The following is a 53,976-nucleotide window of genomic DNA, read 5'->3' on the forward strand; positions in this document are numbered from 1 at the left end:
GCGATGGGTCTTCTCGGCCAGGTCCTTCAGGAACAGCGCGTTCATCGTGCCCTTGAGGCCGACATGGAGATGGGAGACTTCGCCCTCTGAAAGGGTGACGATCCGCACGCCGGCATAGTTCATGCGCTTGAAGACGCCGGCGATGTCCTCCTGGTCGCGGGACAGGCGATCCATCGCCTCGGCCAGCACGATCTGGAACCGTCCGCGCTGTGCGTCGGCGATCAGCGCCTGGATGCCGGGCCGCATCAGTGAGGCACCCGAGATAGCGTGATCGGTATACTCCTCGACGATGGTCCAGCCCTGTTTCTCCGCGTGGGTGCGGCAGACGCGAAGCTGGTCGGCGATCGAAGCGTCGCGCTGGTTATCGGAGGAATAGCGGGCGTAGAGCGCGACCTTCATGGTGAGGCATCCCTTACGGTCCGGAGCGGCGACGTTGCTCCTGTTGCTGCGACCGGAACCAGTCCCGTGCGGCACGACGGGCCATGAGGCGGACCAGCGCTATCAGGCGCGGGTCGGGGGCATCGGGCTGCAGGATGAGCCGCAACTCAGGCTCAGGCGGCCGATACGCCGGGGCAAGGGACTGTCTGGGTCTGTCCGTCATCGTTGCTCTCTTCCGACCGCATGGCAAGGAAAACAGACACACGATCTGGACAGATGACTGTTATTTCAATGGAAATGCGCAATATGCGAAAGCGTGCTCCTGAGTAATCCAGCGTGCGGAATCGTAGTTATGGGTAGTCCCGGATACAGGCGCGTCGTACAAATACTGGCGTATGACGGTGGTATGAGAGGGGAGGACGAGTCATGAACGATACGGGAGTGCCGTTCTTCCGGCAGGCCGGATGAGCGGACGCGCCACCGACTCTTCGCCCATGGAAGCGCTGGCCGGCCTCGTGGAGCGGGTGACGTTCCACAATGCCGAGAACGGCTTCTGCGTTCTGCGCGTGAAGGTGCGGGGGCAGCGCGATCTGGTCACTGTTGTCGGCCATGCCGCCATGATCTCGGCGGGCGAGTTCGTGCAGATGTCGGGCCGCTGGTTCAACGATCACACCCACGGCCTCCAGTTCAAGGCGGAGTTTCTGAAGGCCAGCCCGCCGACCACGGTCGAGGGGATCGAACGCTATCTTGGTTCTGGCATGATCCGGGGCATTGGTCCCGTCTATGCGAAGAAGCTGGTGAAAGCGTTCGGCGAGGCCGTGTTCGACCTGATCGAGCAGGAGCCCCACCGCCTGCGCGAGGTGACGGGCATCGGCCCCAAGCGGGCCGAACGGATCATCGGTGGCTGGGCGGACCAGAAGGTGATCCGCGAGATCATGCTGTTCCTGCACAGCAACGGCGTCGGCACCTCGCGGGCGGTGCGGATCTTCAAGACCTACGGGCAGGAAGCGGTCCAACAGATCAGCGAAAATCCCTATAGGCTGGCGAAGGATATCCGGGGCATCGGGTTCAAGACCGCCGACCAGATCGCCCGGAAGATGGGCATCGCGCCTGACGCGATGATCCGGGTGAGGGCAGGGATCTCCTACGCGCTCGGCGAGGCCATGGACGAAGGGCATTGCGGCCTGCTGGTCGGGGAACTGCTGACCAGCACCGCCGAACTGCTGGAGGTCGCCACCCCTCTGATCGGGACGGCGCTCGCACTTGAACTGGAAGCGGGCGACGTTATTGCCGACAGCGTGGGCGAGACGGACTGCATCTTCCTTGCTGTTCTCTATCGCGCGGAGCAGAGCATTGCGGAGCGGTTGCGCGCCTGCGCCGTGGGTCGACCGCCCTGGCCGGAGATCGACGCTGAAAAGGCCATGACCTGGGTGGAAACGAAGACCGGGCTTGCGCTCGCGCCCAGCCAGCAGGAGGCGGTGCGCCTTGCCCTGCGCAGCAAGGTGCTGGTGATCACCGGTGGTCCCGGCGTGGGTAAGACCACGCTGGTCAACGCCATCCTGAAAATCGTGACCGCCAAGGGTACGGATGTGCAGCTCTGCGCGCCAACGGGAAGGGCAGCGAAGCGCCTGTCGGAAAGCACGGGACTGGAGGGCAAGACCATCCACCGCCTGCTGGAGACGGATCCGGCCAATGGCAGTTTCAAGCGGGACGATACCAACCCGCTGACCTGCGATCTCCTGGTCGTGGATGAGGCGAGCATGGTCGATGTGCTTCTGATGCGTTCTCTGCTGCGCGCGTTGCCCGACAGCGCGGCCCTGCTGATCGTCGGCGATGTGGACCAGTTGCCGTCGGTGGGACCGGGGCAGGTGCTGGCCGATATCATCGGTTCCAACGCCGTGCCTGTAGTGCGGCTGACCGAGGTGTTCCGCCAGGCGGCACAGAGCCGGATCATCACCAATGCGCACCGGATCAACGAGGGCAGGATGCCCGAACTGAACGCGGAAGAGGGATCGGATTTCTATTTCGTCGAGGCCGCCGAGCCGGAGATCGGGCTGCGCAAACTGCTGGCCGTGGTGAAAGACCGTATCCCGGCGCGGTTCGGGCTGGACCCGGTTCGGGACGTGCAGGTGCTGTGCCCGATGAACCGGGGCGGGCTGGGCGCCCGGTCGCTGAATATCGAATTGCAGCAGGCGCTGAATCCGCCTGGCGAGGTGAAGGTCGAGCGGTTCGGCTGGACCTATGGTCCCGGCGACAAGGTGATGCAGATCGCCAATGATTATGACCGGGACGTCTTCAACGGGGATCTTGGCGTTATCGACAGGATCGATGTGGAAGAGGGCGAACTGACGGTCTCATTCGATGGAGGGGAGGTCGTTTACGGCTTCGGCGAGCTGGATGAACTGGTGCTTGCCTACGCCACGACCATCCACAAGAGCCAGGGATCGGAATATCCGGCCGTGGTGATCCCGCTGGTGACGCAGCATTACGCCATGTTGGCGCGGAACCTGCTCTATACGGGCGTGACACGGGGGAGGAAGCTCGTCGTGCTCGTGGGGCAGAAGAAGGCGCTGGCCATCGCCGTGCGCAATCAGGGCGGGAGGCGGCGGTGGTCGAAGCTCAGGGAGTGGCTGATGGAGTTGCGGGATGCATAAGGGTCTTTCTCGATATCGATACAGGCATTCCGTAGCACTTTTTAAAAGGTAAAAGTGCTACGTGGGCTCAGTTGCTTGAAAGTAGGCAGCGATAGTATGCTTGGAGCGAGAAAAATCGCTGTGTAAAAATAAATATATGGAGAGGGGATTATGATAAAAACAGAATCTAACGATCGTACAATATATGAAATTGCGGCAGATCCACCGGTGATTCAATATTTTGGAATCGTAAATCTTCATGGATACCGTTCTATTTCACTCTCATCAGAAAATGCCGCCACAATTTTGATTGCAAGGAATGGTACGGGAAAGACGACGTTGCTCGGCGCCCTAGACGCGTTTCTACGGTTACAATTGTCTAGACTTCGTAACTTAGAATTCTCGGAAATTAGATGTCGTTTGACGGGGGAAACAGAGGATCTTGTACTATACCACGCAGACGTTATAGATTTTCTTCAGATTCCTGTCGACGGAGATATAGGATTTTTGGCTGGTAGAGCGAATGTTGAACCATCCGCATTGTTTAATTTTATTATAGAAGACTGGGAAGACGGAAATTATCGACAAAGGTATAATTACGATGGAGGTGTGTATTCATCTATAGTAAGCGCTTTTGATTATAATCGTCGTGAAGCTAGTGTCGCTATAGAAAAAGTTCGCCAAATTCTGCTAGAGAGAAACCCAAGGATATTATCTATATATACAGTTTTGAAAAAATGTTTGAAGGGTTGTGAAATTGTCTATTTGCCAACTTATCGGCGAATTGAACTGGCGCTGCGAGGAGATCCGCGTGAGACACAACGACGCAGGAAACGTCCTCGATTTGAAGTGGCGGCTGGGAGTTTATTCACGGGCGAAATTCAATTTGGACTAACCGATATTTCTGAACGTCTATCTGAATTAAATCAGCAGATTATTATAGAGTCAAACGAGGGCTACCGTAAGATTAGTGCTGATATAATTAATGAATTACTCGACGGCTCTTTTGAAGCCGATGCATCTCCTCACTCCGAGGTGCCAGAGCGAGAGGAATTGCGGGTATTTTTTGAAAGACTGGAGAATGGACGGCGTCAAGGGCCTTACCCGCCTATATCTATTCCAAATTTAACAAAAATTTACACAAGGGAAGGTCTTGCAACTTCGTCGAGTAAGTTTCTAAGTTATTTCCTGTCGAAGTTGGCCACCATTATTAGATCAACAAAAGCCGTCGAGCAGCCTGTAGATGACTTTATTATGAATTGTAATAAATATTTATCATCCAATGAGCCGAGTACGGACATTATAACGAGTAAGACTATCTCCGCTGATGGTAAAGTACTACGTCTGAACCGATCTAACTTCAGAGTCCATGTTGAAAGTGTGCCAGGAAACAGGAGAATATCGCTTGATGCGCTTTCATCCGGTGAAAAACAGATGGTTTCATTATTTGCAAAGATGTTTCTGTACCCAAACCGTAAAATTGTACTTATCGACGAGCCCGAGCTTTCTCTTTCAATTGATTGGCAGCGAGAAATATTAGTTGATGTGCTTGGTGCTCCATCATGCGCCCAATTAATTGCAATCACTCACTCACCATTTGTATTTGATAATGATCTTGAACCATTTGCTGGAGCTCTGAAGATAGAAGAGAGCATTCATGAGGTTGCGTCTGATGAATATTCAGAGGACGACATCGATGAATAGTTCTGCTGATTGTAATCCGGAAGAAGGCTTTCTTGAAATAATGAAGGCTGCCAGAGGTAGTAGTGCAGTCTTGAAGGCTAGATTGCTAGCGCTCCGTTCCAGTTTAGCTAATGTAAAAATTTTTGCAGTAGAGGGTGATGATGATAAGATAATTTATGGTCAATGGCTTCAACGAGTTCGTCCAGACTTGTGTTACGAGCCATTTCCGTGTGGAGGAAAAAAAGAAGCCAGAATGTTAAGTAATTCTCTTTCTAAAGATGTGAGTGGACTTAAAAATGACGTGGTTATTTTAGTGGACAGAGATTATAATGACTTGGATGGTTTCTGCGATTGCGATAATGTTTTTATGACAGAGTTTTATTCTGCGGAAAACTACCTTGTTAACGAAGATGTTTTGGAAATTTTATTAAAAGATATTTTTCCATGTCATGCCCTGCCAGGAGTTAGAAAGGAGATTATTAGTTTATTTAATTCTGATTATTCTAATTTCCTTGAAATTACGACGGATATTAATAGGCGTATTTATATTGCCAGAAAAATTCCTGTGGAAATTACAAGGCGATTACCGAAAAGCTTAGGTCAGATCTCGTCTGTCGAACTCGGAAAAGTCACGGCAATCAACGTATCTGTTGAGGAATTGATTCCCTACGAGCGTGAACCGTTATTTAATGAAATAGAGAGTTTGTGTGCATCTTTTTCTAAGTTGGAACCGAAAACTCGATATAGAGGAAAATTCGCCATTAAATTTTTCATGATATGGTTAGACAAGTTGGCGAATGAATTTTCGACGTGGAGTCTAGGTCTATTCGGTAGCGTTAAACCCGAAGGTGTCGTCAGACGTGCAGAATTAACTCTAAGTACTTTTGCCTCCAAATCGTGTATCCCTAGTAATTTCATACAATTTGTAAATAGGATGGCGTGATGTATCATTTTTTTTATTTAATTACGAGAGCATTGATGGAAATGAACAGCTAATGGCTCCGCCCTCGCGCCGGAAAGGGTTCGCGTCAGCGCGCTGACGCCGCCCGACGGGGTTTCCCCGATCTTCCTGCGCTGCGCTCCGTGCAGATCTGGCGATACCCCTCCCCATCGGTCGCCCTTGCCGTTGCTACCCCGCTGCTCGCCGCGAGGCAGAGGAACAGCGGGGGCTGTTCCTCGCGGAACAAAGGGCAAAGATCATGACCGGCAACACCAACACGGCGACCGATTTCCGCAACACCATTCTCAACGGCGACAGCGTGCAACTGATGCGGGCGCTGCCCCGTAATTCGGTGGACTTCATCCTGACAGACCCGCCTTACCTTGTAAATTATCGGGGCAGGGATGGGCGCAAGGTTCGCAATGACGACAATGCGCGCTGGCTCCGGCCAGCCTTCAACCAGATGCACCGTGTCCTGAAATGGGGCGGGTTTGCCGTTTCGTTCTATGGCTGGAACCGCATCGACCTGTTCGCGGATGCATGGAAAGCGGCGGGGTTCCGCATGGTCGGGCATATCGTCTTTCGCAAGTCCTATTCTTCATCATCCCGGTTTCTTCGGTATGAACACGAAAGCGCCTACCTGCTGGCCAAGGGCAACGTGACACCGCCCGTAAAGCCCATTCCGGACGTGATCGACATGCCGTATTCGGGAAACAAGCTGCACCCGACGCAAAAGCCGGTGGCGGCACTCCTTCCCCTGGTGGAAACCTTCTGCCCGGTGGGTGGGCTGGTTCTGGACCCGTTCGCCGGTTCGGGTTCATCTCTGGTGGCGGCGCAGCATCTTGGGCGTGATTGGCTGGGCATGGAACTGGACCCGGACCACGCAGCCACGGCAACCCGCCGGCTGGCCTGGCACGGGGCGGCGAGGGCGGCGGCTTAAAGCCGCCCCCTTTCTTCGCCTCACCGGACGGACGGAAAATCGCACCGGCCCCGACGGGCCGGCGCGTGCGGCGCTCGCCGGCGGAGCCGGCTCGCGGAGAGTATGGCCGGAAAGGGGACGTTCCTGGCGCGGTAGCTCCAACGCTGCGAGGACAACGCGCCGCGTCCACGGCGCGAGCGGAAGGCGCCGACAGGCGGCGCCTCGGTCATAGTCCGGCGCGCTCCGCGCGCTGTCCTGATCGTGAAAGCAGATCCAGAAAACTCACTTCTATTTCGTAGATATTCCTGAATCGTCGCGGCATGTGTGTGGTGTTTCCTCTGCTGGAAAGGACGCGATCCATGCTGCTCGGTCTCGGTATTGTCCTCGGCTTCGCCGGTATCGGTTTCCTGTGCTGGCTGCTGTTTCTCTGCGCGGTCTATGCCGCCCCTCTGTTCGTGGCGGCGATGGTCTGCACGAAGCTCTACGACCATGGCGTGCTATCCAGCGCGCACGCCACGCTCGCGGGCATCGCCGCCGGGATCATGGTGCTGGCATGCGGCCAGGCGATCCTCGCCTCCTCGCGCGATCCCGCCCTGCGGGGCGCGGTGTCAGCGCTGCTTGCCCTGCCAGCCGCGCTGGCGGGGTTCGGCATGACGCTGGGTTTCAGCGGTGTGGGCGATATGGGCACCATCCCGGCCTACCTTTTCGCGATGTTGGGGGCATTATGCGTGGGTGGGGCCGCGTGGATGCGGCTTTGTGCCATCCAGCCCGCGTAAGTTCCCGGTGGCAGGATGCCAGTCTCGGTCAGGTCCAGAAGGTCAGCGTGGGGCCGTCAGTCCCCGTTGCGCGTGCATGGGCGGATCAGGAGACAGGATAGGGCAGTACCTTTCCTCTTGGGAAAGACGCCCGGACAGACTCCGACCGGAGTGAAACGTCGTCCAGCTTCAGTGCAGAAAACGCATGCCATTCTACTGGCATGACTGGCGGCTTGGTATCAACGTCCCGCCTGTCAATCTGGAAGCGCTGGGAACATGGTACCGGCCAGCGGAGTATCCCGGCGACGGATACAGTTTGATCTGCATGTTGTCGGGAAACGGATATCTCCCTCGCACCCTGCGTCCCAGTCATGGAACACGACGGACAGACCTGTCTCTCCATAGGGCTGACGGCGCCGCACACCATGACCTCAGACAATGGCCGATCTGCCCGAAGACCGGCTTCGCCTCGCCCGGCTATGGCGCAACGGCGGCCCGCAACTTTTTTCCCCTGGGCTTCGCCCATTCCTCGCGACCCAAAAAAATTCCGTGCCGCCGTCCTCCGCGTTGCTCCGGCCCCTGCGGGGTGCGCCGCCGGTCGTCTCCGGGCTGACGATGGCCATCGAGGCCACGATGGTCGCGGCCCGATACAACCAGGAGACAGGACAATGCTCATCGGTTCATTCAAAAAAGTCGGCGAGGGTTACGAAGGCGAAATCGTCACCCTGACGCAGAAAATCCGGGGTATCCGCTTCGTGCCCGAAGCCAGCCGGGCCAGCGACAATGTTCCCAACTTCCGGGTCCAGATCGGCAAACTCGAAGCCGGGGCCGCCTGGATCAAGCACACCACCGACTGGCGCGAATATCTCAGCGTGAAGCTGGACGATCCGACCCTTCCCGGTCCGATCTTCGCCAGCCTCTTCGAAGAGGAAGGTGGCGCCTACAACCTGGTCTGGAGCCGCCAGCGCCCGCGCAACGGGGACTGACCACCCCAGGCCCCTCCGGTTCGCCGGAGGGGCTTTCTTCCTCGCCAGGCCGGTTATGGCTTTCCGTCGGCCGGTGCTGCTTCTGTAACGACAGCGTGGCTTTCGTCCAGCAGCGCGGCGGGCCGCACGCCCAGTGCCTGTGACGCATGCCATAGCGAGAGAAGTGTCACATTCTGGCGTCCGGTCTCGATCCAGCTGATATAGGCGCGGTCCACGCCCATCCGTTCCGCCAAAGCCTCCTGGCTGAGACCGGTGGCGCGTCGTAGGCGCCTCACGTTCGCGCCGAAAAGTCCTCGGATGTCCATCCGCAGGATAGGAACGATTTGTGTATTATCGCGCTACGTATTATAATACACGGACGGTTTCTCTCCCGCCGGAGTGATGTGCCGAGCGCATCACGTAATGCCGGAAAAACCGACATTTCCCGCCCGCGTGGCCTGAATCTTCGTCCCTCTTCCAAATAATCCCTATCTGGTCGGAGATTGTCGGGATCACCCTCCTGAGTCTTTGGGACTACCCGTTTCGGTTTTGCACCGGATACTGGGTCGAATCTATGACATATCGGGGGAGGGGGGCGTGCCGACAATCCGGCCGTGGGATGCCACGCCCCTTCGTCGCGCTCTCGCCGGGCTCGACCCTGCCGGTCTCGCCCAGGAATGGCTGCGACACAATCCGGCCTATCGGCGCGATCATGCCGCAACCATGACGACGGGCAAGGTGGACGCCGAAATATGGCGCACCTTCGCCCGTCGCTGGGGGTTGCGTTTTCCCTGTCGACCCTAATCTCCCCGCCTGGCTTGCTCCCGCTTTCTGGGATCCTGACATCGCGCCCGAGGTCGCCGTGCGTGGTGATGGGGGTGACATTCTGTCCCGTCTCGCGCCATACGCGCGGGCACGACATGATGCTCCGGATGGCATCCATCTCGTGCTGGATAGCGCAGCAGGCCCGCTGCGCCTTTTCATTGTCGTCGATCGGCAGCCCGACGCGCCAGGAACCTGGTTCATCATCGACGACGGACATCTCACGACCCGTCTGGCCAGCGTTGCGCGCTGCGGCCGCCTGCTTGCCGGTCAGACGCCCGGTCCTCTTCCCTCTACGCTGCGCCTGAGCCCCCAGCAGAAACTGCGCCAGATCCGCATGCTCTGCATCGCCGAAGGCCGACGCATGGGCGTGGCGGTCCGACGGATCGCGGCCGGCATCTACGGTGAGCATATCCTGTGCTTGTCCCGCAATGAATGGCGTGCCAGCGCATGGCACCGGGCTTTCTACCGCGATCTCGACGGTGCCGGGTTCTATCTGAACGGCGGCCATATCGCTCTCCTTCAGGGGCTGAAGCAGGGGGGTGACATTTTGGCGGCCTGAACTTTGTCATCCCTCCCCACAGCTCATTCTCCGGCAGCGTCCTCCCATGAGCCGCGACACCCCGCCAGCGGCCCGATCCACCGGGAGCAAGACCCCATGCGTGTTCAGCCGACACTGCCACCGCGCTATCTGCGCACCCCGGATGCGGCCAATTTCGTTGGCCTGTCCATCCGCACGCTCGAAAAACACCGGAGCTGCGGCACCGGTCCGCTCTACCGCCAGCTTGGCGGCCGGATCGTCTACGCCGTCGAAGACCTGTGCGCCTGGGCCGATCTGAACGTCCGGCTGTCCACGGGTGATGGAGGCGGCATTCCCATGCCGTCCGATCCCCGCGCCTATATCATCCGCCTGCAGGCGAAGGCCCGCAAGGCGCAGCGGAGCGCCGGACGATGATGCCGTCTGCCGATAACTGGCGTCAGCCAGATCGCCGCTTTGTGGTCTCCGGGCCTGCCAGTCCGCGTGACATCCGCGACCTGATGGATCGTCCGCTCTTCGCACTCGGGAAAATGCCACGTCATGAGCCGATCCGTCATCGGTCGGGCTACAGCGAGGTTCACGTCATGTCCTCCGGCGACGCCGGGCTGGCGACACTCATGGATGCCGACGTGCTGCTCTGGCTTGCCGGACAGCTCAGGGGCGCGCTGAACGAGGGGCAATGGATTTCCCGCCATGTCCGTTTCACGCCTTGGCGTCTGTTCCAGGACCTCGGCTGGGATGCCGGCGCGCATCAGTACCGCCGTCTGCGTGGCGCACTGACACGTCTCGCGGCCACGACGGTGATGACGAATATCCGCAATGGCCCGGACTGGCGGGAACGGCCGTTCGCCTGGGTCAGTGATGTCCGTATCTCCCGCGACGATGGCGTCGCTCTGACCCTGTCGGACTGGTTCCTCGCCGCTGTCACTGAGCCCACACGCGTGTTGACCGTGCATCCGGCCTATTTCCACATGGGGAGCGGGATCGGACGCTGGCTCTACCGCTTCGCCCGGCGACGTGTCGGACGGCAGAAGGGACGATGGCTGTTCGATTTCACCGAATTGCATGGCCGTTCCGGCACTCTGATGCAACGATATGATTTCGCGCTCGCACTGGGAAAGATCGTTCGGGCGCAATCGCTTCCGGGATATCGTCTCTCCACCTGTCTGCGACATGGCACCGATTATTTGCGGATCGAAGCAACGACGCCGTCCACAGGGCCTGTGGAGAAGCCAGTGGAACCACTCGTTGCCACAACGGTGGAAAAACACGTTGGAACAGATACGGTTGTATCGTTGGGTCGTTCAAAAAACCACTATGTAAACCATTGTTCCGGAAGGAAAAGCGAGAGGCGTAACTTCTTAACTTATAAGTACAATACTATATGTAGTAGTAAGAGGGGTATTTTTCGCGACAATTCTGACTTGTCCAGACAGGCCAAAAAAGAAGCTCGGGAAGCGGTCGCGGATCGCGGGGCAGGTGCGCCATGACCGCCCCGTCTTTCCGGCCGGACGACGCTGCGCTCACCACGGTTGAACTGACCTGGATCGAGAAGCGCATCGAACACTGGGTCCGGTTCGGGCACCCTGTCGAGGATCGCATTCTAGATCGCAGGCGCAGGCTGATGAGCTTCACGCCGGACAGCGTTTTCGCGTTCATCCGCTGGGCCGCGAACGATTTCGGCACCGTGGTGTCCTGCATCGACATCGTGCGCGCCGTGGGGACTCAGGAAACCTGCCAGACGGTGCCCTTTGTGCGCCCCGGCGGCGAGAGCCTGCTGCGCCAGAGCGGCTGGCCAAAGGTGCGTCGGGTGCTGGAGGCCATCGACGGTGTAGAGGCACTTGGGATCGATCCCGCTACTGCCTGTCCCGATCACTGGCGCCATCTGCATCATCGCCTCACGGCAGCGCAGGAACCGCGTCCCTACACGCGCGAACGCCATGTTGCCTGGCTGCGCCGGAGGGCAGTGGCATGACGTATGGTCATTCCCCCATGGGTGATATCTCACCCCGCACCCCCTTCCGCGTGCTGGACCTGTTCGCGGGTGCGGCTGGCGGCTGGACGCTGGGCCTGCACCGGGCGGGCTTCGTCACCGTCGCCGCCTGCGAGATCGTTCCATGGCGGCGCGTGCTCTACGCGGAGAACAATCCCCATGTCCGCCTCTACGACGACGTCCGGACCCTCACCGCAGGGCGACTTGTTTCCGACCTCGGTTTCCTGCCCGATCTCGTCACGGGCAGCCCGCCGTGCCAGGACATCAGCAGCGCCAACACCAGGGGCAAAGGGATCGACGGCGCGCGGTCGGGCCTCTACCGCGAAGCCATCCGCCTGGTCGGAGAATGCCGCCCTCGCTGGTTCGCTTTTGAGAACAGCGCTAACCTCAGAACTCGCGGCGTGGACCGGCTGCTCGATGCGCTGGAGGCGCTCGGCTACGCCTGCGAACCGTGCGTGGTGGGTGCTGGAGATATCGGCGCCTGCCATGTCCGCAAACGGTCCTGGCTCATCGGTTTCGACCCCCGGCAGCTTGCCGACACCGGTCTCGCAGTCGCAACAGGGCGGGATGCGGATGGAAGGCGGAGGGGGCGCGCGGGCGGCGATGAAGGCGTCGGGCCTTTACGATGTGTTCCGCACGGATCGTATGGCGACGCCACGGGCGTCGGATGCCGCGAAGGGTGGTCGGGGCGACGTGCTGGCGCAGATGACGGGGCAGGAGAACCGTCATGCGGGGATGCAGGGAACCCCGACTGCCAACCCTGCGCCAGGGGGCAGCATGTTGCGTCGGTGCAAGGGGCGGATGACATCGGAGCAGGACGATTTCAGCCGTACGCCGACGATCGGGGAAGCGCTGTATTTCGAGGAGCGCCAGCCTCCCTGCGGGATGCTGCCCACACCGCTGGCGCCGAACGGGGGCCGCCGGCTCACCGCGCGGGAGATCGAGACGGGCCGTCGGGCGAACGGATCCAAGGCCCAGATCGACACGCCGAACCTGCTGCGGCACGCAGCACTGGAAACACTGCCGACGCCCACGAAGCGGGACAGCCGGATGGACGGTTGGAGCGATGCTTACGACCGCCGCAAATCCCCGACGATGGACGCGGTGATGGATGGAGCGATGACGGGCAGGGCGCCCCCGGATCGCTGGGCGGGAGCACGGACGCTGGCGACGCTGTTACGGAGCCATGGGCTGGCTGGAACAGCGGCCCTGCCGCTCATCTACGGCTGGATGATGGGCTTTCCGCCTGGCTGGCTCGCACGCGCGTTGCGCTCGGCGATGGACGCCGGGCGTCTGCCGCCAGCTTCGCCGTCGAGGCGTTCGGCGACGCGGTCGTCCCGGATATCCCCGAAGCCATAGGCCACGCCATCCTGCGCGTCGAACGCGCGCTCGACGCGGTCTTCGCGCGTGCGTTGTCAGGAGATGTATCATGACCCGGCGCGGCTGGTTCTTCGCCACGTATTTCGCCGTGCTCGGTGTAGGCGCCTCGCTGGCGTTTCATACCGCGCCGCGCTGGGTCTGGAACGAAACGGCCAGCGTGCCGGTCGGGCTGTATCGCATCCAGCCCACCGTCCCGGTCCGCGTCGGCGACATTGTCGCGCTCCGCCTGCCCGAGCGCGAGGCGACGCTGCTGGCGACGCGCGGCTACCTGCCGTTCGGTGTGCCGCTGCTCAAGCCTGTGGCAGCACTGGCGGGGCAGAGTGTCTGTCGCATCGGCGTGCATGTCACCATCGACGGCAAACCTGCCGGTGACGCGAAGACCGTCGATCATCGGGGCCGCAAGCTGCCGGTCTGGCAGGGCTGCCAGCATCTCGGACCGGGGCAGATCTTCGTCATGAACGCCGCCGTGCCGACCAGCCTGGACGGGCGGTATTTCGGTGTCCTGTCGATGGATACCGTCATCGGGTGTGCCGTGCCGGTGCATGTGCGCACAGGCGAGGCCGAATTGCCTCCGCCGCATTTCGATCCCCTTCCGGAACCGGATGATTCCGTGAGGAAGGGACTGCTTCTGGGACCGCCCATAGTGCCCGTGAAACAGAGCGAACCGCCGATCGAATGACGGTCGTAAGGCACACGGATTTTCCATCACCCCTATCATTTCCGAAAGGATTTTTCTCATGAGCCAGATCGGATTTTTCACCCGCACCGCCGATGGTTTTGCCGGTCGCGTGCGCACTCTGTCGCTGGACGCAGAACTGACCTTCGTGCCAGCGGAAAACAACGGCGCGGAACATGCGCCGGATTATCGCATCCATCTCGGTGACGGAGACACTGGGTCAGAGATCGGTGCCGGTTGGACCCGCACCGGGGAGCGCGCCGGCGAATATATTTCCATCGTCCTGGATGACCCCAGTTTCATGCAGCCGGTCCGGGCCACGCTGTTCCAGGCCGGACGTGGCGGGCGCGAATGGCAACTGGTGTGGAACCGCCCCGCGAAACGTCCGGGAGGCCGGGAATGAGCCTCCGGTTTTTCCTGTCCGCTGGCGTGCTAGCCGTTCTCGCGCTGCCGTTCTCGCCGGCCATTGTTCGGGCGCAGGGTTTCGATGACCTCGTGCGTCAGGCGGCGGAACGGAATGCGATCCCGGCGATGTGGGTACGGGCGGTCCTGCAAGCCGAAAGTGCGGGCGATCCGCATGCGGTGTCCGATGCTGGTGCGATGGGCCTGATGCAGCTCATGCCGGGCACCTGGAAAGATGTCCGGCGCACGCTCAATCTGGGGGTCGATCCCTTCGATCCACATGACAATATCGCGGCCGGTGCAGCCTATCTGCGATGGCTGCACGACCGCTATGGCGATGCGGGTTTTCTCGCTGCCTACAACGCCGGTCCCGGTCGTTATGACGAGCATCTCGCGACCGGTCGGCCACTGCCAAGCGAGACGATTTCCTACGTGGAATTCGTCACACGGCTGATGAAAAAATCATCGTTTGACCTCCATCTTCCCGCTGCCTTTTTGCCCTTTCCGGCTCGTTCCTGGGTGACGGCTGCGCTCTTCGTTTCCGGCCAGCCCGATGCGTTTCGAGCACCCACGGCACGTCATGTCGCTGCTCCCGAAAATCTCTTCGCAGGACATGCCGGGGAGAGGTCCGTCATGGTCCCACTGAAGGGATCGGATCAGGTCCAGTGAGGCGTGAACCCCCCGGAAAGCCAACAGAAAAGGGAGGGCTGGATAAAAAGCCGCACATCGCGGCTCGGTTGGGGTGTCTGTTTTCCGGGGTTTTTGAAGTCTTGTCGCGAGGTGCGTGGATTTTCCGCACCTCGCGACACGATGTCATCTCTTTGATCCGATGCGATCTTTCGCGCGGTGCGGGACATTTTTCATGAACAGGGATGAGGACTTCCGGGTTCGGCCAGGGCGTCTCCGCTCCACCCGCGCCCGGCAGGCGCGGCCCTTTGTGACGCAGGTGCTGGCGTCCGTGCAGCGGGCCGGTGGCAGGGTTTCCCGCTCGGGGAAAATCAGTGCCGGGCGTCGCTCCACCTTCGGGCGGGGCAGGGCCGCCGTCCATGCGGCCAATCGCCTGCTGACCAGCCGCTCGCGGGGCGTCGTCATCAAGGCGCGCGTCGTGCGCCACGCGCCGCGCGCCACACCATTGGCAGCACATCTGCGCTATCTGCGTCGGGAGGGGGTGACGCGGGACGGAGAGGATGCGCGCCTGTTTGGCAAGGACAGCGATAACATCCGCGCTTCGGACTTCGCGGAACGCTGCGATGGGGACCGGCATCATTTCCGTTTCATCGTCTCCCCGGAGGACGCGCCGGAGATGTCGGATCTGCGGGCTTTCGCCCGCGATCTGATGGGCCAGATGGAATCCGATCTTGGGACGAAACTGGACTGGGTTGCTGTCGATCACTGGAACACCGCCCATCCCCATCTGCACGTCATCGTCCGGGGTGTGGCGGAGGATGGGTCCGATCTGGTGATCGCGCGCGATTACATCCGTGAGGGCATGCGTGCCCGTGCCCAGGATCTGGTGACACTGGAACTCGGGCCTCGCACCGATCATGACATCCATCAGGCGGTCGAGCGGCAGGTAAATGCTGACCGCTGGACCCAACTCGACCGACAGCTTCAGAGGGATGCCGGTGAAGATGGCATCATCGCTCTCGGGCGCGCGCCGGGCGAAACGCCGGACGCCTTCGCCACGGTGAAGCTGGGTCGCCTGCGTCGCCTGGAAACCATGGGGCTGGCGCATCAGGTCGGGCCGGATTGCTGGAGGATGGACGAGAGTGCGGAGGCCACATTGCGGGAGATCAGCGAACGCAACGACATCATCAAACGGATCCATCGGGGACTGGCGGAACAGAAGATCGATCGCACCGCGTCGTCCTGGGTGCTGGCGGGTGAGGACACCACCGATCCTGTGATTGGACGACTGGTCGATCGTGGCCTCGATGACGAACTGCGCGGCACGGCTTATGTTGTCATCGATGGAATTGATGGACGCACGCATCATGTCCGTATGCCGGACCTTGAAGCCGCTGGTGACGGAGCAGTCGGCTCCATCGTCGAACTGCGACATTTCATCGATAAACAGGGCCGTGGCCGTGCCGCGCTGGCCGTGCGCTCGGACGTCACGCTGGAGCGGCAGGTGACGGCGGACGGCGCTACCTGGCTCGACCGACAGGCCATCGCGCGGGAGCCTCTTGCGCTGGCCTCCTCCGGGTTCGGCGCCGAGGTCAAGGAGGCGACGGAAAAGCGCACGGAGCATCTGGTGGAGCAGGGTCTGGCCAGCCACGATGGCGGGGGTATTCGATACGCGCGGAACCTGCTCGCCACGCTGCGCCAGCGGGAACTGGAGATGGTAGGACGGAACCTCAGCGGGAAGTCTGGGACACCGTTTCGGCAGAGCGGCCAGGGTGATCCCGTCACAGGCACATATCGGCAGCGTTTCAATCTGGCGTCGGGCCGGTTCGCCATGATCGATGACGGGCTGGGCTTCGAACTGGTGCCATGGTCGCCCTCGCTGGAAAAGCAGCGCGGACGGGAAGTGTCGGGCATCATGCGCGGTGATGGAGGGATCGACTGGTCGTTCGCGCGGAAACGCGGGTTAGGTCTTTGACTGGGATGAGATGTATGTTGGCGGCTTATCACTTCAAAATAATTGCGTCTTAGGGGCGTCGGTATTCGAAGTGATACATTCTAATTGTTTCTTCGTATTTGTGATCGTGGATTGTATTGTCGAGGGTGTCGTCTGACACTCCCATATTGTTATAACTTTCCAGCCTACCTCCTCCAGGAGAGACTTATTGCGTCGGTCGCGAGCGGCGTTTGCTTCAAGTTTGGGCTCCCAAAATTCTAACCGTGATTTGGGTAGCCGGGCGAGTTTGCAATTCGGATCTGAATGGCGGTGCCAGAAGCATCCGTGGACGAAGATGACCGTTTTCCGAGAACGAAAAACAATATCCGGATGTCCCGGAAGGGATTTGTCATGGAGACGATATCGAAAGCCCGCCGCGTGCAAAGCGCGGCGGACGCGAAGCTCGGGTTTCGTATTCTTCCCCTTTACCAAGGCCATTTGGGCGCTTCGTTCCGGAGAGACGTGCTCTTTCACTTTAATCCGTGCCATCGTCCTCTGGACCTGGACCTCGGAAATTCACGGGTGGTTTAAGCTCTTCCGTCTCCGTCTCAAGTGCAACCGTATCATCCTGCCGAAATGCGACCAGCATTTCCTCAAGGAGTTGCTCGTGACTTCGACGCGGTGGCGTGCGCTCCAGCAATTCGCCAATACGACGCTGAATTTCGCTTGGGGAGAGCGCGTCTTCCTGCTTCTCGTCCGTTGTGTCGGCGGCCCATGCTTTGCCGGGATGAATCACGTGCCATGGTGACCGTTTATTTTTTCGGGTTTTATGGGAATCCCCATGTTTGCTCATGCCCCAGCAGACTTTCGTCTCGCTATTCCATAATGGCCAGAAAGTGGAAATGAGATGTCGTTCGGCGACAAGCTGGGCGTTTGTGGCGCATACCAGACGACGGCATTCGAAATCTTTCAGGCGAATAGGAAATAATCCGTCGGGAAGATGATTTTCATGGGCATGCGCGTCAGCCGCTCGAATGGTTTTCGCGTGCTCTTTCAGTCGAGAGGTAAGTTTCGATCCTTGTTCCCGTGGAGTGCTCGCCTCGGGAGTCTCTGGATCAGCCTTTCCCACGTAGATCGGAGTTTCGGTGTGGCTGATGGCTTCATAGAATGGGTGATCGCCATTGTAGTAGATCGCGTAGACACCGGAACCATAGGCGTCTGGCACGGAGGCGAGCGGCAGCCGTGGTTGAGCCAGGAGAGCAAGGGCGACCATTCGGCCGACTGTTTTGGGATCGCCGGGGTCAAACGACGCCTTTGGTAGTTTAACCGTATCGGTGCTCTCGCGAGCGGTGTCTACTTTCTCGGCGAACTTGGTCAGTCCGTTCCGAAGCTTGCGCGTGGCATGAGCGGGCAGATCGGTGGACGCCAGACGAATTAACTCATCAAGGCCGTTTTCCAAGTCGGCTAATACCTTCTCGGGTGAGCTATCATTTGTCCCGAGAGCCGAGTTTGGCTGCTTCAGGCGGCCCGCCGTGCCCCGTCCGCTCGCGCTAGTAGTCTTTTTAACCAAAGTCCCGCAGCCTCTCCGAGCTGCGCTGGAACGGCGTTCCCAAGTTGACGCATGCTCTCGGTCCATGATCGCGGAAAAACATACGAGTCGGGAAGCCCCACAAGGCGTGCCGCCTCGCGAGTGGTGAAATAACGGACCCCACCATCATCGAGCACCGCCATGTTTTCGCCGCCGGGAACGCCATGATCGCCCGCTTTTAGGGCCTTGGCGGGGAGATCCAGAGGACTGCCGGTGTGTCCAGGGTAAACACGCGCACCTGGCTGATAGACGTGGTTACTCTCGCCGTTGGGCTCTCCGAGACCGAGCAGAGCGTCACGTACCGTAACCCATGGAAGCCCGATAGGTTCGACGTTCGATGCTTTGAGACGAGCCACGCGCGCCGCGTCAACCCCAGTCACGGGAGCGGTCTTCGTTGGGAGGCTATGTCGGGACCAGTACGTTCCCGTTACATATTGCTCCCAAAGCAGCCGATCTCGCGAATGAGTCGGAGACATGGGTTCGGGATTGATGCCAAGACGCGAGGCGATGCCAAAAATAAGGACGCGATGACGTATCTGCGGCGCGCCGTAATCAGCCGCGTTCACGACCTGCACCAAAACCTGATAATCCCCAAGGCGATCGATCTGTAGGAGGCGCTGAAGATGCCCGGCGTAAGTCTCGTTTTCCCGGCGCGTCATGCGCGGATGACGGAGGTGTGACGCGATCCATTCCAAATAGCTCTGGAACTTGGGGCCAGCGAGATTGCGGACGTTCTCGAACAAAAAAGCATCAGGTCGGGTTTCCCGTACCGCGCGAATGGCTTCCGGCCACATGTCGCGATCATCCTCGTGGCCGCGCTTCTTGCCACCGATGCCGAAAGGCTGGCACGGTGGGCCACCAGAAACCACCCTAAGCTTACCCGCGAGGGGTGACCAATCAATGTCTCGGACGTCGGTCTCGCCGCTAATCGGCCATTGCGCCACATGTTTGATGCGTCGCCGCTTATTATGCAGCAGGGTCGCAACAGCCTCGTTATTCCATTCCGCGAGGAGCGCGTGCTCGAAACCGGCGCGGGACATGCCGAGAGCGAGGCCGCCACATCCACAGAATAACTCCGCGCTAAGCATTGGTCTCTCCAAGGGCCAATGGGAGAAGGGGGCCGCCGTTTTCCTGCTCGATAAGTCGCTCACATGCTCGCCGCACAAGCCAAGCGGTCGTCATTCCATACTTGCGCGCGATGCGTGCCATTTCCGCGTGTTGCTGCTTGGTCAGGGTGGCGGTGACCCGATGCGCGTCTTTTCCGTCCTTGCCCATCACATGCTCCGATTCTATCCGCGGCTATCCGCATCTCCTCAATGTTTGGCTTCTCAACGCTCAAATCGCAACCAGAGATTTGAATGATCTCTTTAAAATTTTCATTAGAACATATAGAGAACATGATCAACGTTGGAAGCGGGTCTGGCTATGACGCGGCCTATACCGCACTCAAAGTGATTGTTCTGGATATGGATACCGAGCGGGATCCCGGTTTCGGTAGATCGCGAATTGCGGCATCGGATCAGAGCGTCGAGAACTCGTCACTCAGCAAGCCGTGCCGAATGTGCAGATTGTTCACCGCGTCGATCACACCGTCGAGCTTCCTCTGCTCTTCCGTGTCTTGCTGATCGACAGTGTCGTTAGACCAGAGCAGGTTCCGTGGGCCAGTCATGGCGCGACTCCTTCCGAGGGATATTCCGCGTATGATGGATGGGGTTGTCTGTAGCCCGCAATGCGCAAGTATTTTTTCGCTTCTGCCCGCCACAGTACGACGACCATCGGATCCTGATTGCGTCCCGGAAAATCCCGGTTCTTCGCTGTCTCCCATAACAAGGGGAGGACACGATGGATCAGCCGGGAACACGTATCCAGTGGGGGCAGGTGCTCGTGGTCCTGTCCATGATCGTGCTGTCCTGGTGGACGGCCACACAATGGACGGCCTGGGAACTGGCGTTCCAGCCGGAACTCGGCCGGCCGTGGTTCACGGTCCTGCATCGCTGGCCGGTCTATGCCCCGCCGCTGTTTTTCTGGTGGTGGTACGAGTTCGACGCCTACGCCCCGGCGGTCTTCGCACGCGGCGCCTGGATCGCGGGTTCCGGCGGGGTTCTGGCCTTCGCAGCCGCCGTGGCTCTGTCTGTTCATCGTGCCCGTGAGGCGAAGCGCGCCGCGACCTATGGCTCTGCCCGCTGGGCCGAAGATGCTGAAATCCGCGCGGCGGGGCTGCTGGGCGAAGATGGCGTTGTGCTGGGGAAATACCGCCGGGCCTATCTCCGGCATGATGGCCCCGAGCACGTTCTGACCTTCGCGCCGACGCGCACCGGCAAGGGTGTGGGCATGGTGATTCCCACGCTCCTGACCTGGCCGGGTTCGGCCATCATCCATGACATCAAGGGCGAGAACTGGCAGATCACCGCCGGTTTCCGGAATCGCTTCGGGCGGGTGCTGCTGTTCGATCCAACCAACCCGGCGTCCTCGGCCTACAACCCCCTGCTGGAGGTCCGGCGTGGGGCGTCAGAGGTCCGCGACGTGCAGAACATCGCCGATATTCTGGTCGATCCCGAAGGATCGCTGGAACGGCGCAACCACTGGGAAAAGACCTCCCATGCCCTGCTGGTCGGGGCGATCCTGCATGTGCTCTATGCCGAGGACGATAAAACCCTCGCCGGGGTGGCGAAATTCCTCTCCGACCCCAAGCGGTCGATCGAGGCGACCCTGTCGGCCATGATGCGGACATCGCATCTCGGGGAGGCGGGGCCACACCCCGTCGTGGCGTCCGCCGCGCGGGAACTGCTCAACAAATCGGACAACGAGCGCTCCGGCGTGCTCTCCACTGCCATGTCGTTTCTTGGCCTCTATCGCGATCCGGTAGTGGCGACAGTAACCAGTCGATGCGAATGGCGGATCAGTGACCTGCTGGAGGGTGACCGGCCTGTCTCGCTGTATTTCGTCATCCCGCCCTCGGATATCAGCCGCACTAAGCCGCTGATCCGTCTGATCCTCAACCAGATCGGGCGGCGGCTGACGGAGGATTTATCCGGCCGCGCGGGACGGCGTCGCCTGCTGCTGATGCTGGATGAATTTCCTGCCCTTGGCCGGCTGGATTTCTTCGAGAGCGCGCTGGCCTTCATGGCGGGCTACGGGATCAAGGCGTTCCTGATCGCACAGTCCCTCAACCAGATCGATAAGGCGTACGGCCAGAACAACAGTATTCTCGACAACTGTCATGTCCGGGTGAGTTTCGCCACCAACGACGAACGGACCGCGAAGCGCGTGTCCGACGGGCTGGGGGTAGCCACTGAGATCCGCTCGCAGAAGAACTATGCCGGGCACCGGCTGTCGCCTTGGCTGGGGCATCTCATGGTTTCGCGTCAGGAAAGCGCGCGACCCCTGATGACGGTGGGTGAGGTGATGCAGCTTCCGGCGCGGGATGAGGTGGTCATGGTGGCAGGCTGTCCGCCGATCCGCGTGCGGAAGGCGCGGTATTTCCGGGACCGACGCTTCGTCGAGCGCGTTCTGCCGCCGCCGGATCCCACGCAATTGCCACGGCCCGTGCGACCTGATGACTGGAGTGGCCGCCCGTCTCCTGTCACTCCGCCACCGGAGCAGCAGATGTCGGCGGCGGAGCCTGACAGGCCCGATGATGCCGATAGCGATGAAGCGCTCGGCACGGGGCGGAAGTGGTCGCGCGAGCATGATCCGGCGGAGACCGGCAAACGCAAGCGGCGTGCAGCACCGGACCTTTTTGGCGAGGAGCCTTCGCCGATCCGGAAGCACGGGATCGCGCCAACCTGACACGGATTGCCCGGCAGGCTGGGCTCGACCGTGGCAATGACCTTGGGTTGTGAGGGTGCAATGAGAACATCCCCGAAGAAGGTACGGCTGTCGGTCTATCTGGAGCCGAAACTGCTGGATGCCCTGACCGCGCACGCTACGCGGCGCGATCTCTCCCTGTCCGTGGTAGCGGAAGCCGCCATTGCGTCCTTTCTGTCACCCGATGCCGACGAGCGACGGGAAGCGTCGATGAGCCGCAGGTTAGACCGCCTTGACCGGCAGGTCGCCCGCATGGAGCGCGATCTTGGGATCAGCCTTGAGACGCTGGCTTTGTTCATCCGCTACTGGATGACGGTCAGCCCGCCCTTGCCGGAACCAGCAGCCGCTGCCGCGCGGGCGCAGGGGGTGGAACGCTACGAGGCGTTTGTGGCGGCTCTCGGTCGACGACTCAGCCGGGGGCCGGTCTTTCGGCAGGAAATTCCCGACGATGTGCCTCCAGCGCCAGAAACCTGATCCCGCAATTCGTAAGTAAAAACCGCATCCGGTACGATCCTGTACTATGGCTGGAAAATACTGTTGAAATCGGGAGAAAACAGCACTCTCTAATTGTCCCCGTCGTCGTCCGGAGAGGCCGGATGGCCCGCAGAGACGGGGATTTCCATGGCGGTCACATCGATTGACAGTGGTGCGCGCCAGCGTGGCATGTCCATGCTGCGCACGGCGATGGGACCGGCTATTGCCCGGCACCTCGCTGATCCTGCCATTGTCGAGGTGATGCTCAATCCCGATGGGCGGCTGTGGATTGACCGTCTGTCCGAGGGGCTGGGTGATACCGGGGAGACGATCACATCGGCTGATGCCGAACGCATTGTACGGCTGGTGGCGCACCATGTCGGGGCAGAGGTCCACGAGGCAGCCCCACGCGTGTCGGCGGAATTGCCGACCGGTGAGCGGTTCGAGGGTTTGCTCCCACCCGTAGTGACGGCCCCGAGTTTTGCGATCCGCAAGCCCGCTGTCGCGCTGTTCACCCTCGATGATTATGTCGAAGCCGGGATCATGGCAGCAGGCCAGGCGGCATATCTTCGCCAGGCAGTTGCAGACCGGAAAAACATCCTGGTCGCGGGTGGCACATCCACGGGCAAGACCACGCTGGTCAACGCCCTGCTGGCCGAAGTCGCGAAAACTGACGATCGCGTCGTGCTGATTGAGGATACGCGCGAACTACAATGCCGCGCACCCAATCTCGTGTCGCTCCGCACCCGTGATGGCGTCGCCACGCTATCCGAACTGGTGCGCTCGGCCCTGCGCCTGCGGCCTGACCGTATTCCCATTGGCGAGGTGCGCGGCCCCGAGGCGCTCGACCTCCTCAAGGCGTGGGGCACCGGCCATCCCGGCGGGATCGGCACACTTCACGCCGGCACCGCCATCGGTGCCCTGCATCGCATGGAGCAACTGATTCAGGAAATCGTCGTCACAGTGCCCCGTGCGCTGATCGCCGAGACCATCGACGTCATCGCCGTGCTGTCCGGACGTGGTACGGCCCGTCGCCTGTCCGAACTGGCTGAAGTCGACGGCCTGGATCCCGTGACGGGAGCCTATCGCATCCGGCCAGTCAGCTTGCCCTCTTCCAAAACATCAAGATCTGCCAATGGAGAGTCATCATGAGGCCGCCTTCACGTCTGCGCGCTGTTGCACGTCCTGATCGGCATGTGCCGGATATTCGCATGTTCGGAGCGTCCACGCTTCTGTCGCTAGTTTTTGTGTCGTCAGCCTGGGCGTCCGGCTCCGGCATGCCGTGGGAAAACCCGCTCAACGAAATCCTGGAATCCGTGCAGGGACCAGTGGCCAAGATCGTCTCTGTGATCATCATCACCGTGACCGGTCTGACCCTGGCCTTCGGGGAAACATCCGGCGGGTTCCGTCGCCTGATCCAGATTGTCTTTGGGCTCAGCATCGCTTTTGCCGCCAGCTCGTTTTTTCTGTCCTTCTTCTCCTTCTCGGGCGGGGCGCTGATCTGATGGCGGGCTATGACGATGATGCGGTGCCGGGCTTTCATGTCCCGGTCCATCGTTCCCTGACCGACGCGATCCTTCTGGGTGGGGCACCCCGCGCGGTCGCCATCGCCAACGGCACGCTGGCGGCTGCGATCGCGCTGGGTCTGCGCCTGTGGCTGATCGGCGCGGCATTCTGGATCGTGGGACATACACTCGCGGTCTGGGGCGCCAGGCACGATCCGTTCTTCATTGAGGTTGGACGGCGGCATCTCCGCTATCCCGCCTGGCTGCGGGCATAGGGAGACCGGCCATGATGTCCCTTGGCGAATACCGCAATAGACATTCCCTCCTGTCCGACTTCCTGCCCTGGGCGGCACTGGTCGGGGATGGTGTCGTCCTGAACAAGGACGGTTCCTTCCAGCGCACGGCAAAAATTCGTGGCCCTGATCTGGACAGTGCGACACCGGCCGAACTGGTCGGCGTGACCGGGCGGCTGAACAACGCCCTGCGTCGTCTTGGTTCAGGTTGGGCTGTGTTCGTGGAAGCGCAGCGTGTGCCGGCGACCCTCTATCCCAACAGCGATTTTCCCGATGCGGCCAGTCAGATGGTCGATCTGGAACGCCGGGAGCAGTTCGAGGATGAGGGTGCGCATTTTGAGAGCCGGTATTTCCTCACCCTGGTCTGGTTGCCGCCTGCGGAGTCTTCTGACCGGGCTGCCCGGTTTCTGTATGAGGGCAGGGAGCATGACGGACCCGATCCACATGGCATGCTCCATGCCTTCATCGATCGCAGCGACCGGCTTCTTGCCCTGCTGGACGGATTCATGCCCGAGGCGGCATGGCTGAACGATGGCGAAACGCTGACGTATCTCCATTCCACCATTTCGACACGGAACCAGCGCGTCAGGGTGCCGGAAATCCCCATGCATCTCGACGCCCTGCTGGTGGATCAGCCGCTCTCGGGCGGTCTGGAACCGAAACTCGGGGATGCGTACCTGAAAACCCTGACGATCACTGGGTTTCCCAGCCGGACCTTCCCCGGCATTCTCGATGATCTGAACCGGCTGGCGATGCCTTATCGCTGGTCGACGCGTGCCATCCTGCTGGACAAGACCGATGCGACGAAAGTGCTGACGAAGATCCGGCGTCAGTGGTTTGCAAAGCGCAAGAGCATTGCGGCCATTGTCCGCGAAGTCATGACCAACGAGGCATCGGTTCTGGTGGACAGTGATGCCGCCAACAAGGCGGCAGATGCTGATATCGCGTTGCAGTCGCTCGGTGCTGATGATGTCGGGCAGGCCTATATTACCGCGACCGTGACGGTCTGGGACAGCAGCGCCAACATTGCGACCGAAAAACTCCGTCTTGTGGAAAAGATTATCCAGGGGCGCGACTTTACCTGCATGACGGAAAGCCTGAACGCCGTGGAGGCATGGCTTGGGAGCTTGCCCGGCCATGTTTACGCTAATGTGCGCCAGCCGCCGGTCTCGACCCTAAATCTCGCACATATGATCCCGCTCTCCGCGGTGTGGGCGGGACCGGACCAGGACGTGCATTTCAAGGCGGCGCCGCTGTTCTACGGAAAAACGGCAGGGGCGACACCATTCCGGTTCTCGCTCCATGCCAGTGATGTCGGTCATACCTTGATCCCGGGACCGACGGGGGCGGGTAAGTCGGTGCTGCTGGCGCTGATGGCGTTGCAGTTCCGCCGCTATCAGGGCGCGCAGATATTTGCCTTCGATTTCGGCGGCTCCATGCGCGCCGCTGCGTTGAGCATGGGCGGAGACTGGCACGATCTCGGGGGTGGCCTGACGGATGACGACGCCTCGGGTGTGGACGGTTTTCCCGGTGTTTCACTCCAGCCACTGGCGTGGATCGATGATGCCGACGAGCGCAAATGGGCCAGCGAATGGCTGGGACAGATCATGGTCACTGAAGGGATCGCGCTGACGCCAGACGTCAAAGCATACCTCTGGTCGGCCCTGAATTCCCTGGCGTCATCGCCGGTTCAGGAGCGGACCCTGTCCGGTCTGGTGGCACTGCTCCAGTCCAATGCTCTGAAGCAGGCGCTGGCCCCCTACTGTCTGGGTGGTCCCTATGGTCGCCTGCTGGATGCGGATACCGAACGGCTGGGTGATGCCGATGTGGTGGTGTTCGAGACCGAGGGGCTGATTGGTTCCGGCGCGGCATCATCCGTTCTGTCCTATCTGTTCCACCGCATCGAGGGACGCCTGGACGGTCGTCCGACCCTGCTTGTGATCGACGAGGGCTGGCTCGTTCTGGATGACAGGAATTTCGCTGGCCAGTTGCGTGAGTGGCTGAAAACCCTGCGCAAGAAGAACGCCAGCGTCATCTTCGCTACGCAGTCCCTGTCGGATATCGCCAATTCACCCATCGCCCCGGCCGTGGTGGAAAGCTGCCCGACGCGGATCTTTCTGCCCAACGAACGTGCCATCGAGCCGCAGATTATGACCATCTATCGCGACTTCGGTCTGAACGACCGCCAGATTGCCATCATCGCGCGGGCTGCCTCGAAGCGGGAGTATTACTGCCAGACCCAGCGTGGCAACCGGCTGTTTGAACTCGGCCTCGGTCCGGTGGCGCTGGCGTTGTGTGCGGCCTCCGGCAAGGACGATCACCGGTTGATTGATGCCGTGCTCGCGAAGCACGGGCGGGACGGTTTTCTCCCCGCCTGGTTCGAGGCGCGCGGCGTGTCATGGGCGGCCGATCTTCTACGTGACGATCGCGGATCGGAGGGCGGGCCATGACAGCAAAATCTTTCCGGCCTTCGGCTGAATTTTTCGGTCGCGCGAGCGAAAAACATTTCCGCCGGAGTGTCCTTCTCACTTCTGCAATGCTGGCGGTCGGTGGGACGTTCTCTCCCTTGCGTCCGGCGCACGCGCAATGGGCAGTCTATGACGGGGCGAACCATGTCCAGAACGTGCTGATCGCGGCCCGCACGCTCCAGCAGATCGACAACCAGATCACCTTTCTCGCCAATCAGGCCCAGATGCTGGTCAACCAGGGACGCAATCTGGCGAGCCTGCCGCTGTCCACCTTGTCGACGCTGCAATCAACGATTTCCCAGACGACGGCCTTGCTCGCGCAGGCGCAGAACATCGCCTACAGTGTGCAGTCGGTCGAGCAGCAATACCAGCAGGCTTACACGTCCGTCTCGTCGGGCATGTCCGACAGCGCCCTGTTCAGTCAGGCGCAGACGCGGTGGCAGAATTCCGTGGGTGGGTTTGAGGATGCCTTGAAGCTGCAGGCGCGGGTGGTGGGCAACATCCCCAGTGACAGTTCGGCCATGAGCCAGCTTGTGTCTTCCAGCCAGACCTCCACCGGGGCGTTGCAGGCGGCACAGGCTGGAAACCAGCTTCTGGCTCTGCAATCCCGCCAGTTGTCCGACATCCAGGCGGAACTCGCCGCCAACGGCCGCGCCACCGCCCTGCAACAGGCGCGGGATGCCGCGACGGAAGCGGAAAGCGAGGCGCAGTATCAGCATTTCTCCCAGCATGACGCCTATGTGCCCGGCACGGTGTCCATGTTTGGCAGCAGCGGGAACTGAAGGTCATGGCAATGGGCGACGTTGGCGTTATCGATAGTTTCCTGAACACTTTCACGACCACCATCGATACCGGGTTCGGTCTGGTGAAGGGCAACGTGATCTCGCTGGCCGGAACGCTGTCTGTGCTGGATATCGCACTGGCCGGGCTGTTCTGGGCCTGGGCTGCGGATGAGGACATCATCCAGCGTTTGGTGAAGAAGACGCTTTATATCGGATTTTTTGCTTTTTTGATCAATGATTTTGACCATCTGTCGAAGGTGATGTTCGACAGTTTTGCTCAGCTTGGTCTGAGGGCAGGGGGCGGAACGCTGGCGCTTTCGGATTTCCTGCGTCCCGGTCGTCTGGCGTCAACCGGCTTCGATGCGGCCCAGCCACTTCTGGACTCTGTACATAATCTTCTCGGCCCGGTCGCCTTCTTTACGAATTTCATCCAGATCTTCGTGCTCTGTCTGTCCTGGCTGATCGTGCTGGCGGCGTTCTTTATTCTGGCCGTGCAGCTTTTTGTCGCCCTGATCGAATTCAAGCTGACCACGCTGGCAGGATTCGTGCTGATCCCCTTCGCCCTGTTCAATCGCACCGCCTTTCTGGCCGAGAAGGTGCTAGGAAATGTCGTGTCCTCGGGCGTGAAGATCATGGTGCTGGCGGTCATTTCCGCCATCGCTTCGGTGCTCTTCAAGCAGTTTACGACGTCCTACGGCGATGCTGTTCCCACGGTCGGACAGGCTACCTCAGTGGTGCTGGCCTCGCTCGCGATTGTTGGGCTCTCCATTTTTGGCGGCAGCATTGCCAATGGGCTTATCTCCGGCGCACCCCAGCTTGGAGCAGGGGCCGCCGTTGGCACTGGTATGGCGGTGGGCGCGATGGGCGCTGCGGCGGTCGCCGGTGTGGGAGCCGTCGCTTCTGGCGGTGCCGCAGCCGTKGGCGCGACCGCCGCTGCTGCACGTGGCGGGGCTGCGATCGCCGGGGCCGCCACGTCAGCCTATTCGGCCGGAGCCGCTGGCGGCGCGGGCAGCATGGCCGCCGGCATCGGAGGCATGGGCCGGGCTGTCGGCGGGAATATCGCGAATGCGGCAAAAGGGGCGGCCTCGCGTGCAGGCACATCTCTCAAGGAAAGCTACGCCGCCGGCGGTCGATGGGCCGCGCGCGGGATGGGGGGCGACAGTCCAACGGGCGATGGCGGTGACGGCAGTTCATCTGGTGGTGGTGGTGACCCCACGGGTAGCGGCCCTGCCGGTTCTGGTCCGTCTGGTCCCGATGGCGGTTCCGGTCCGACAACCGGCGGCGAGCCACCGCGCTGGGCACGGAGCATGAAGCGCCGCAATGCTGCCACCCATGCCGCCGAGGCGGCTCATGTCATCCGCTCCGCCGATGGCGGAGGCGGGTCGGCGTCCATCGATCTCTCGGAAAAGGAATAAACGCGATGTTCCGTCGCTCCACCACACGCTATGGGACCACGCCCGAGCCCGTGACACCCTATCAGAAAGCGGCGCAGATCTGGGACGAGCGCATCGGCTCCGCCCGTGTGCAGGCGCGCAACTGGCGGCTGATGGCCTTCAGCTCATTAGTCCTGTCCGCCGGACTGGGCGCGGGGGTGGTTTGGCAATCGGCCCGTGGCACCATCACGCCGTGGGTGGTGCAGGTCGATCGGCTGGGGCAGGCGCAGGTCGTGACTCCGGCAACAGCGGGTTATACGCCTGCGGACCCGCAGATCGCGTGGTATCTGGCGCAGTTTATTGGCGATGTCCGCTCCCTGTCGTCCGATGCCGTGGTGGTCCGGCATAACTGGCTGCGGGCCTACGATTTCACCACCACGTCCGGCGCTGTGGCGCTGAACGACTATGCCCGTCTCAACGATCCCTTCTCACGCATTGGGCATGAGCAGGTCGAGGTGGACATCGCCTCGGTGATCCGCGCCTCGCCCGGCAGTTTCCGTGTCGCCTGGACCGAGCGTCATTACCGCGATGGCGCTTTCACCGGCACCGAACACTGGACCGCCATCGTGTCGGTCGTGCTGCGGACGCCTCGCGACGCCGATCATCTGCGGAAAAATCCTCTGGGTATCTACGTCTCTGGCATCAACTGGTCGAAGGAGCTGGGCCAATGATCCGTCATGCGCTTCGTGTCCTGCCGCTGCTGGTCCTGCCTCTGGCCGGATGCGCGCAGCAGTATCACCCGCCGGTCATCCGTTACGATGACGCCGTGCAGGCGACGCGTCTGCCCGATCCGCCGAAACCGGTGCAGGTGGTGGAAGTCCCGAAACTGCTTCCCCTGCCGGGGCAGCTTAAAGCTCTTCCGGTGCGACGGGCTGTTCGTCCTCCTCCTGAGGTTCCTGATCCGACCGTGCGCGTCACGGAGGCCAATCTGGCAGCGCGCATCCAGCCCACGCGGGCCGGGTTCATCAATGCCGTGCAGGTCTATCCCTACAGTCCGGGGGCGCTTTATCAGGTCTATACCTCGCCCGGCGAGATTACCGACATCATGCTCCAGCAGGGCGAAAAGCTGGTCGGCACCGGCCCGGTCGCCGCAGGTGACACTGTGCGCTGGATCATTGGCGATACCGAAAGCGGGGCAGGGACGACGAAGCGCATCCATATTCTGATCAAGCCGACCAAGCCGGATCTCACGACCAACCTGATCGTCAACACGGACCGGCGGACCTATCTTGCCGAATTGAGGTCAACGCCAGCCACTTATATGGCATCGGTCTCCTGGAACTATCCCGAAGACGATCTGATCGCCCTGCGCCGGCAGGGCAGTGCGGCAGAGGACGAAGCGCCGGTGGATGCGGGCCTCACTCTCGACGCCCTGAATTTTCGCTACGCCATCCAGCCGGTGAAGGGCGGCACACCGGCCTGGCTACCCAGCCGGACGTTCGATGACGGGCACAAGGTCTATATCGCCTTCCCATCGGGAATAGGGCAGGGAGCACTGCCACCCCTGTTCGTGCTAGGGGCCGATGGCGGACCGGAACTGGTCAATTACCGGGTTCGGCAGAACTGGATGATCGTGGACCGCCTGTTTGCTGCTGCTGAATTACGGCTGGGAGACAAATACTCCGAGCAGCGGGTGCGCATAGTGCGGACGGATGGCAGGAAGTCATGAGTGGGGAAACCCCGGCAGGCGAGGGTAATCCTGCTACACCAGCAGTATCCCCGCCACCCGATCTGCGGCTGCGGGCGGAACGCCCGCGTGTGGTCCGGTTGTCGCGCACCGTGGTCTGGTCGTTGGGAGGTGCCGCCATGATCGCGGTGGCGTTTGCCCTGGGCTATGCGCTGGAAAGCAGCCACCAGGCTCCCCCTTCGACGGAGGCGCAGGACGTGGACGCGCATTCGTCCGCCGATGGTCTGGCAGGGTTGCCGTCCGACTATGTCGGCAAGGACGTGCCGAAGCTGAGACCAGCGCTGCCCGGTGATCTTGGGCATACCATCCTGCACGTACAGGAGCAGGGAAAGGCCGTGTCAGGCGGCGATGACCGCCGTGCGCAACAGGAGATCGAGGCTGCGATCGCCAGCCGTCTGTTCGTGCAGACGGGGGACCGTGACCGTGGTGCCGACCAGTCCTCACCCGCGCCAACTGCTTCCGTCTCTCAGGCAAACCCGTTACCTGCGACCGACCCACAATCTGGCAACCGCGCCTTTCTGGCGGGGCAGCCCGACCGCATGACCGTCAGCCCGGATCGCATCATGCCCCCGGCGTCGCCTTATATCCTCCAGGCGGGCACTGTTATCGCGGGGGCGCTGAACACCAAAATCAGCTCCGACCTGCCGGGCCAGATTATCGGGCATGTGACCCAGAACGTCTATGACAGCCCGACCGGCCGATTCCTGCTGATCCCGCAGGGGAGTCTGCTGTTTGGAGCCTATAACAGCGGCATTTCTTTCGGGCAGCAGCGCAGCCAGATCATCTGGACCCGGCTGATCTTCCCGAATGGTGACAGCCTGGTGCTGGAGAAGCTGCCGGGTGGCGACGCCATCGGTCAGTCCGGCCTGTCCGATGAAGTGAACAATCACTGGGGGCAACTCTTCAAGGCCGCCATCGTGACCACGCTTCTCAGCGTTGGTTCCGAGGCCGGAACCAGCCAGAGCGAGAACAATCTGGCCCAGGCTATCCGCTTCGGGGCCAGCAACGGCTTCTCGATGGTTGGCAACCGGCTGATCGATCGCAGCCTCAACGTCCAGCCGACCCTGACCGATCGGCCGGGGCTGCCGTTTACGATTCTTGTTGGACACGACCTGTTACTCAGGCCTTACCAGAATGGAGGACGTCCACGATGACAGAGTTGAAGATCCGCGAGCTTCCCGACGAGAAACTGGTGAAAATGACCGTGGCGTTACCACCTGACGTTCATCGTGATTTGCTGGCTTATGCAGCACTTCTTTCCGGTAGTGATGGGGCAACGGACCCGGCACGGCTGGTCGCACTCATGCTTAGGCAGTTCATGATATCAGACAAGGGGTTCGTCAGAGCACGGAGAAAGGAAAAAGCGGTAGTGTCGGGAAGATAGTTTCATGCTCTACGGTCTTCGATATACCGGGCGAAGCTCCGGGCGCAGGGATTCCCATTGTCGGGTCGCCAGACGATCCCGAATTCCAGATGAGACGAACCGTTCGCGTCACGTATGTCCGTAATTGCGACGCCGTGCCCATGCTGATCATGGGCAAGCGGCAGCCACGATGCCGGGAGCAGGGCGATGCCTTCGTTGTTCTGGACGAGTGCTATGATCCGGTTGCTGCCGATATCATGGCGCCGGATTTTCGGGTGCATATCTGGTTCGCCAAGTTTTCGTCGGACAAGTTCCTCGAAGTCCTGACCCGCGTTATCCCGTCCGATTAGGAATATATCATGCCGTAGATCAGGCCATGAGATTACGCGCTGGTTTGCCAGTGGATGACTGACCGGGAGTGCTGCTACGATGCGGTCGCTCCACAGTGGTGTGACCCGCAGGGCTGGAGTCAGATTGCGGCGCGTGACGATCGCGAAATCAATCTGTCCGCGCTGGAGGCGACGCAAAAGCCTTTTGCCTGTGCCCTCGGAATAATGGAAGACGACATCGGGATGTGTGGTGCGGAACTCGGCCGTGAAGGCGGAAAATCGTCCAGGCAGGACGCAGGTCTGGATGCCGACGGAGATCTGCCCGTGCTCGCCCTTGCCCGTTCGCCGTGCGCGGGCGTTCATACCCGCCACATTGTCCAGAATCGTCTGGGTCCAGCGGACGAACTCCTCACCGAAGACAGTCGGAGCGGCACCCGCCGGGGAGCGGGTGAACAGCCTGACATTCAGCCGCTCCTCCAGGTTGTGTAAGGACCGGCTGACGGCTGACTGGCGAGTGTTCAGGAAACGCGCCGCGCCATGGATACTGCCATGCTGTGCGATTGCTCGCACGCACAGCAATTGCCAGAGGTCGAATGGCGGCCGTTTCATCTGGAGTTAAAGTCGGCTGGTGTGAAGAAGGTGCGATGCAGCCTCTTCATCCGCCGCCATCCTGAAAGGATGGGACGCCGTCCACCAATTGCGGACGGTGATCCAGGGCAGAACATTCATACTATCCCACGCTGCGAGCGTGGGATAGTATGGCTGGAGATCGGTGCTGGTGAGCAGTTCGTATACGCAGATTAGCATGGAGACTGAAAGATCCAATCTCGGATCAAATGCTGGGAAGCCATTCAACGCCTTTCTTTGCCATCGAAATCAGATCGCAAAAATTTTAATCAATAATCTTTCGATCGTTTCATCCATGAATTAGCCTGGGCCATCGCTTGCGACCGCGAGAAGTGGCACAATCACATCGCTGATCGGCGTCGGGATCCCGTGGGCACGACCTCGACGCAAGACGACACCGTTGCGGATATCCCATTCAAGGGGTCGACCCGCTTCACGGTCCGTAAGAATGGACGTGCCCATGTCAGAAGGAGATGCCTGAAACTTGTCGAGGATCGCTTGAGGCACCTCGTCACCAAGTTCAGCGCCCTCGGCGTGAGCCACGGCCAGACATTCCCGTAGATAAGCGAGCGTAAGTCTGGCGATGTCCGACCGGCTGAACATGCCTGAGCGCCGATGCGTAAGCGCCATGAGGCCGGCCGCCGCGTTCTGCAGCAGCTTGCGCCAGGACTGAGAGAGGAAATCCCCGGCCAAGTCTACGGAACAGCGGGTGCCACGCAACGCCTCGACAACGATGTGTGACGCCGACATGTCTGGCAGGGTAAGACGCACATCCCCACGCAAGCGCACCGAGCCATCGGCCTGCGCCTGAACAGGAAACCACACGACAGCAGGTATGACCTGCGTATGCGGACAGTGTGGCCCAACGCGCTCCACCTGTTCCACCCCGTTTTGCAGCACACACACGACGGTCCCTGGGCGACACAATACTGACAGCCATTCTGCCGCCGCCTCGGTTTGCGTGTCCTTGACCGCGAGGAAGACAAGGTCAGCACCCCAAGCGATTTGTCTGGGGTCAGTCCTTACCGGTCCGGGGACGGTGATGAGGCAATCGTTGTCCTGAAGTATCAGATGCTCTCGCGGAGTGCGGCCACATAACACCGGAGTGTGGCCAGCTTCATATAGCGCCGCCGCGATCACGGTGCCGATTGCCCCGGGACCTATGACAGCCACAGCGGTATTCCTGTCCGTATTCATGAAAACGACCTCCCTGGCGACACCTTCGGCTCATATGCAATGCATTGGCGCACATGGAGCTTGTGCGCTCGATGCGTGTTTTGTAATGTATTACACATCATGATTGATTTATGTAATAAAATTTCGGATTCTGCGGGGCGGCTGGGCCAATGGCTCGGCGGCATTCAGGCACGCACCGGCGACCTCGCTGCCAGCGAGGAGAAGGTGGTCGCACTCCTGCTAACCGATCCCTTGTTCGTCGGCACCAGCACGACTGCGCAGGTAGCCGCCCGCGCTGGCGTTTCAGCACCAAGCGTCATCCGCGCCGCGCGTGCAATCGGGTTCGGCGGCTTCACGGAACTCAAGATTGAGATCGCCCGTGCCCGCGGCACGGCCGAATTCTTCGCACCTTCTGAAACACTCACGGCGGATGCGACGACCGCCACCGTGCTCGAAACATCCATTCGTGCGGGCACCGACGCTCTGATGGCGCTCGGCGGCGCCGTCGACACGACTGCGCTCGACAAGGCCGTTGCCTCTATCCAGAGTGCCCGCCAGGTGATCGCCTTTGGCGCGGGTCCGTCAGCGACGGTTGCCGCCGACGCGGTGTTCCGCCTGCGCGCACTTGGCGTGACGACCATCGGCATCCCGGATTATTTGTCGGCGATGATTGCCACGCGCCTGCTCGGCCCGGGCGACGTCGTCATAGCTGTCAGTTCGACGGGTCGCACGCCAACGACGCTCGGTGTCGCCGATGCAGCTGCTGCCGCAGGAGCATCGCTTATTGCGGTCACCAATCAGTACGGCACACCGTTGGCCACCCTTGCGGACATTGCACTGGTCGTTGGTGGCGCACCACTGCCGGCACAGATGGCCGCCGCCGGCAGCCGACTGGCCCAGCTCGTCGTCATCGACGCACTGGCCGCAGCGCTTGCCTTACGCGATCCGGAGCGTAGTAGAAGAGCGGAGCGAGCGGGCATCGACCTGCCCGATCTTGCCTGATGCTGCCGAGTACCGTTGCAATAATCCTTGTCGCGGCGGTCGCCCATGCGATGTGGAACCTGGCTTCGAAATATAAGCGGGGCGATACCCTACTGTTCGTCTGGACCTATACCGGCACCTCGGCGCTGTTGTGTGTGCCAATCTGCGTCGCGCTTGTGATCACGGGGCAACAGGTGCTCCACTGGCGGCTCGCCTTGGGCGCGACCGTCTCGGCGGTGCTCCATATCGCATACTCCCTGATCTTGCAGGTCGGATATGACCGCGCAGAGCTAGGCGTAGTCTATCCGGTAGCACGCGGTACGGGGCCATTGCTGACGATGCTCTTCGCGGTTCTCCTGATGGGAGAACACCTTACTGCAGTCGCGATGCTTGGCGCTTCCCTGATCATCGCAGGAATCCTCGTTGTCACAGGGAATCCGTTCAGGCGCGCAAGTCACCACCCGCTTCAGGGTGCATTATGGGGTGCTGCGACCGGCGCGACCATTGCTGGCTACACTCTCTGGGACAGTTATTCAGTAAATTCGCTGCATCTCGCACCAATAAGTTATTACACCGGCACGCTGCTGCTACAGGGCATATTGCTAACGCCAAGCGCACTTCGTCGGCGACATCGAATCCCGACTGCTGTCCGCACAAATGCCATGCCGATTCTTATTGTCGCCGTGCTTTCCCCTCTGGCCTACATCCTCATACTCAGCGCCATGCAAACGGCGCCTGTGGCGCTCGTTGCGCCCCTGCGTGAGTCGTCCATCGTTATAGGCTCTCTTCTCGCCTGCTGGCTCTTTCACGAGAACCATCTCGCGCGTCGGATCGCGGGGGCTGTCGTCGTACTGATCGGGATCGTGGCCGTCGGTCTGTGATGCCTTTACCGATGCCGGATTATTGCTTTCTTTATTGTCTCGAATGAGGCGGCTCAAGAAGTGTCGCCCGGCCCGACCGTCATGTAAACGCGTCATGCGCAGACTTGGCTAGTGACTGGTAGAACATGATTTCTGCAGGGTGACTCTTTCCTAGGTGGACCTCTTCTGGTTTGATCGGTGTCAGCAGTTGCGACTGCAATGAGGTTGGCTACTTTTGTTTTAAATAGAACGCTCAGGCACTACGAAAATTGCACGGGGCTAGAACGTCCCATCCGTCAGAAAACAGGCGGGTATAGACGTCATCAACGACTTCTCGATCCTCCTAAATAAAGCCTATGTGCAGGACAAATTTTTGCGAATCTGATACAGTGCTCTCTTGCGGCGTGTCATGCTGTTAGGTGTTTGCTGTCACAGAAAAGCCGCCAACTCCTCCGGCGAGCCTTCGGGAAATGACTTCTGTAGATAGGTCAGGAACGCCGATACCCGTGCGCTCAGAAGCCGGCGTGTCGGGTAAAGTGCCCACAGATGCGTCTCTGGCCCCGCCGCATCTCCCCAGTTTCGAAGTCGGCCAGCGGCTAGGTCCGGACCTGCCAGCGAAAGCGGCAGGCACCCGACGCCGACGCCCAGCCTGACGGCGTCGGGCACCATGATCATCGAAGACAGCGACAGGATGGGGTTTATCGTCATGACCGAAGGCCCGTCCGTCGACATGACTGTCCACTCCTTCGAAGGATCGGCCCCGCCCCGGATCACGGCCGGGACCGCCGTATCGCGCGGCCGCATCGCGACGTCCGGTGCCGCCACGATTACCAGACGGTCGCGAAGAAAGGGTCGACCGACCAGAGTCTCGTCAGCTCGGGGGTTAACCCGGATCACCATGTCATAGCCTTCCTCGACCATGTCGATTTCTCGATCGTCGCTTGTGACTTCCAGGCGCACATCCGGGTAGTCCTTCACAAAGCCGGCCGCGATCTTGCCCATCGCCGTCTGCGCAAAGAGCAGCGGGACGCTGACCCGCAACCGACCTCGTGGCTTTTCACCGCCCGAGGCGATCGCATTGGCCGTCTCCTCTAACTCGGTCAACAGCCTGCCCGCGCGCTCGAACAGGGCCCGACCTTCCTCCGTCAGTTTGAGATCACGCGCGCCCCGTTCGAACAAACGAAGGTCCAACGCGGCTTCCAGATCCGACACACGTCGCGACAGCGTGGCCTTGGGGCGATTGGCGGCGCGCGACGCGCGTCCGGAGCCCCCATGCCGGGCGACGAGCGTGAAATCCGCGAGCGCGAGGAAATCCATGCGTTCCACCTTTGAGATGGTCTGTCCAAATTAAGCGACTATTGCCTGATCAATGGATCACTACTTTCGGGTCGTCAACAACGACATCAGGGAGATGCACCAATGACCATTCTTGTGATCGGAGCGACCGGCCGCGTTGGCCGCCATGTCGTCGACCAGCTTCTCCAGCGCGGCGCGACCGTGCGCGTGCTGACCCGCGATCCCGCCAAGGCGAATTTTGCGACAGGCGTGGAGGTCGCGCAGGGCGACCTGCTCGACATTGACGCGCTGCGCGCCGCCTTGGCCGGCGTTGACGCGATGTTTCTTCTCAATGCGGTGACTGGAGATGAGTTCACCCAAGCCCTTATCTCCCTGAACCTCGCCCATGAGGCAGGTGTTGATCGTGTAGTCTATCTGTCGGTGTTCGACGCCGATGCCATCGTAATCGACACGATCAGTGATGCCGAGCGGCGCGAGTGCCCGCGTGTAGAAGGCGATGGAGCGGTCGAGGTCGGCAACAGATAGGAAGACGTGGTCGAGCATTTCTGATCTCCTGTTCAGACGACGTAACCGCCGGCGACTTTGATCGTTTGCACTACCTTGACCGCCTGCTCCGGATTGCGGTTACAGGTGTGGATGACGCGGCTACCGCCGGTGATGATCGTGATTTTCATAGGGTGTTCTCCGCTACTTTTCGAGTGATTTGGAGATAGCTGTTGAGCCAGTTCGCGGCAGCGCCTGATCCTCTCTCGATTTTGCCTATTCCTGCTTTGCGTTTGCCGCGACCACACGAGAGGCGCACAAGAGGCACATGGAAAACCAGCTTGTAGAACTGCGTCACCTTGCTTCAATCGCCCGGAATAGGCGTACCGAGACCGGTATCCCGCGCGTGGCGATGGTGCAGGGAGCGATACCAGAGCACGAATTGGCAGCGGTCTATGATCCGATGATCAACATCATCCTGACCGGCAGCAAGGCGATGACGATCGGCGAACGGACAATGCGATACGATCCGGCTAGCTATTTCGTGATGTCGCTGGATCTGCCCGCTGTTGGCGAGGTGTGTCCGGATGCTGTCGGCAATCCCTATCTGGCCGTCAGGGTCTATTTTGGACACCATGGCGAAGAAATACGGCGCGGAGCCGAGCCAGATCGCTCTTGCCTGGGTTTTGAAACGCAGCCCGGTGATGCTGCCAATTCCGGGCACGTCCAAAGTCGCCCATCTGGAACAGAACGTCGCTGCCGCAGACATCTCGCTGTCAGATGAGGACTTCGCGGCTTTGGATGCCGAAGGGCGCAAGGCGTTCCGCTCAACGCCGTAAGGAAGCACTTCCGGGCAGTTACAGTCCCAGTGCCGAAAGGGCGGGATGGCTGTCCGGACGCCGCTTTTCAGGCCAGTGGAACAGGCGGCTAGCAGCTGAAATGGACTGGTCATTGATAGACGTAGCGCGGTAACGCATCAGCCCGTTTTCATCGAACTCCCAGTTCTCGTTCCCGTGCGACCTGAACCACTGCCCGGACGCATCCCGCCATTCATACGCGAAGCGGCGTATGCTCACTTACGGCATCTCTTCCCGAACTGATCAGATGTGGATGCCACCTGCGACCTCGATGCGTTGAGCGTTGACCCATCCAAGCTCGTCGGACAGTAAACTCGCGATTACCGGTCCGACATCTTCAGGTCCACCTACGCGCCCAAGCGCGGTATGTGATGCCAGCGCCTTGTTGACTTCAGGATTGTCGCGCACGATGCCGCCGCTGAAATCCGTTGCAATAGCCCCGGGGGCAACGACATTTGCAGAGATGCCGCGCGGTCCCAGTTCAAGCGCCATGTAGCGTGTTAGTGCTTCGACAGCCGCTTTCATCGGGCCGTAAATCGTCCGACCCGGGAACGCGAAGCGCGCGAGGCCCGATGAGATATTCACGATCCGTCCGCCGTCGTTCATCAGTGGCAGCAACGCCTGGGTTAGCAAATACGGGCCTTTGAAATGTACCGCGAATTGCGTGTCTAACTCGACCTCCGTTCCATCAGCCAGCGTCGCGGTAGAGGAAATGCCAGCGTTGTTAACCAAATAATCGAAGCGCACCGCGCCCAAAATTTCCAAAGCCTTACGCACATTCACCGTGAAGTGCTCAAAGCTGGCCGCCTGGCCCACGTCAAGCTGAAGGGCCACCGCTTGTGCGCCGGCCTGCCGGATCGCCTGGACCACTTCGTCCGCTTCGCCGCGACCCGTGTTGTAGGTGATGATCGAGGATATTCCGCGTTGAGCCAGTCGTAGAGCGGTATCGCGCCCTATGCCACGGCTTGCGCCAGTGATGATCGCGATACGGGTTTGATTGTTCATGATTGATCCCCTTCGACAGGAGACATAAGGGCATTCATTGTGCCATATAAGATGGTTATTATCCGACATGATGTACGGATTATTGAACAATGCGCATTGATTTTGCCGGGACGCGTGCTTTCGTTGCCGTGGCTACTGCCGGAGGTTTTCGGGAAGCAGCCAAGATAACGGGCATGAGCGCGTCAAGTCTCAGTGGGGCCGTAAAGCGGCTCGAGGATCAACTCGAGGTCCGCTTGCTCAACCGGACGACACGGAGTGTGGTCACAACGGAAGCCGGTGCCCAACTCCTGGAGCGCCTGCAACTGGTGATGGTTGAGATGGAAGCGGCGCTCGAAAGTGCCAATGATTTTCGCATTTCTCCCAGCGGAACGATACGTCTCAACGTCCCTTTGGGGGTCGCACGTCTCATCCTCCCTCGTATCTTGCCCGCATTCTCGAAGGCTTACCCAGAAGTGCGGGTTGAAGTCGTTGCGGAGCATGACCTCGTGGATATTCTCGCCGTAGGTTCCGACGCGGGCATCCGCTACGATGATCGCCTGACCAAGAACATGGTCGCTGTACCGATTGGACCTGAGTGGCAAAGGTTTGCAACGGCAGCCTCTCCTGACTATCTTGCCAGTCATGGTCGGCCCGAGCATCCGCATGACTTGCTTGACCATCAGTGTCTGCCAGCAAGCGTGCGGGGCGGTGCAGCGTTGCCTTGGGAGTTCGAGCGGGCGGGTGAGGTCGTCAAAGTTGACGTGACCGGGCCGGTAACGGTTGACGCGAATGCGATTGACCTGGCCATTGCAATAGCAGTCGAGGGAGGCGGAATTGTCCACCTCTATGAGGATTGGGTGCGGCGCGAAATCGACAGCGGTGCTCTTGAGCCGATCCTCTTACCATGGTGGCAGAGCTTCAAGGGGCCTTCGCTCTACTATCACGGGCGCGACCATGTTCCTGCGACGCTTCGAGCCTTTATCAGTTTCATCAAAGAACGAAGATGGTAAGCAGCTATTACCTCTTCACTGCGCCGAAGGCGATATTCCGCTACCGGCCACAACTTGGCCGTGAGCGATCGTGCTTTTTATGCCCGCTATGTAGGCGACTACCGCCGCTCTGTTCTGATTTTCTCGAACAGACAGGAGAATTGGGGGGGGGGAAGGCGACAGTCCGCTTTTGGGGAACGGGTTTGATAAGTAGCCATCAGCGGACGCTACACCGACTTTGCTTGACCCCACACACCAAATCCCTGATCCGATCACGATGCCCGGTCGGCGGGCTTATCTGGCGGATTTCTTAAAAGCGACGGGCTCGCCATTGGCCGACACCGCCGCTTCGAGCGAGCTTTTCGAGGTCCGTTGAGCCTGTAGGCAACCATGGCGACGAATTGAACGGAGGATCGATGGGTTCTAACGAGAACCCATCGACTGATCGCACCTGACCCTACGCTGTCTGATAGCGAGGTGCCAGAACACTCCGCGACAGGTCCGGCGCCATGGCCAGACGTGCCTCTGTCATCGCAGCAAATTGCGTATCGTCGGGGAGCGAGGGGATCGTGATCGTCTCGCGCCGATCGAAGCCAATCATCGCAGCGTCGACGACATCGTTGACGTCCATGACCATTTCAGCGGGCAAGGCACCAAGATCATTGCCGGCCCTCTCCCAGATTTCGGTGCGCGTAGCGCCGGGCAAGATCGCCTGGACAAAGACACCACTGTCTTTGAGCTGGACTGCGAGCGACTGGCTGAGATTGAGGACAAAGGCCTTGGTGCCGCTATATACGCCGTCCATGATCTCCGGAACCAGCGCCAAAACTGACGCTATGCTGATGATCGATCCGCTACCACGCTTGGAAAAGGTCCTAGCGGCCACTGCAGCGAGCCGCATTGGAGCGACAACGTTGAGCTGAACGATCCGCGTCAGTTCGTTCGGACCATTTTCCAGCAGCCCATGTCCGAGGAAGAAATCGCGGCCGCGTTCTTCGTTGTGCCGGCCGTGGTCAAACAGCGCCTGCGCCTCATGACTGTGTCGGACAAACTGCTCGAGATCTACGAGCAGGATGGCATGAAGCTCGACCAGCTCATGGCCTTCTCGATTAGCGATGATCACACCCGTCAGGAGCAGGTCTGGGAGATCGTTTCCCAGAGCCACAATCGCGAGCCCTATCTGATCCGCCGCATGCTGACGGAAAAAACCGTGCGAGCCTCGGATCGCCGTGTCCGCTTCGTCGGACTGGATGCTTATGTTGCCGCTGGAGGTCCCGTCATGCGTGACCTGTTCGAGGCAGACGATGGCGGCTGGCTGCAGGATCCGACCCTGCTCGACCAGTTGGTGATGGAAAAATTGCAGGAAGCTGCCGAACAAGTCCGCGCCGAAGGCTGGAAATGGGTCGAAACCGCGCTGTCCTTCCCCTGGGGGCATACACGGGACTTCGCGGAGATTGACGGGACGCCTGTTGCGCTTTCGGAAGAAGAAGCCGCCCGCCTGACCGCGCTGCACAGCGAGCAGGAAACGATCGAGGCGGAATACGCGCAGGCCGATGAATTCCCCGAAGACGTTGATATCCGTCTGGGCGAAATCGAGCAGGCCATTGAGGCGCTGGAAGAACGCCCTGTGTCCTTCGATCCAGCGGATATGGTGCGGGCAGGGGCCTTCGTCAGTCTGGATACCGACGGCACGTTGCTGGTCGAGCGGGGCTTCGTACTGCCCGAGGATCTGCCGGCGGAGCCCGACGACGGTCACGACGAGTCCGAAGGATATGATGACGCGCCCGCTCATCACTGCACGGGTGACGATGTCGAAGAAATTGGGACGGAAGATACGTTCGATACGGAGCCCGAAGAAGACGGACTCAAGCCGCTTTCCGACCGTCTGCTGACCGAACTGACGGCCTGGCGCACGCTGGCCCTGCTGGCGCATTGCCTGTCTTTCGGGATCAACGCGCTGCATGAATCGTCCCATGGCCCGTCTTTGGCACGCAGCGTCAGGGAACGGCTGGCGCGAGCCGACCGTCTCGCCACCGCGCTCGCGCTTGATCTGGTCGAAGCGGGCTGGCAGCCAACGGTGGAGAACTATCTGGGCCGTGTCACGAAGGCCCGTATTCTCGAAGCCGTACGCGAGGCGCGGGGAACTGAGGCAGCCGGGCGTATCGCACATCTGAAAAAGAACGACATGGCGCAGGCGGCCGAAAGGCTGATTGAGGGCACCGGCTGGTTGCCCGAGGCTCTGAGGACGAAAGGACTGTCTGCGCAGATGAAAACTGATGAAGTCCCTGATTACTCAGCAGACGGGCCTGCCGCGGTCGCTGCGGAATAGCATTTCCCTGAATGAAAATGGCGGCTTCCGGTTTCCGGGAGCCGCTTTTTTCCATGCTGTCATGCTACTCGGCAGTGCTTTTGCTTCCGCCCTCATGTCGGTCATTTCTGTTTTCCAATGGGCGTCTCGTAAGCGGACATAACTGAAGATGGTGCTTGACCACTGCTGCTGGTGTCAGCAAAGTCGTTTTAGCCTAAAAAGACAGCGATGCAGGTATGGTGACAACCTGTGGTCTCTTCAGAGACAGTCACGCTTGAGCGAATAAACCCGCTCTTGGCCATGGCCGGACACGACGAGGATAGGCCTCGCCCGTGGTCGGTCGTCGTTGTCCATCTTGCGACCGGCTCGTGTCCGTCTCACCAACGGAAAGACACAGTCATGAAGCTGAACCATATCAATCTCTACAGCCACGATACCGAGGCTGATCGCGTAATGTTCGAACAGTATTTCGGCCTGCGCACTCTCGTTGTCCGTGGGATCAAAATGGCCATCATGCAGGACAATGATGGGCTGGTTCTGATCGTCAATCATTTCGATAACAAGCTCGAAGGCTTTAATTACCCCAGGCAATTCGACATCCTGCACATTGGTTTCATCCAGAAGTCTCGCGAGGACGTCGATGCTCTCTATGAGCGCCTAAGCGCCGATGGCTGGGAGGTGCAGGCTCCACGCAACGCACATGGCGCGTGGTCCTTCTATTTTAAAGCGAAAGGTGGTTATTTCATCGAAGTGACGACATTAACGCCGGTTCGCCCCGAAGAAGCGTATCAGGGAGCTCCATGATAATGCTTGGCACGAGAGGCTGAGTAATTGGCCGACCTTCATCAACTATACGGATCATACGTCTCTTAGCACCTCAAAGTCAGTGAACTAGGTGGTGGTCTGGGTACGAGCCGTAAGCTTATTTCCATCTCGATCGCGAAGGTAAGCAACGAATGCTCCGTTTGGGCGCTCAATGGGCGGGCTTTCTATGCTGGTTCCGCCATGGGCGATACCGGCGTCATGCCACGCAACAACATGGCTGGGACTGGCGGCGGCAATGCCAATGGTCCCGCCATTGGCAGCCGTCGCGGGCTCTCCGTTTATCGGCGTTGTGATCATCAACCGTCCCCCATTGTGTCTGTAGATGAGACGACCTCTGGAATCCATTTCGCCAGGGACGCCCTCTAAGTGTCCGTCCAAGATCATTGTTTTTAATTACAGATCTTTCTGAGCATCAATCGAACTGACGCCCATCGGAGGAAAGCGAGTGCATTGCGATTGAGGCACTCCCAATCCTTGCTCAAGCGTCGGCAGCGGTTCAACCAGGCGATGGTGCGTTCCACGATCCAGCGCTTGGGCAATACCACGAATTTTCCGACGTCACAGCGCCGTACGATCTCGACATTCATAGAACGGCAGACTTGAGCCAGTCCCTGGTGAAACTTTGCTCCCTGATAGCCCGCGTCGGCGTAAAGTTTCAGAAGGAACGGATACAGTCCGAACAATGTCGCCATCAGCATGACACCGCCATCACGATCCTGGATATCGGCCGCGTGGACCGTTGCCTCCATCAACAGGCCCTGCGTATCGACGAGGACATGCCGCTTCTTGCCCTTGATCCTCTTGCCGGCGTCAAAACCGGACGGATCGATGCGCCGCCCCCTTTTTCAGCACTCTTGACGCTCTGGCTGTCGATGATCGCCGCTGTCGGACTGGCCTCACGGTCCGCCTGCTCCCGACACAGGACGTAGAGCGCATGATGCAGACGGTCGAGTGTTCCGTCATGCTGCCAGCGGCAAAAATAGTAATTCACCGTGCTGCGCGGCGGGAGGTCTTTCGGGATCGCGCGCCACTGGCAACCCGTTCCAAGAACATACATCAGGCCATTCATGACCTCCCGTATATCCACTGTCCGCTTGTTGCCGCCACGCCGGGCAGCCGGGATCAGGGGTTGGATCAGCGACCATTCCTCGTCCGTCAGATCGCTTGGATAGCGAAGCTGGCTCCGGTCATATCGGGCGCGGTTCTCGGCGGTCCACATCAGCAACTCCTGCGAATCGGGCGCGCTGACAGGGAATCACAAACGATTCCAATGATTCAAGATGATCTTGGACGGACACTAAGGCGGCAAATGTTGCGTCATAGAAAGCTCTCGCCCGTTCGAGGTCATTGCTGCCAATCATCACGTGGGTGAACATGATTCTACTCCTGAACTGAGAACAACAGAATATCCGATATCAGTCCGCCAAAGCATCCTTAATAGATGGATGGGTGACGGGATCGAGGAACTATCAAAGAGGCTTCTTTAGGCCTGTTTTTTTGACTCAAAAGACAAGCCTTTATGGTTTTGGGTGGTAAATGCGGTCTTTTCTTGGGCAAATCCAAGGTATGACTGGCAACCTGGTCAAAATTCAGTTCTCCTTCGATCAGGAAAAGTGCTCGCGACCGTTTGCACTAGGCAAATACCGCGAGGGCGTACTGCCAACAGCCTTTCGAAACATCGTAATAAACGCATTGACGGACTCATAACCGAGTATGGCCGCAACCCGCTGCACGCTCGTGCCACTCGCCAGTTCACGGAGCGCGACGACAAGATGAAGCTGTTGTCGCCACCGACCAAATGTTAACCCGGTTTCCTGAACCATCAGTCTGGCCAGAGATCGTTCGCTCATCGCAACACGTTGCGCCCAGTCGGCCACTGTACTGCGATCTGATGGCCTGGCTGTCAGCGCATCAGCAATGGCACGAATTTTGGTATGCTCTGATACGGGCAGGTTAAGACCCTGTCGTGGCATGTCGGCCAATTCGTCGAGCATTACGCGCGCCAGTCGGGCGGCATGACTATCTGGAAGATAATCTTTCGGCTCAGCAGCCAGACGATCAATCATCGTTCGGATCATCGGCGTGATCTCCAGCGCACAGCAATGATCGGGGAGGCTACTCGCACCACTTTCAACGAAGAGATAATCGACCCGGGCGTTCGCAGTCGCCCGGGCACTATGCGGCACCCCGCCCGGAATCCAGATCCCGCAGTTCGGGGGAACGATCCATACGTTTTGAGCGGCGGTGCAGGTGACGGCGCCATAAGATGCCAGAATCAGCTGTCCTTTTCGATGGATGTGCGTCGGCACTTCGGATGCATGATCAGCAAAATCGAGCCTGTGGGCGATTGCGGTTGCATCTGAAGTGTCCGGGTCCACGGAAGCGATAGCTGAGGAGCGGTACGACATCGGATTGGCAGCTTTCAGTGATTGATTGTCTGGATACCTAATTTACCCAGTTGTTGCAACTTATTATCAACAAGGCATGACATTCAGGCCCTTCTGGCAGGACGGGTGGATCAGACCCGCGTTGATTCTGCCGCAACTCATCGCCCAGCTTCGTAACCCAACCCTCAGGGCGGACGGTGAAGCACTGCTCTTTTCCGCCAAGAGTTTCGCTGCCGCGATGCTGGCTTATTTCATAGCGCTTCGCATTGGATTGCCGCGCCCTGCCTGGGCGATCGTCACCGTTTATCTCGTGTCGCAACCCACGGGGGGCGCCTCGCTCAGTCGTGGTCTCTACCGTCTGATGGGCACTCTGGCCGGGGCGCTCGCGACCGTCACAATCGTTCCGACCTTCGCCAACGAGCCAGTGGTGTGCAGTGCGGTGCTCGCAGGATGGATCGGTCTCGGTCTGTTTCTGTCGCTACTCGACCGCACGCCGCGCTCTTATGCCTTCGTGCTGTCCGGCTACACAACCAGCCTGATCGGCTTTCCTGCTGTTGCGGCGCCTGCCGCAGTCTTCGACACCGCCATCGTGCGCGTACAGGAGATCGCACTGGGCATTCTGTGTGCTGTGGTGATCCATCGCTATGTGGTCCCCCGACCGATGACCGGCCAGTTTCAGGCCAAGCTGACAGCAACGCTGCATGATGCCCGAAAACTGGCCTGCGACGTATTGAACAATGTCTCGGAAAGCTCATGCCGCGATGATCGCTACCGAATGGCTCTGGACCTGCTCGCGCTCAGAGGACTGGCGACACACCTTCCTTATGATCCGATTACCACACGTCTAAGCCGCTTAACGTTGCGCCCTTTACATGATCGTCTGGCTCACCTGTTGTTGCTCCTTGCCGATGTTGAGGAACGGATTTCCCTCATTCATGCGCCTGGAATGCCTGAGGAGCTAGCGCAGTTTTTGTACAGAGTTCGCAGATGGATCACTCTGGACACGCCGAATGATCGCGGAACAGAAGCGCACAGATTGTTCCAGAATGCCCGTTCGCTCGACCATGCCGATGACGCCACCTTGATCGATGGCCTTGTCGCCAACATAGCCCGTCATCTCGCCGAGCTCGTCGGTTTCCTTCACGATATCGAACGGCTCGGCGCCGAAGCCAGCGCAACAGAGTCATTTCAGGGCTCTGAGAAAACGACGGGCTATATCTTCCACCGCGATCCGATGATGGCGGCGCGGGCAGGTCTGGGTGCCGCTTTGGGGATCCTCCTCGGCTGCTTTTTTTGGATTTGGTCTGCATGGCCCGATGGAGGGCTGGCCGTATCGGTATTGGGTGTCACCTGTGCCCTGTTCGGCAATGTGGACGCACCGGTGCCGTATGTCCGAAAATACATGCTTGGCTCGGTCTATGGTATCGCGATCAGCCTGATCTACAGCTTTACCGTCCTGCCGCGTGTCTTCGAGTTCTGGGTGTTGATCGCGGTCCTCGCACCGGCGCTTCTATTCGGAGGATCGTTGCAGGCTCGGCCGTCGACCGCCTTCATGGCGCTTGGCATCACGCTGACTGTCCCGATCCTCGTCGGGTTGGGTCCTGTTTATGGCGGAGACTTCGCTGAGGCCATCAATAGTAGCATCGCGCTGTTAATAGGGGTCAGCTTCGGAGCGGCAACTATGACGTTGTTCCAGACCGTCTCCCCAGATACTGCGATCAACCGGTTGCTAAGGCTCGGCCGCCGAGACGCGGCCTATCGCGTCCGAAGCAGGGTTTCCGCCAAAGCCGTCTGGACCAATCTGACAATCGATCGCATCGCCCTGCTGCGACCCCGTCTAAGTCTTTCGGCGCGGCCGACAACGGAGACGATCGACATGATTGTGCGTGACCTTCGCATCGGTCACGCAGTGAGCCGTCTTCGCGAGCAATTCGACCAGTTGGAAAGTGAGCCCCTCAGTGCCATCCAGGTGCTGCTGCTCGATCTCGCGCACCATTTCGACAGAGGTTCACCATCGGTCGACGAACTGAATACGCAGGTTGAAGAGCTGATCGCGCGCATTGTCGTCGGAACGGGCGCGCACCGTCACCTGCTTGATCCACTCATCGACCTGCGTTTCGCGCTTTCTTCCGTCCAAAACAGCGAGGCCAGAGCATGATTCCGGACCTCTGCATCAGTGGCGTCTTTGTTCCCGGCTTGTTGGGAGGCGCCTTCATCGCCTTGGTAACCACCGTTGCGTTGCTACGTCTGCTCACCGTCCTCGGCGCGTGGAGAGTGTTTTCTATCCGGCCGCTCGTCGAACTTGCCGTCTTCACCATTCTGTTCAGCCTGCTCGCGCAGGGTCTCTCCACCATCGGATCCTTCCCATGAAATTCCTCCTCACCTTTCTGGGCCGCCATGCCTTGACACTTGGGCTCGTCGTCATCGCCGCTGCCGTCGCGCTCCATCTGTGGGAAAGCAATCAGCGCACGCCCTGGACCCGTGATGGCCACGTACGGACTGACGTCGTACGGGTTTCGACCGATATTGGCGGTCTCATCACTCAGGTTCTGGTCCATGACAATCAGGTGGTGCGCCCTGGACAACTCCTGATCGTCCTTGATCGACCGCGTCGGGCCGCGGCGCTCGGACGTGCAGAAGCCGCCATAACGGAGGCAAGGGCGCAACTCGATCTGGCGCGCAAGGAGGAACGACGCGACTTGGCCTTACGCGATCTCGTCGCGACGGAGGCTCACGAGCAGAACATCGCAAAGGTCCGGACGGCGGAGGCAGCGCTGACGCGCGCACTCGCTGACCGGGACGTGGCCCAGATCGACATGCAGCGCACTGAAATCCGTGCAACAGTCGGGGGCACCGTCACCAATCTCGACCTTCATCCTGGTGATTATCTGGCCGTTGGCGTCCAAGCCATGGCACTCGTGGACGCCGAGACGTTGCGCGTGGAAGGGTATTTCGAAGAAACCAAACTGCGCAGTGTCTCCATCGGCGATCGCGCGCGCATCCATCTGATGGGAGACGATGCCGATATCGTCGGTCATGTCGAGAGTATTGCCGCCGCAATCGCCGACGACCAGCGCGACAACACCGGAAATCTTCTGCCCAAAGTCGCGCCAACATTCTCATGGGTGCGGCTCGCTCAACGCATTCCTGTCCGTCTGCACATAGACCGCGTACCAGCGGGCACGAAGCTGATCGCAGGACGAACAGCGACGGTGGAAATCCTGCCCTCTACATCCTTGAGCGTGGCTGGGAGGCGCCTGTGAGATCTGTTTTCGCCCTGTGTATGGCGCTTCTGATGACGGGCTGCGTTACTGGACCGGATTATCGTATTCCCGAGGTGGCCATGGCCAATCGCCCTGGAGCGACGCAAGCGCTGCTTGGCAACAAGAACGATGGCGTGGTCTCGGCGCCGCTGCCACCGCATTGGTGGCGTCTTTATAAGGATGCCCGGCTCGACGCCTTCGTCGCCGAGGCACTGACTGCAAATACTGATCTTCGCACCGCAGAGGCCAATCTCGGGAGAGCTGACGCGCTTGTACGCGAAGCAGAGGCAGCACGCACCGTAACCACGGATCTCAGTGGGCAAACTATTGGCTCGCGGATCGGAGGTCCGACCCGGTTTCTGCCAGCGCCTTTCAGCTACGCGTTGGGTATGAACGTCAGTTATCCTCTCGATCTGGCGGGAGGCATCCGTCGCGCAATCGAAGAGGCTCGCGACCAGTCAGAGGCGGCGCAGGCAGCACGCGACCAAGTGCGTGTGATCGTAGCTGCCACTGTCACGCGTAATTATGCTCGCGTTTGTGCTGATGGCGTAGCGCTGGCCGCCGCGAGACACGTTGTGGCAGTGCAACGCGCGACACTTGATGTCGCGTTGCGTATGGCCAGCGAGGGACGCGGCACGCGCTTTGATAGTGAACGCGCGCGGACGGCAACATTCGCCAGCAAAGCAGCCATTCCAGACATCCTCGCTGATCAGAAAACAGCGTTATTCGCATTGGCCGCCGTCATGGGGCGCATTCCATCGGACTATCCGCGCGATCTGGAGGCATGCACTACTATCCCGTCGCTTGCCCTGCCGCTGCCGGTTGGCGACGGAGCCGCGCTATTGAGGCGTCGCCCCGACATCAGAAAGGCAGAACGCCTTTTCGCCGCAGCGACAGCCGGCATCGGCGTCGCCGAAGCCGATCTCTATCCCCAGGTCAGCCTTGGCGGCTCGGTGGGGAGCACCACGTCGATCACTCACGCCCTGACGTTGTCGTCGTTTGGTTTGAGCGTCGGTCCATTGGTCTCGTGGTCGTTCCCTAATCGGGTCTTGGCGCGCGCGCATATTGCGCAAGCCGGCGCAGAAGGCCGTGCTGCGCTTGGCACGTTTGATGAAACGATTCTACTCGCATTAAAACAGACTGAGACCGCCCTGTCTGTCTACATGCAAACACGTGAGCGTCTGGGAGACCTGGAGCGGGCGGCGAACTCCGCTGGCAAGGCGAGCGCCGATGCCGAAACACTGCAACGCTTCGGCCGCACGCCATTCCTCGACGTCCTTAACGCGCAAGCAAATTACGCCGACGCGCAGGCACGCCTGTCATCCGCCCGGATCGAACTTGTTGATCGGCAGATTGATCTGTTCCAGGCGCTCGGCGGTGGTTGGGAGTGATAGTGGTCTGTCTGGACATTATACCAACGGCTATTATGTGTGACTCATCTGTGAAGTGACGTGTCCGGCCTATTCTGATTCTGTCTTGTGAGGGAGGATCGGAGATGGCTGGTGCGATTGCATTGCGGACGGATTATACTGCTGAGGCGCTTCGGCGGCTTGCCTCTCGTGCACGGGAGGCGAATGTTGCACGGCGCCTTTTGTCACTGGCTGCGGTGCGGGACGGTGTCAGCCGAGGGGACGCGGCACGGATTGGTGGCATGGACCGGCAGACCCTGCGGGACTGGGTACACCGGTTCAATGCTTTGGGGCCAGATGGCCTGTGGGATCAATGGCGAAACGGCTCTGTCTGCCGCCTGACGGGGGATCAACAGGCGGAACTCTCGGCATTGATCATGACAGGCCCTGACCGAAACCGGGACGGCGTGGTCCGCTGGCGCCGCGTTGATCTGAAGCAGGTAATTGAGGAGCGCTTTGGCGTCTCGTATGGCTTTGTTGCACAAATGGTGTCGAAGCGGATTCACGGCGTGAAACCAGTCTGGTAGCTGGGTGTCATGAGCAAGTCGAAGCCCACCCGCTACCGTACGACGAACTGGTGTTCCTACAACGCGTCCCTGAAAAAGCGCGGATCGCTGACGGTGTGGTTTGATCCTGTGATGGTCTGGGAAGGCCTGCCGACGGGGCGGAGAGGTGGCCCCCATCGAAAGCCGCGGTTAGTTTCTTCCGTCTGATTGTTAGAAAGGCGAACGTCTCGGACATGGCGGGTATGGCTCGGCAAGATCAGCTGAGTGGTGCGCTCTCAACACCAAATTCCAGCCATGGCAGTGTAGCTGTTTCCGGGGCCAGGGGCCGATATCCAAGGCTGCTGTGGGGGCGGACGTGTTGTACAACGCGTCCGTCCATATGGGGCGACAAGCCACAGAACGCCGACTTCGCTGCATATTACCGGTGACAAATCCAGCCCGTTACAGCGAAATCTCGCTGGAAACCTACCTTCCGGCGGTTCAACCATCGGGAGCAGATCAATCCCACCCCATCAATAATGTCCAGTTGAGGGCATGTTCGGCGCAGGGTCGAAATCAACAAACCCATGTAATTTCTGTCCGCAATACCGCTACAGAAAATAAACACAAATACAAAGAATAAAATTATTCGTGAAAAAGAATCTGCATTTCGTGCCCCCTTGACGAGGCATGCATCTCTTCCAATCTTGCTTTCGCTGGACGCCATCGGGTCCGGCATAGGCTCTGTGAGCCAGACAACTGAAGTCCATGTTGCTTTAATCGGAGGATGTGGATGTCGACACTGAAAGGACTTTATTCCCGCTATCGCCGCTCCCTGCGCACAGCCGCCCGGAGATGGCGCAACCGACTGGAGGGAGGCGTATCATGGTAACGCACCCCCTTTTCGGAGACGATCCGCTGGCTCCGCGTGTCCTCTCCATGCTCCGCCGCCTCGGTCACGACGGACGTGGCGTGACGCTGACGTCTCTGGTGGCCCATACCGGCATACCGGGGATCAGACTTCGCGCCACGCTGGAACGTCTGGTCCAGGCGGGCGCGGTAGCCCCTGCCGGGTGTGATCCCCTGGCTTCTGATCTCGCGTTCCGTCTCCACCTGCGGGCAAGAGCCTCACCGCCAGTTCCGGTCGCGGCGTAAGGCACCGAACGCGCCGGGCGGATCAGAAACGCCTTCTCCGAGCGGAAACGCCGTCTTCTCTGGAACGACCGCAGGAACGAGAGGGTGGAGCGGGGCCTTCTATCGGAGGCCCCGCGTCTCTGAAGGTGAAGTCGAAAGCAGCGAGAACAGGGAGATGTCGAGTTTTATCCATTTTCTCAACCTGAAGGCGCTTCAGGACTATTGGAATAACCATCCTCCCGTGCCCCGTTCACTGGGGACAACGCGGTCAGTTTGGTCACACTCCGCGGGAGAGACGGAGCGAGCGGAACAGAGTGCCAAGCAACCTCGGCGCCTTCGGCAGAGGGAGAGACCACACGTCGCTGTCGGTCTCGTCCTCATGCTGCTGGTCGGAATGGCCTCGCCGGCATCGGCTCATGCGCCGCAGGCTATGCTGTCGTGCGAGACAGAAAAGCAGCCGGTGAACATTCCATCCATGCCACTGGCCCGCGCCATCGAGATGTTGGGCCGGCAGACCGGGTGCCCGGTCCTTGTCGACCCGCCCCTTATGGACGGCCGGACCTCGGCAGCCGTCAAGGGCGCCTATACGCCTCAGGCAGCCCTCCTGCATCTGTTCGGGTCCGTGCATGTCGACGTCACTGCCACTGTTTCGGGCTTGAGTGTCGGCCCTCTGGATGCGACGGCTCTGACATCGGGCGACACGCGCGCCGGCCTGAGGACTGCATCATGACTCTTCACACGGACAGGCCGAACAGAATTATGTCGCTTCCGACCGTTCAGATCGGCACAAAACTGGCGGCCCTGCTGACCGACTATCTTGGCGACGAGGAAAAAGACCGGGGATATGACGGCCTCATGCGTCGGGCGGCTGACCACCGGGTTTACGATCGGGTTTCTCGCTGGAGAACCGCGTCAGACCCGGAACCAACGACCGTCGCCGTGGTCCGAAAACTCCTGCCTGTCGCTGACCGCACGCACATGGCCAAGGCCCTGGGCTGGTCGTTGGGAGCCCTCGAAACCCAGCTGACACCGGCTCTGACCTGGATGTGCGCCGGGAGGGCCACAAGCCCTTCCGGAGACTGATTCAATCCGCATGGGGGTCCGCATCCACATCCGAGGGATCGAGCGGTTCGACCAGTCCTTCCTTGTCCGGGTCAATTGGCGGCTCCTCTTCGTCAGGCGCCGGACGCGGGCGCTGTTCCTTCTCCCGAGAAGGAAGCGGAGGCGGTTCGAACGGGCGGTGAGCGCCCATGATCCGTAACGTGTCCTGCATGGGGACATTCTCCATCGCTAAAAGAAAAACCAGACCCAGGACGTGGGAACTATAACGCAATTAATAGATGGGAAAACGGCTATGGAAGACCGCTCCATGAAACGTTCCTGGCAGAGCAGGGACTGGTCCCGCCTCATCAAGCTGTTCAGGGGCCTGACATTCTACGAGCGTTTTGAACAGGCGATCATTCTGACCCTGATTGCGCTCATCATGCTGGTCACCGCCATCGCGACGATTCATCTGATCGGCGCGGTATGGCATCTGGT

At 60.1% G+C, this 53,976-nt stretch carries 54 protein-coding genes and 8 pseudogenes; 46 read left to right on the forward strand and 16 right to left on the reverse strand.

Annotated features, from left to right (window positions below):
* Together KP701_RS11890 and KP701_RS11895 are read right to left on the reverse strand one after the other, a co-directional pair.
* Positions 1–399, reverse strand: a 399-nt coding sequence (locus KP701_RS11890; RefSeq protein WP_215747340.1) for a recombinase family protein, incomplete at its 3' end; no start/stop codon positions are given.
* A 13-nt stretch (positions 400–412) separates the two neighbouring features.
* Positions 413–601, reverse strand: coding sequence for a hypothetical protein (locus KP701_RS11895; RefSeq protein ID WP_086646749.1), 189 nt, complete (start codon positions 599–601; stop codon positions 413–415).
* A gap of 241 nt (positions 602–842) precedes the next feature.
* Here KP701_RS11895 and KP701_RS11900 point away from each other — a divergent pair, with 241 nt between their 5' ends.
* The 6 genes from KP701_RS11900 (at position 843) to KP701_RS11925 (ending at position 8,294) form a co-directional block, all read left to right on the forward strand.
* Positions 843–3,032: an ATP-dependent RecD-like DNA helicase gene (locus KP701_RS11900; protein WP_086646748.1), complete on the forward strand. Its 2,190-nt coding sequence runs from the start codon at positions 843–845 to the stop codon at positions 3,030–3,032.
* Between the two features lie 150 nt (positions 3,033–3,182).
* A complete protein-coding gene (locus tag KP701_RS11905; protein WP_086646747.1) occupies positions 3,183–4,715 on the forward strand; it encodes an AAA family ATPase in 1,533 nt (510 codons plus the stop codon).
* Positions 4,708–5,637, forward strand: coding sequence for a DUF4435 domain-containing protein (locus KP701_RS11910; RefSeq protein ID WP_215747341.1), 930 nt, complete (start codon positions 4,708–4,710; stop codon positions 5,635–5,637). The genes KP701_RS11905 and KP701_RS11910 overlap by 8 nt, the downstream gene beginning before the upstream one ends.
* 256 nt (positions 5,638–5,893) lie before the next feature.
* Positions 5,894–6,574, forward strand: a complete 681-nt coding sequence (locus KP701_RS11915) for a DNA methyltransferase (protein ID WP_086646745.1) — start codon at positions 5,894–5,896, stop codon at positions 6,572–6,574.
* Positions 6,575–6,912: 338 nt separating this feature from the next.
* Complete coding sequence (locus KP701_RS11920) at positions 6,913–7,329, forward strand: hypothetical protein (RefSeq protein WP_086646744.1); 417 nt, start codon at positions 6,913–6,915, stop codon at positions 7,327–7,329.
* Positions 7,330–7,976: 647 nt separating this feature from the next.
* Entirely contained in the window at positions 7,977–8,294 is a 318-nt protein-coding gene (locus tag KP701_RS11925; RefSeq protein WP_086646743.1) for a DUF736 domain-containing protein, read from the forward strand.
* Positions 8,295–8,347: 53 nt separating this feature from the next.
* Here the strand turns inward: KP701_RS11925 and KP701_RS11930 are convergent, their stop codons facing one another.
* Entirely contained in the window at positions 8,348–8,599 is a 252-nt protein-coding gene (locus tag KP701_RS11930) for a helix-turn-helix domain-containing protein (RefSeq protein WP_086646742.1), read from the reverse strand.
* Between the two features lie 271 nt (positions 8,600–8,870).
* Here KP701_RS11930 and KP701_RS11935 point away from each other — a divergent pair, with 271 nt between their 5' ends.
* The 11 genes and pseudogenes from KP701_RS11935 to KP701_RS11980 all read left to right on the forward strand — a co-directional run bounded on the left by KP701_RS11935 (position 8,871) and on the right by KP701_RS11980 (position 16,686).
* Complete coding sequence (locus KP701_RS11935) at positions 8,871–9,077, forward strand: transcriptional regulator domain-containing protein (RefSeq protein ID WP_086646751.1); 207 nt, start codon at positions 8,871–8,873, stop codon at positions 9,075–9,077.
* Between the two features lie 58 nt (positions 9,078–9,135).
* Positions 9,136–9,657: a DNA -binding domain-containing protein gene (locus tag KP701_RS11940; RefSeq protein WP_086646741.1), complete on the forward strand. Its 522-nt coding sequence runs from the start codon at positions 9,136–9,138 to the stop codon at positions 9,655–9,657.
* A 96-nt stretch (positions 9,658–9,753) separates the two neighbouring features.
* On the forward strand, positions 9,754–10,050 hold the full coding sequence (locus KP701_RS11945) for an AlpA family transcriptional regulator (RefSeq protein ID WP_012553482.1): 297 nt from the start codon (positions 9,754–9,756) through the stop codon (positions 10,048–10,050).
* Entirely contained in the window at positions 10,047–11,123 is a 1,077-nt protein-coding gene (locus tag KP701_RS11950; RefSeq protein WP_086646740.1) for a replication initiator protein A, read from the forward strand. Before KP701_RS11945 ends, KP701_RS11950 begins: the two co-directional genes overlap by 4 nt.
* Positions 11,120–11,608, forward strand: coding sequence for a DUF2840 domain-containing protein (locus tag KP701_RS11955; RefSeq protein ID WP_086646739.1), 489 nt, complete (start codon positions 11,120–11,122; stop codon positions 11,606–11,608). Before KP701_RS11950 ends, KP701_RS11955 begins: the two co-directional genes overlap by 4 nt.
* 17 nt (positions 11,609–11,625) lie before the next feature.
* Positions 11,626–12,090, forward strand: a pseudogene (locus KP701_RS16325) (DNA cytosine methyltransferase); the annotation flags it as partial.
* A 22-nt stretch (positions 12,091–12,112) separates the two neighbouring features.
* A complete protein-coding gene (locus KP701_RS16330) occupies positions 12,113–12,985 on the forward strand; it encodes a hypothetical protein (protein WP_252345593.1) in 873 nt (290 codons plus the stop codon).
* A gap of 70 nt (positions 12,986–13,055) precedes the next feature.
* Complete coding sequence (locus KP701_RS11965; RefSeq protein WP_086646737.1) at positions 13,056–13,685, forward strand: S26 family signal peptidase; 630 nt, start codon at positions 13,056–13,058, stop codon at positions 13,683–13,685.
* Positions 13,686–13,743: 58 nt separating this feature from the next.
* A complete protein-coding gene (locus KP701_RS11970) occupies positions 13,744–14,085 on the forward strand; it encodes a DUF736 domain-containing protein (RefSeq protein ID WP_215747342.1) in 342 nt (113 codons plus the stop codon).
* Positions 14,082–14,753, forward strand: a complete 672-nt coding sequence (locus KP701_RS11975; RefSeq protein ID WP_215747343.1) for a lytic transglycosylase domain-containing protein — start codon at positions 14,082–14,084, stop codon at positions 14,751–14,753. The genes KP701_RS11970 and KP701_RS11975 overlap by 4 nt, the downstream gene beginning before the upstream one ends.
* Before the next feature lie 193 nt (positions 14,754–14,946).
* Positions 14,947–16,686: a VirD2 family relaxase/mobilization nuclease gene (locus tag KP701_RS11980; protein ID WP_086646725.1), complete on the forward strand. Its 1,740-nt coding sequence runs from the start codon at positions 14,947–14,949 to the stop codon at positions 16,684–16,686.
* A gap of 33 nt (positions 16,687–16,719) precedes the next feature.
* Here the strand turns inward: KP701_RS11980 and KP701_RS11985 are convergent, their stop codons facing one another.
* The 4 genes from KP701_RS11985 to KP701_RS12000 all read right to left on the reverse strand — a co-directional run bounded on the left by KP701_RS11985 (position 16,720) and on the right by KP701_RS12000 (position 19,901).
* On the reverse strand, positions 16,720–17,193 hold the full coding sequence (locus tag KP701_RS11985) for a very short patch repair endonuclease (protein WP_086646724.1): 474 nt from the start codon (positions 17,191–17,193) through the stop codon (positions 16,720–16,722).
* Positions 17,180–18,103, reverse strand: coding sequence for an Eco29kI family restriction endonuclease (locus tag KP701_RS11990; protein WP_158093047.1), 924 nt, complete (start codon positions 18,101–18,103; stop codon positions 17,180–17,182). Before KP701_RS11990 ends, KP701_RS11985 begins: the two co-directional genes overlap by 14 nt.
* 59 nt (positions 18,104–18,162) lie before the next feature.
* Positions 18,163–19,320: a DNA cytosine methyltransferase gene (locus KP701_RS11995; RefSeq protein WP_086646723.1), complete on the reverse strand. Its 1,158-nt coding sequence runs from the start codon at positions 19,318–19,320 to the stop codon at positions 18,163–18,165.
* Positions 19,321–19,751: 431 nt separating this feature from the next.
* The gene (locus KP701_RS12000; protein ID WP_198943910.1) at positions 19,752–19,901 is read right to left on the reverse strand and encodes a hypothetical protein; all 150 of its coding nucleotides are present in this window, start codon (positions 19,899–19,901) and stop codon (positions 19,752–19,754) included.
* A 173-nt stretch (positions 19,902–20,074) separates the two neighbouring features.
* Between KP701_RS12000 and KP701_RS12005 the strand changes: the two are divergent.
* The 12 genes and pseudogenes from KP701_RS12005 to KP701_RS12060 all read left to right on the forward strand — a co-directional run bounded on the left by KP701_RS12005 (position 20,075) and on the right by KP701_RS12060 (position 32,065).
* A pseudogene (locus tag KP701_RS12005) lies at positions 20,075–22,074 on the forward strand (conjugal transfer protein TraG).
* Between the two features lie 7 nt (positions 22,075–22,081).
* Entirely contained in the window at positions 22,082–22,513 is a 432-nt protein-coding gene (locus KP701_RS12010) for a ribbon-helix-helix protein, CopG family (RefSeq protein WP_086646735.1), read from the forward strand.
* A gap of 147 nt (positions 22,514–22,660) precedes the next feature.
* A complete protein-coding gene (trbB, locus tag KP701_RS12015; RefSeq protein WP_086646721.1) occupies positions 22,661–23,665 on the forward strand; it encodes a P-type conjugative transfer ATPase TrbB in 1,005 nt (334 codons plus the stop codon).
* Between the two features lie 59 nt (positions 23,666–23,724).
* A complete protein-coding gene (locus KP701_RS12020) occupies positions 23,725–24,018 on the forward strand; it encodes a TrbC/VirB2 family protein (protein ID WP_086646734.1) in 294 nt (97 codons plus the stop codon).
* The gene (locus KP701_RS12025) at positions 24,018–24,293 is read left to right on the forward strand and encodes a VirB3 family type IV secretion system protein (protein ID WP_086646720.1); all 276 of its coding nucleotides are present in this window, start codon (positions 24,018–24,020) and stop codon (positions 24,291–24,293) included. Before KP701_RS12020 ends, KP701_RS12025 begins: the two co-directional genes overlap by 1 nt.
* An 11-nt stretch (positions 24,294–24,304) precedes the next feature.
* Positions 24,305–26,761: a conjugal transfer protein TrbE gene (gene trbE / locus KP701_RS12030; protein ID WP_086646719.1), complete on the forward strand. Its 2,457-nt coding sequence runs from the start codon at positions 24,305–24,307 to the stop codon at positions 26,759–26,761.
* Positions 26,758–27,561: a P-type conjugative transfer protein TrbJ gene (gene trbJ / locus KP701_RS12035; RefSeq protein WP_086646718.1), complete on the forward strand. Its 804-nt coding sequence runs from the start codon at positions 26,758–26,760 to the stop codon at positions 27,559–27,561. The genes trbE and trbJ overlap by 4 nt, the downstream gene beginning before the upstream one ends.
* 5 nt (positions 27,562–27,566) lie before the next feature.
* Positions 27,567–28,976 (forward strand): P-type conjugative transfer protein TrbL, encoded by a 1,410-nt coding sequence (trbL, locus tag KP701_RS12040; protein WP_086646717.1) that lies wholly within the window; start codon positions 27,567–27,569, stop codon positions 28,974–28,976.
* 5 nt (positions 28,977–28,981) lie between these two features.
* Positions 28,982–29,665, forward strand: coding sequence for a conjugal transfer protein TrbF (gene trbF / locus KP701_RS12045; RefSeq protein ID WP_086646716.1), 684 nt, complete (start codon positions 28,982–28,984; stop codon positions 29,663–29,665).
* Positions 29,662–30,663, forward strand: a complete 1,002-nt coding sequence (trbG, locus tag KP701_RS12050) for a P-type conjugative transfer protein TrbG (RefSeq protein ID WP_086646715.1) — start codon at positions 29,662–29,664, stop codon at positions 30,661–30,663. The genes trbF and trbG overlap by 4 nt, the downstream gene beginning before the upstream one ends.
* Positions 30,660–31,835, forward strand: coding sequence for a TrbI/VirB10 family protein (locus tag KP701_RS12055; protein WP_086646714.1), 1,176 nt, complete (start codon positions 30,660–30,662; stop codon positions 31,833–31,835). The genes trbG and KP701_RS12055 overlap by 4 nt, the downstream gene beginning before the upstream one ends.
* Entirely contained in the window at positions 31,832–32,065 is a 234-nt protein-coding gene (locus KP701_RS12060; protein ID WP_086646713.1) for a DUF2274 domain-containing protein, read from the forward strand. Before KP701_RS12055 ends, KP701_RS12060 begins: the two co-directional genes overlap by 4 nt.
* A gap of 2 nt (positions 32,066–32,067) precedes the next feature.
* Here KP701_RS12060 and KP701_RS12065 read toward each other — a convergent pair whose 3' ends face one another.
* Positions 32,068–32,982, reverse strand: coding sequence for a LysR family transcriptional regulator (locus KP701_RS12065; protein ID WP_086646712.1), 915 nt, complete (start codon positions 32,980–32,982; stop codon positions 32,068–32,070).
* Between the two features lie 318 nt (positions 32,983–33,300).
* On the reverse strand, positions 33,301–34,197 hold the full coding sequence (locus KP701_RS12070; protein WP_086646710.1) for an oxidoreductase: 897 nt from the start codon (positions 34,195–34,197) through the stop codon (positions 33,301–33,303).
* 99 nt (positions 34,198–34,296) lie between these two features.
* On the opposite strand from KP701_RS12070, the gene KP701_RS12075 reads away from it, so the two are divergent.
* Both KP701_RS12075 and KP701_RS12080 read left to right on the forward strand, forming a co-directional pair.
* Positions 34,297–35,178: a MurR/RpiR family transcriptional regulator gene (locus tag KP701_RS12075; RefSeq protein ID WP_086646709.1), complete on the forward strand. Its 882-nt coding sequence runs from the start codon at positions 34,297–34,299 to the stop codon at positions 35,176–35,178.
* A complete protein-coding gene (locus tag KP701_RS12080) occupies positions 35,178–36,038 on the forward strand; it encodes a DMT family transporter (RefSeq protein WP_086646708.1) in 861 nt (286 codons plus the stop codon). Before KP701_RS12075 ends, KP701_RS12080 begins: the two co-directional genes overlap by 1 nt.
* Positions 36,039–36,446: 408 nt before the next feature.
* Here the strand turns inward: KP701_RS12080 and KP701_RS12085 are convergent, their stop codons facing one another.
* Positions 36,447–37,334, reverse strand: coding sequence for a LysR family transcriptional regulator (locus tag KP701_RS12085; protein ID WP_086646707.1), 888 nt, complete (start codon positions 37,332–37,334; stop codon positions 36,447–36,449).
* A 102-nt stretch (positions 37,335–37,436) separates the two neighbouring features.
* Between KP701_RS12085 and KP701_RS12090 the strand changes: the two genes are divergently transcribed.
* From KP701_RS12090 to KP701_RS12100, 3 genes and pseudogenes are all read left to right on the forward strand, one after another.
* A complete protein-coding gene (locus KP701_RS12090) occupies positions 37,437–37,838 on the forward strand; it encodes an SDR family oxidoreductase (protein ID WP_086646706.1) in 402 nt (133 codons plus the stop codon).
* 370 nt (positions 37,839–38,208) lie between these two features.
* Positions 38,209–38,361, forward strand: a pseudogene (locus tag KP701_RS16335) (AraC family transcriptional regulator N-terminal domain-containing protein); the annotation flags it as partial.
* Positions 38,362–38,410: 49 nt separating this feature from the next.
* Positions 38,411–38,635 (forward strand): annotated as a pseudogene (locus KP701_RS12100) (aldo/keto reductase); the annotation flags it as partial.
* An 18-nt stretch (positions 38,636–38,653) separates the two neighbouring features.
* Here the strand turns inward: KP701_RS12100 and KP701_RS12105 are convergent.
* Positions 38,654–38,860 (reverse strand): annotated as a pseudogene (locus tag KP701_RS12105) (DUF1348 family protein); the annotation flags it as partial.
* A 36-nt stretch (positions 38,861–38,896) separates the two neighbouring features.
* Positions 38,897–39,658: an SDR family NAD(P)-dependent oxidoreductase gene (locus KP701_RS12110; RefSeq protein ID WP_086646705.1), complete on the reverse strand. Its 762-nt coding sequence runs from the start codon at positions 39,656–39,658 to the stop codon at positions 38,897–38,899.
* A gap of 89 nt (positions 39,659–39,747) precedes the next feature.
* Here KP701_RS12110 and KP701_RS12115 point away from each other — a divergent pair, with 89 nt between their 5' ends.
* Positions 39,748–40,647 carry a LysR family transcriptional regulator gene (locus KP701_RS12115; RefSeq protein ID WP_086646704.1) on the forward strand — a complete coding sequence of 300 codons (900 nt, stop codon included), beginning with the start codon at positions 39,748–39,750 and terminating at the stop codon, positions 40,645–40,647.
* Positions 40,648–41,083: 436 nt separating this feature from the next.
* On the opposite strand, the gene KP701_RS12120 is transcribed toward KP701_RS12115, so the two are convergent.
* On the reverse strand, positions 41,084–41,647 hold the full coding sequence (locus tag KP701_RS12120) for an SDR family oxidoreductase (protein ID WP_225198965.1): 564 nt from the start codon (positions 41,645–41,647) through the stop codon (positions 41,084–41,086).
* On the opposite strand from KP701_RS12120, the pseudogene KP701_RS12125 reads away from it, so the two are divergent.
* Both KP701_RS12125 and KP701_RS12130 read left to right on the forward strand, forming a co-directional pair.
* Positions 41,570–42,955, forward strand: a pseudogene (locus KP701_RS12125) (hypothetical protein); the annotation flags it as partial. The gene KP701_RS12120 and the pseudogene KP701_RS12125 overlap by 78 nt on opposite strands.
* 378 nt (positions 42,956–43,333) lie before the next feature.
* Positions 43,334–43,738 carry a VOC family protein gene (locus tag KP701_RS12130; RefSeq protein WP_086646732.1) on the forward strand — a complete coding sequence of 135 codons (405 nt, stop codon included), beginning with the start codon at positions 43,334–43,336 and terminating at the stop codon, positions 43,736–43,738.
* A gap of 410 nt (positions 43,739–44,148) precedes the next feature.
* On the opposite strand, the gene KP701_RS16575 is transcribed toward KP701_RS12130, so the two are convergent.
* Together KP701_RS16575 and KP701_RS12140 are read right to left on the reverse strand one after the other, a co-directional pair.
* Positions 44,149–44,978 (reverse strand): IS5 family transposase gene (locus tag KP701_RS16575; RefSeq protein ID WP_143296479.1). Its coding sequence is split into 2 segments (ribosomal slippage): positions 44,149–44,591 and positions 44,591–44,978, totalling 831 coding nucleotides; the frame shifts between segments, so codons are not numbered across the junction.
* Between the two features lie 385 nt (positions 44,979–45,363).
* Positions 45,364–46,167 (reverse strand): helix-turn-helix domain-containing protein, encoded by an 804-nt coding sequence (locus tag KP701_RS12140; protein WP_086646701.1) that lies wholly within the window; start codon positions 46,165–46,167, stop codon positions 45,364–45,366.
* A 76-nt stretch (positions 46,168–46,243) separates the two neighbouring features.
* On the opposite strand from KP701_RS12140, the gene KP701_RS12145 reads away from it, so the two are divergent.
* The 9 genes and pseudogenes from KP701_RS12145 (at position 46,244) to KP701_RS12185 (ending at position 53,520) form a co-directional block, all read left to right on the forward strand.
* The gene (locus KP701_RS12145; protein WP_225198912.1) at positions 46,244–48,304 is read left to right on the forward strand and encodes an FUSC family protein; all 2,061 of its coding nucleotides are present in this window, start codon (positions 46,244–46,246) and stop codon (positions 48,302–48,304) included.
* On the forward strand, positions 48,301–48,516 hold the full coding sequence (locus KP701_RS12150) for a DUF1656 domain-containing protein (protein ID WP_086646700.1): 216 nt from the start codon (positions 48,301–48,303) through the stop codon (positions 48,514–48,516). Before KP701_RS12145 ends, KP701_RS12150 begins: the two co-directional genes overlap by 4 nt.
* Positions 48,513–49,409, forward strand: a complete 897-nt coding sequence (locus tag KP701_RS12155) for an HlyD family secretion protein (RefSeq protein WP_086646699.1) — start codon at positions 48,513–48,515, stop codon at positions 49,407–49,409. The genes KP701_RS12150 and KP701_RS12155 overlap by 4 nt, the downstream gene beginning before the upstream one ends.
* A gap of 20 nt (positions 49,410–49,429) precedes the next feature.
* On the forward strand, positions 49,430–50,800 hold the full coding sequence (locus KP701_RS12160) for an efflux transporter outer membrane subunit (RefSeq protein WP_086646698.1): 1,371 nt from the start codon (positions 49,430–49,432) through the stop codon (positions 50,798–50,800).
* Between the two features lie 104 nt (positions 50,801–50,904).
* Positions 50,905–51,288, forward strand: a pseudogene (locus KP701_RS12165) (transposase); the annotation flags it as partial.
* Positions 51,289–51,354: 66 nt separating this feature from the next.
* Positions 51,355–51,492 (forward strand): annotated as a pseudogene (locus tag KP701_RS12170) (IS5/IS1182 family transposase); the annotation flags it as partial.
* Positions 51,493–52,188: 696 nt separating this feature from the next.
* Entirely contained in the window at positions 52,189–52,458 is a 270-nt protein-coding gene (locus KP701_RS12175; RefSeq protein ID WP_086646730.1) for a hypothetical protein, read from the forward strand.
* 358 nt (positions 52,459–52,816) lie between these two features.
* Positions 52,817–53,167 (forward strand): hypothetical protein, encoded by a 351-nt coding sequence (locus KP701_RS16350; protein WP_225198914.1) that lies wholly within the window; start codon positions 52,817–52,819, stop codon positions 53,165–53,167.
* A 29-nt stretch (positions 53,168–53,196) separates the two neighbouring features.
* Positions 53,197–53,520, forward strand: a complete 324-nt coding sequence (locus KP701_RS12185) for a hypothetical protein (protein WP_225198915.1) — start codon at positions 53,197–53,199, stop codon at positions 53,518–53,520.
* Position 53,521: 1 nt separating this feature from the next.
* Here KP701_RS12185 and KP701_RS12190 read toward each other — a convergent pair whose 3' ends face one another.
* Positions 53,522–53,710 carry a hypothetical protein gene (locus KP701_RS12190; RefSeq protein ID WP_075624223.1) on the reverse strand — a complete coding sequence of 63 codons (189 nt, stop codon included), beginning with the start codon at positions 53,708–53,710 and terminating at the stop codon, positions 53,522–53,524.
* Positions 53,711–53,976: the final 266 nt, after the last annotated feature.

Origin of the sequence: Gluconobacter sp. P1C6_b, from assembly GCF_018811945.1 — a bacterium.
In the GTDB taxonomy this organism is placed as follows: domain Bacteria; phylum Pseudomonadota; class Alphaproteobacteria; order Acetobacterales; family Acetobacteraceae; genus Gluconobacter.

Coding starts and splice junctions, on each gene's coding strand:
- KP701_RS11945 (WP_012553482.1), top strand. CDS start 9,754: ATGCGTGTTCAGCCGACACTGCCACCGCGCTATCTGCGCACCCCGGAT.
- KP701_RS12080 (WP_086646708.1), top strand. CDS start 35,178: ATGCTGCCGAGTACCGTTGCAATAATCCTTGTCGCGGCGGTCGCCCAT.
- trbG (WP_086646715.1), top strand. CDS start 29,662: ATGATCCGTCATGCGCTTCGTGTCCTGCCGCTGCTGGTCCTGCCTCTG.
- KP701_RS12075 (WP_086646709.1), top strand. CDS start 34,297: ATGATTGATTTATGTAATAAAATTTCGGATTCTGCGGGGCGGCTGGGC.
- KP701_RS12055 (WP_086646714.1), top strand. CDS start 30,660: ATGAGTGGGGAAACCCCGGCAGGCGAGGGTAATCCTGCTACACCAGCA.
- KP701_RS12145 (WP_225198912.1), top strand. CDS start 46,244: ATGACATTCAGGCCCTTCTGGCAGGACGGGTGGATCAGACCCGCGTTG.
- KP701_RS12070 (WP_086646710.1), bottom strand. CDS start 34,197: ATGAATACGGACAGGAATACCGCTGTGGCTGTCATAGGTCCCGGGGCA.
- KP701_RS11905 (WP_086646747.1), top strand. CDS start 3,183: ATGATAAAAACAGAATCTAACGATCGTACAATATATGAAATTGCGGCA.
- KP701_RS16330 (WP_252345593.1), top strand. CDS start 12,113: ATGTCCGCAAACGGTCCTGGCTCATCGGTTTCGACCCCCGGCAGCTTG.
- KP701_RS12140 (WP_086646701.1), bottom strand. CDS start 46,167: ATGTCGTACCGCTCCTCAGCTATCGCTTCCGTGGACCCGGACACTTCA.
- trbE (WP_086646719.1), top strand. CDS start 24,305: ATGATGTCCCTTGGCGAATACCGCAATAGACATTCCCTCCTGTCCGAC.
- KP701_RS11985 (WP_086646724.1), bottom strand. CDS start 17,193: ATGGCACGGATTAAAGTGAAAGAGCACGTCTCTCCGGAACGAAGCGCC.
- KP701_RS12060 (WP_086646713.1), top strand. CDS start 31,832: ATGACAGAGTTGAAGATCCGCGAGCTTCCCGACGAGAAACTGGTGAAA.
- KP701_RS11955 (WP_086646739.1), top strand. CDS start 11,120: ATGACCGCCCCGTCTTTCCGGCCGGACGACGCTGCGCTCACCACGGTT.
- KP701_RS12065 (WP_086646712.1), bottom strand. CDS start 32,982: ATGAAACGGCCGCCATTCGACCTCTGGCAATTGCTGTGCGTGCGAGCA.
- KP701_RS12130 (WP_086646732.1), top strand. CDS start 43,334: ATGAAGCTGAACCATATCAATCTCTACAGCCACGATACCGAGGCTGAT.
- KP701_RS11950 (WP_086646740.1), top strand. CDS start 10,047: ATGATGCCGTCTGCCGATAACTGGCGTCAGCCAGATCGCCGCTTTGTG.
- KP701_RS16350 (WP_225198914.1), top strand. CDS start 52,817: ATGCTGCTGGTCGGAATGGCCTCGCCGGCATCGGCTCATGCGCCGCAG.
- KP701_RS12175 (WP_086646730.1), top strand. CDS start 52,189: ATGGTAACGCACCCCCTTTTCGGAGACGATCCGCTGGCTCCGCGTGTC.
- KP701_RS11900 (WP_086646748.1), top strand. CDS start 843: ATGAGCGGACGCGCCACCGACTCTTCGCCCATGGAAGCGCTGGCCGGC.
- KP701_RS12085 (WP_086646707.1), bottom strand. CDS start 37,334: ATGGATTTCCTCGCGCTCGCGGATTTCACGCTCGTCGCCCGGCATGGG.
- KP701_RS12025 (WP_086646720.1), top strand. CDS start 24,018: ATGGCGGGCTATGACGATGATGCGGTGCCGGGCTTTCATGTCCCGGTC.
- KP701_RS11925 (WP_086646743.1), top strand. CDS start 7,977: ATGCTCATCGGTTCATTCAAAAAAGTCGGCGAGGGTTACGAAGGCGAA.
- KP701_RS12000 (WP_198943910.1), bottom strand. CDS start 19,901: ATGACTGGCCCACGGAACCTGCTCTGGTCTAACGACACTGTCGATCAG.
- KP701_RS12190 (WP_075624223.1), bottom strand. CDS start 53,710: ATGCAGGACACGTTACGGATCATGGGCGCTCACCGCCCGTTCGAACCG.
- KP701_RS11920 (WP_086646744.1), top strand. CDS start 6,913: ATGCTGCTCGGTCTCGGTATTGTCCTCGGCTTCGCCGGTATCGGTTTC.
- trbJ (WP_086646718.1), top strand. CDS start 26,758: ATGACAGCAAAATCTTTCCGGCCTTCGGCTGAATTTTTCGGTCGCGCG.
- trbB (WP_086646721.1), top strand. CDS start 22,661: ATGGCGGTCACATCGATTGACAGTGGTGCGCGCCAGCGTGGCATGTCC.
- KP701_RS12150 (WP_086646700.1), top strand. CDS start 48,301: ATGATTCCGGACCTCTGCATCAGTGGCGTCTTTGTTCCCGGCTTGTTG.
- KP701_RS12160 (WP_086646698.1), top strand. CDS start 49,430: ATGGCGCTTCTGATGACGGGCTGCGTTACTGGACCGGATTATCGTATT.
- KP701_RS11915 (WP_086646745.1), top strand. CDS start 5,894: ATGACCGGCAACACCAACACGGCGACCGATTTCCGCAACACCATTCTC.
- KP701_RS12020 (WP_086646734.1), top strand. CDS start 23,725: ATGTTCGGAGCGTCCACGCTTCTGTCGCTAGTTTTTGTGTCGTCAGCC.
- KP701_RS11975 (WP_215747343.1), top strand. CDS start 14,082: ATGAGCCTCCGGTTTTTCCTGTCCGCTGGCGTGCTAGCCGTTCTCGCG.
- KP701_RS12155 (WP_086646699.1), top strand. CDS start 48,513: ATGAAATTCCTCCTCACCTTTCTGGGCCGCCATGCCTTGACACTTGGG.
- KP701_RS11995 (WP_086646723.1), bottom strand. CDS start 19,320: ATGCTTAGCGCGGAGTTATTCTGTGGATGTGGCGGCCTCGCTCTCGGC.
- KP701_RS11895 (WP_086646749.1), bottom strand. CDS start 601: ATGACGGACAGACCCAGACAGTCCCTTGCCCCGGCGTATCGGCCGCCT.
- KP701_RS12090 (WP_086646706.1), top strand. CDS start 37,437: ATGACCATTCTTGTGATCGGAGCGACCGGCCGCGTTGGCCGCCATGTC.
- KP701_RS11965 (WP_086646737.1), top strand. CDS start 13,056: ATGACCCGGCGCGGCTGGTTCTTCGCCACGTATTTCGCCGTGCTCGGT.
- KP701_RS11930 (WP_086646742.1), bottom strand. CDS start 8,599: ATGGACATCCGAGGACTTTTCGGCGCGAACGTGAGGCGCCTACGACGC.
- KP701_RS12115 (WP_086646704.1), top strand. CDS start 39,748: ATGCGCATTGATTTTGCCGGGACGCGTGCTTTCGTTGCCGTGGCTACT.
- trbF (WP_086646716.1), top strand. CDS start 28,982: ATGTTCCGTCGCTCCACCACACGCTATGGGACCACGCCCGAGCCCGTG.
- KP701_RS12010 (WP_086646735.1), top strand. CDS start 22,082: ATGAGAACATCCCCGAAGAAGGTACGGCTGTCGGTCTATCTGGAGCCG.
- KP701_RS11910 (WP_215747341.1), top strand. CDS start 4,708: ATGAATAGTTCTGCTGATTGTAATCCGGAAGAAGGCTTTCTTGAAATA.
- KP701_RS12110 (WP_086646705.1), bottom strand. CDS start 39,658: ATGAACAATCAAACCCGTATCGCGATCATCACTGGCGCAAGCCGTGGC.
- KP701_RS12185 (WP_225198915.1), top strand. CDS start 53,197: ATGTCGCTTCCGACCGTTCAGATCGGCACAAAACTGGCGGCCCTGCTG.
- KP701_RS11980 (WP_086646725.1), top strand. CDS start 14,947: ATGAACAGGGATGAGGACTTCCGGGTTCGGCCAGGGCGTCTCCGCTCC.
- KP701_RS11970 (WP_215747342.1), top strand. CDS start 13,744: ATGAGCCAGATCGGATTTTTCACCCGCACCGCCGATGGTTTTGCCGGT.